The organism is Pseudomonas sp. GD04058, assembly GCF_029836855.1.
Lineage (GTDB): Bacteria > Pseudomonadota > Gammaproteobacteria > Pseudomonadales > Pseudomonadaceae > Aquipseudomonas > Aquipseudomonas bharatica.
On record NZ_JAOECN010000023.1, the window covers coordinates 1 to 56,724 of the forward strand.

Here is a 56,724-nt window from a genome sequence, read left to right on the forward strand (position 1 = left end):
CAGCACCGCATTGCCCGGGCCCTGGGCGCTGAAGTTCAGCGAATCACCACCGCGGGCGTAGTACATGTAGATATGCCCGCCATCGAGGAACAGCGCCTTGCGTTTCTCGGTGTAGCCCAAGGACGCGTGGCTGCCTTTCTCGTCGAGATAATAGGCCTCGGTCTCGATGATTCGCGCCGACAGCCAGTACGGGCCCTGCCGATGGCGGATGATCTTGCCCAGCAAGGCCTTGGCCAGGACCTGGGCGTCGCGGTCGAAGAAGCTGTCGGGCAAAGGGGCGGGGTGCGGCATCGTGGCTCTGGAATGGGGAAATGAGGCCGGGATGATAGCAACTTCTTCCTTTATCCAGGCTGAACGAAGAGCACGTTATCCCAGGCTACAGAGAACCCTGTGGGAGCTGGCTTGCCAGCGATAGGGCCGGCAAGGGCAATGGTGTTGTCAGGTCTGGCCTCATCGCTGGCAAGCCAGCTCCCACGGGGGCAGTGCGGGGAAGGAAAATCTGCGGCTCGCTTCCTACCATCCGACTGTCACCGCTGGGCGTACAACCCCATGACAGTTATACTCGTCCGATTTTCCCCTTCGCCAAGACACTGAGCCCCATGACTGAGTCCGTTCTTGACTACATGACCCGCCTGGGTCGCGCCGCCCGCGAGGCGTCCCGCGTTATCGGCCGTGCCAGCACCGCGCAGAAGAACCGCGCGCTGCACGCTGCCGCCAACGCCCTGGACGCGGCTCGCGCCGAACTGTCCGCAGCCAACGAGCTGGACCTGGCCGCCGGCCGGGCCAACGGCCTTGAGCCGGCCCTGCTCGATCGCCTGGCCCTGACCCCGGCACGCATCGACGGCATGATCGTCGGTCTGCGCCAGGTCGCCGGTCTGCCGGACCCGGTGGGTGCGATCCGCGACATGAGTTACCGGCCGTCGGGTATCCAGGTCGGCAAGATGCGCGTGCCCCTGGGCGTGATCGGGATCATCTACGAGTCGCGGCCGAACGTGACCATCGATGCCGCGAGCCTGTGCCTCAAATCGGGTAACGCCACCATCCTGCGCGGCGGCTCCGAGGCCATCCATTCCAACCGTGCCATTGCCGCCTGCATCCAGCGCGGCCTGGCCGAGGCCGGCCTGCCGGCTGCGGTGGTCCAGGTGGTGGAAGTCACCGACCGCGAGGCGGTGGGCGCGCTCATCAGCATGCCGGAGTTCGTCGACGTCATCGTTCCGCGCGGCGGCAAGGGCCTGATCGAGCGCATCAGCCGCGACGCCCGCGTCCCGGTGATCAAGCACCTGGACGGCATCTGCCACGTGTATGTCGGCGAGCACGCCGAGCTGGACAAGGCCCGGCGCATCGCCTTCAACGCCAAGACATACCGCTACGGTATCTGTGGCGCGATGGAGACCCTGCTGGTGGATTCGAGCATCGCTGCCGAGTTCCTGCCGGAAATGGCCCGCCAGTTCCGTGAGAAAGGCGTCGAGCTGCGTGGTTGCGAGCGTACCCGCATGGTCATCGAAGCCGCGCCTGCGAGCGAAGAAGACTGGAGCACCGAGTACCTGGCAGCGATCCTGTCGATCCGCATCGTCGATGGCATCGACGCGGCGATCGAGCATATCAACCACTATGGTTCGCACCACACCGATGCCATTGTCACCGAGCACCAGGGCCTGGCCCGGCGCTTCGTTGCCGAGGTGGATTCGGCTTCCGTGATGATCAACACCCCGACCTGCTTCGCCGATGGGTTCGAGTATGGCCTGGGCGCGGAAATCGGCATTTCCACCGACAAGCTGCACGCCCGCGGCCCGGTCGGCCTGGAAGGCCTGACCTGCGAGAAATACGTAGTCGTCGGCGACGGCCAGTTGCGCGGCCAGGAGTCCTGACCCGTTGAGCAAGGCCCCGGCGATCCGGCGGATCGGCATCCTTGGCGGCACCTTCGATCCGGTGCACATCGGCCACCTGCGCAGCGCGCTGGAAGTGGCCGAGTTCATGGGCCTGGACGAGCTGCGCCTGTTGCCGAACGCCCGCCCGCCACACCGCGATACCCCGCAGGTAGCGGCGCAGGATCGCCTGGCCATGGTGCGTTGCGCGGTGGCCGGTGTCGAACGGCTGAGCGTGGATGACCGCGAGCTGTTGCGGGACAAACCGTCGTACAGCATCGACACCCTGGAGTCGTTGCGCGCCGAACTGGGCGCCAGCGACCAGCTTTTCCTGCTGATGGGCTGGGATGCCTTTTGCGGCCTGCCCGGCTGGCACCGCTGGGAAGAGTTGCTGAAACACTGTCACATCCTGGTCCTGCAACGTCCGGATGCCGACATAGAACCCCCAGACGAGCTGCGCAACCTGCTGGCTGCGCGCTCGGAGAGCGATCCCACCGCCATGTCCGGCCCGGCGGGGAACATTTCGTTCGTCTGGCAGACGCCGCTTTCGGTGTCCGCCACGCAGATCCGGCAGCTGCTGGCCAGCGGCAAGTCGGTGAGGTTCCTGGTGCCGGACGCAGTACTGGCCTATATCGAGACGCACGGCCTTTATCGTGCGTAGAGCGGCAGGCGCCCATGGGCGCCGCTATCAATGAGTTGAACGAGTTTTATATGACCAAGCAGAAAATCACCGGCGAAGAGCTGGTCCAACTGGCCAAGTCGGCCCTGGAAGAAGTCAAGGCACAGGACATCCAGGTGATCGACGTACGCGCCAAGCACAGCCTGACCGACTACATGATCATCGCCACCGGTACCTCCAACCGGCAGATCAACGCGATGGCCGAGAAGGTCCGCGAGATCGTCAAGCAGCAAGGCGTGATGCCCCTGGGTGAGGAAGGCAAGGGCGACAGCGACTGGGTCCTGCTCGACCTGAATGACGTCATCGTGCACATGATGACCGCCGCTGCCCGCCAGTTCTACGACCTGGAGCGCCTGTGGCTGGGGGCCGAGCAGAGCCGTGCCGCCGATGGCAAGCACCATAGCCCGGAAAACACCCATGAGCATTTCGCCAAGCTCAACAAAGACTTGGACTGAGGTAGCGCCGTGCGTCTGCGATTGATCGCGGTCGGCTCGCGCATGCCCAAGTGGGTCGAGGAAGGCTGGCATGAATATGCCAAGCGCCTGCCGTCGGAGCTGTCCCTGGAACTGGTGGAAATCCCGCTCAATACCCGGGGCAAGAACGCCGATGTCGCCCGCCTGATCCGTCAGGAGGGCGAGGCCATGCTGGCCAAGGTCCAGCCGGGGGAGCGCATCGTGACCCTGGAGGTCCATGGCAAGCCCTGGAGCACGGAGCAACTGGCGGTCGAACTGGACCGCTGGCGGCTGGACTCGCGCACCGTCAACCTCATGGTCGGCGGCCCGGAAGGGCTGGCACCGGAGGTCTGTGCGCGCAGCGAGCAGCGCTGGTCGCTGTCGCCGCTGACCCTGCCGCATCCCCTGGTACGGATACTGATCGGCGAACAGATCTATCGCGCCTGGACGGTTCTGTCCGGGCACCCTTACCACAAATAAGCCGTAAGCCTCTTCAATGTCGCAGCCGATCCGCCTCAAGGACCACGAGAAAGACGCCCGTCTGGTGCGTAGCCGCGTCGTGGTCGGCGCGGTGGCGATCCTGCTGCTGATCTGCGTACTGATCGCCCGGTTGTACTACCTGCAGGTGATCCAGTACGACTATCACTCCACGCTGTCGGAAAACAACCGGGTGCATGTGCAGCCGATTCCGCCGACCCGCGGGCTGATCTTCGACCGTAACGGCGTGATCATCGCCGACAACCGGCCCAGCTTCAGCCTGAGCATGACCCGCGAGCGTTCCGGCGACTGGCAGCAGGTACTCGATGTGATCGTCGAGGTGCTGGAACTGACTCCGGACGACCGCGCGCTGTTCGAAAAGCGCATGCGGCAGGGGCGTCGGCCGTTCGAGCCGGTGCCGATCCTGTTCGAACTGACCGAAGAACAGATCGCCCGGATCGCGGTGAACCAGTTCCGCCTGCCCGGCGTGGAAGTGGTGGCGCAACTGGTGCGGCACTATCCACAGGGTGCGCACTTCGCCCATTCGGTAGGCTATGTCGGGCGCATCAACGAAAAAGAGCTGAAGACCCTCGACCCGGTCAACTACAGCGGCACCCACCATATCGGCAAGACCGGTATCGAGCGCTTCTACGAGGATGAGCTGCACGGCCAGGTGGGCTACGAGGAAGTCGAGACCAATGCCCGTGGCCGCGTCCTGCGGGTGCTCAAGCGTACCGACCCGATTCCTGGCAAGGACATCGTCCTCAGCCTCGACATCAAGCTGCAGGAAGCCGCCGAGCAAGCCCTGGGCGGCCGCCGGGGGGCGATCGTCGCGCTCGACCCGCGCACCGGCGAGGTCCTGGCGATGGTCAGCCAGCCCAGCTTCGACCCGAATCTGTTCGTGACCGGCATCAGCTTCAAGGCCTACGCCGAGCTGCGCGATTCCATCGACCGGCCGTTGTTCAACCGCGTGCTGCGCGGCCTGTACCCGCCGGGTTCGACCATCAAGCCGGCAGTCGCCATCGCCGGTCTGGATTCCGGGGCCGTGACCCCGTCTACCCGGGTGTTCGACCCGGGCTACTACCAGTTGCCCAACTACGACCACAAGTACCGCAACTGGAACCGCACCGGCGATGGCTGGGTCGATCTCGACACGGCGATCATGCGTTCCAACGACACCTACTTCTATGACCTTGCGCACAAGATGGGCATCGACAAGCTGTCCAGCTACATGAACCGCTTCGGCATTGGGCAGAAGGTCGCCCTCGACATGTTCGAGGAGTCGCCGGGGCTGATGCCGTCGCGCGAATGGAAGCGTGCGACCCGTCGCCAGGCTTGGTTCCCCGGCGAGACCCTGATCCTCGGTATCGGCCAGGGCTACATGCAGGCCACGCCGCTGCAACTGGCCCAGGCCACCGCGCTGATCGCCAGCAAGGGCAAGTGGAACCGTCCGCACCTGGCCAAGAGCATCGAAGGCCAGCCGCCGGTGGACCCGAACCCGATGGAAGACATTGTCCTGCGCGACAAGGCCGACTGGGCCAGGGTCACCCATGGCATGGAGCAGGTGATGCAGGGCGCCCGGGGTACCGCGCGCAAGGCGGCCATCGGCGCGCAGTACCGCATTGCCGGCAAGAGCGGTACCGCCCAGGTCGTCGCCATCAAGCAGGGTGAAAAGTACGACCGCAGCAAGGTCCAGGAACGCCATCGCGACCACGCCCTGTTCGTCGGCTTCGCCCCGGCCGAGGATCCGAAGATCGTGATTTCGGTGATGGTCGAGAACGGCGAGTCCGGATCCGGCGTCGCCGCCCCGGTACTGCGCCAGGTCATGGACGCCTGGCTGCTGGATGAAAGTGGCCGCCTCAAGCCCGAATACGCCCCCAACGCCTCCGTTGCCCAGGAATCGGCCCCGTGAAGAGTAATTTCGACCGCATGCTGTCCAGCGAGGACGTGATGCGCCGCCGCGCCAGCTTCCTGCAGCGCATCCATGTCGATGGCCCGCTGCTGGTCCTGCTGCTGACCCTCGCTGCCGGCAGCCTGTTCGTCCTCTATTCGGCCAGCGGCAAGAACTGGGACCTGCTGCTCAAGCAGGCGTCATCCTTCGGTATCGGCCTGGTCTCGATGTTCGTCATCGCCCAACTGGAACCGCGCTTCATGGCACGCTGGGTGCCGCTGGCCTACGTGGTCGGGGTGACCCTGCTGGTCGTGGTGGACATCATGGGCCACAACGCCATGGGTGCGACGCGCTGGATCAATATCCCCGGGGTGATCCGCTTCCAGCCTTCGGAGTTCCTCAAGATCATCATGCCGGCGACCATCGCCTGGTACCTGTCCAAGCGCACGCTGCCGCCGCATCTGAAGCATGTGCTGATCAGCCTGATCCTCATCGGCATCCCCTTCATCCTCATCGTTCGCCAGCCGGACCTGGGTACCGCACTGCTGATCCTTGCCTCCGGGGCCTTCGTCCTGTTCATGGGCGGCCTGCGCTGGCGCTGGATCATCAGCGTGGTAGCTGCGGCAGTGCCGGTTGCCGTGGCGATGTGGTTCTTCGTCATGCACGACTACCAGAAACAGCGCGTGCTCACCTTCCTCGACCCGGAAAGCGATCCCCTGGGGACCGGTTGGAACATCATCCAGTCCAAGGCCGCGATCGGCTCCGGCGGGGTATTCGGCAAGGGCTGGCTGCTGGGTACCCAGTCGCACCTGGACTTCCTTCCGGAAAGCCATACCGACTTCATCATCGCCGTGCTCGGCGAGGAGTTCGGCCTGGTGGGCATCTGTGCGCTGCTGCTGATCTACCTGCTGTTGATCGGCCGCGGGCTGGTGATCACCGCCCAGGCCCAGACCCTGTTCGGCAAGCTGCTGGCCGGCAGCCTGACCATGACCTTCTTCGTTTATGTCTTCGTCAATATCGGCATGGTCAGCGGTTTGCTGCCCGTGGTGGGCGTACCGCTGCCCTTCATTAGCTACGGTGGAACTTCGCTGGTGACGCTGCTGTCAGCGTTTGGCGTTCTCATGTCGATCCATACCCACCGCAAATGGATCGCGCAGGTTTGATCAAGGTGAATTTCTCGATGCAAGCAGTACGGGGCTGGATGGCCCGTTATGTTCCCCTGGCGGGATTCCTTGGTCTGTTCGGCGGGGCCCAGCAGGCCAGTGCCGGTGACTACGATGGCTCGCCGCAGGTGGCCGAATTCGTCGGGGAAATGACCCGCGACTACGGCTTCGCCGGTGAACAACTGATGGGCGTGTTCCGTGACGTGCGACGCAAGCAGGCGATCCTCGACGCCATTTCGCGTCCGGCGGAACGGGTCAAGCCATGGAAGGAATATCGTCCGATGTTCCTCACCGACGCCCGCGTTGCCCGCGGCGTGGACTTCTGGCGCCAGCACGAGGCCGCCCTGGCCCGCGCCGAGCAGGAATACGGGGTGCCGGCCCAGGTGATCGTATCGATCATCGGCGTCGAGACCTTTTTTGGCCGCAATACCGGCAACTACCGGGTGATCGATGCGCTTTCCACCCTGGCCTTCGATTACCCGCCGCGGGCCCCGTTCTTCCGCAAGGAACTGCGTGAGTTCCTGTTGCTGTCCCGCGAGGAACAGGTCGATCCGTTGACCCTGAAAGGCTCCTATGCCGGCGCCATGGGCCTGCCGCAGTTCATGCCGAGCAGTTTCCGCGCCTACGCCGTGGACTTCGATGGCGACGGCCATATCAATATCTGGAACAACCCCGACGACGCCATCGGCAGCGTCGCCAGCTACTTCAAGCGCCATGGCTGGGTGGCCGGCGAACCGGTGGTGAGCCGCGCCATGGTCCGTGGCGAGCGGGTCGACGAAGGCCTGAGCCTGGGCATCGAACCGGTCAGGACGGTGGGGGAGTTGCGGGCACTGGGCTGGTCGAGTCATGATGCGCTGCGCGATGATCTGCCGGTCACCGCTTTCCGGCTCGAAGGCGACAATGGCCCCGAATACTGGCTCGGCCTGAAGAACTTCTACGCGATCACTCGCTATAACCGCAGCGTGATGTACGCCATGGCGGTACATCAACTTTCAGACCTGCTGGTTCAGGCAAGGGGCGCCCGCTGATGCGTGAACTGTTCTCCACTACTTCCCTCAAGCTGCTGGGCTGCGTCGCCATTGGCGCGCTGCTGGTCAGCTGTTCTTCAAGCCGTCCGACGCAGAGTGCCAGCAGTGGCACCGTCATCCGCTCCCAGCCGGGCCTGGACATCAACCGGGCCCACAAGGATGGCGCGCCGTGGTGGGACGTCGACGTGTCGAAGATCCCCGATGCCACCCCGACCGTGCATACCGGCAACTACAAGGCCAACCCCTACACGGTGCTGGGCAAGACCTACTACCCGATCCCCGATTCGCGCAACTACGTGGCCGAGGGCACCGCGTCCTGGTACGGCACCAAGTTCCACGGGCAGAACACTGCCAACGGAGAGGTCTACGACCTCTACGGCATGAGCGCGGCGCACAAGACCCTGCCGCTGCCGGCCTACGTCAAGGTGACCAACCTGGACAACAAGCGCAGCGTGATCCTGCGGGTCAACGATCGCGGCCCGTTCTATTCCGATCGCATCATCGACCTGTCCTACGCGGCGGCGAAGAAGCTCGGCTATGCCGAGACCGGTACCGCCCGGGTGCGCGTCGAAGGTATCGATCCGCAGCAGTGGTGGGCCCAGCGCGGGCGCCCGGCGCCGATGGTGCTGGAGCAGCCGCAGGTTGCCCAGGCCCCTTCGATCCCGGCCAGCACCGGCACTGTCGAACAATGGACGCCGCCGCCGCAGCAGCACGCCGCGGCCGTGGTGCCGGTCCAGGTGGCCAGCAACAGCCTGCCGGCCAACGGTGGCACCTACCTGCAGGTCGGTGCGTTCGCCAACCCGGATGCCGCCGAGTTGCTACGCTCCAAGCTGAGCAGCATGGTCAGCGCGCCGGTATTCATCAGTTCCATCGTGCGCAACCAGCAGACTCTGCACCGGGTGCGCCTGGGCCCGATCCGCAGCCAGGGCGAAGTCCAGCAAACCCAGGACAGCGTACGCCTGGCCAATCTGGGCCAGGCCAAGGTAGTTACGGCGGACTGACCGGGGGGACTGGTCGGTTTGTCATGTAGCGGGGGCATACAGCCATGTACAATGGCGGTTTTGCCCCGGGGCGCGACGCTTTGCCGCAGCCCGTTTTAACGTTTTGCCCCCTTGGGGCATAAGCCCATTAGCGATTTCGAGAGACGGATGAACATCACCACCTTTGCCAAACGCCTTTGCCTGCTTGTTCCGCTGCTGATCGCTCCGGCTGCGTTCGCCGCCGAGCAGATGATGCCGTCGCCGCCGCAACTGGCAGCCAAGTCCTACGTGCTCATGGAAGCCTCCAGCGGCAACATCCTGGTCGAGAACAATGGCGACCAGCGCCTGCCTCCGGCGAGCCTGACCAAGTTGATGACCGCCTACATCGCCACCCTGGAGATCCGCCGCGGCCAGATCGGCGAGAACGATCCGGTGACCGTCAGTGAAAACGCCTGGCGTACCGGCGGTTCGCGGATGTTCATCAAGGTCGGCACCCAGGTCAGCGTCAGCGACCTGTTGCACGGCATCATCATCCAGTCCGGCAACGACGCCAGCGTCGCCGTGGCCGAGCACATCGCCGGCAGCGAAGACGCCTTCGCCGACATGATGAACAAGACTGCCGCCGACCTGGGCATGACCAACAGCCACTTCATGAACCCGACCGGCCTGCCGAACCCCGAGCACTACTCCTCGGCGCACGACATGGCGCTGCTGGCCCGAGCCATCATCCATGAAGACCCGGCGCACTACGCGATCTACTCGCAGAAGGAATTCTTCTGGAACAACATCAAGCAGCCGAACCGCAACCTGCTGCTGTGGCGCGACAAGACCGTCGACGGTCTTAAAACCGGCCACACCGAGGAAGCCGGCTACTGCATGGTGTCTTCCGCCGTACGTGACGGCATGCGCCTGATCGCCGTGGTCTTCGGCACCAACAGCGAGCAGTCCCGTGCTGCGGAGACCCAGAAGCTGCTGACCTACGGCTTCCGCTTCTTCGAAACCCAGACCTTCTACCAGAAGGGTACCGAACTGGCCCAGGCGCCGGTGTGGAAAGGCACCACCAGCCAGGTCAAGGCCGGCCTGGCCGAAGACCTGACCATGACCTTGCCTAAAGGCCAATTGAAGAAACTGGCTGCCAGCATGACCATGAACCCGCAACTGATGGCGCCGATCGCCAAAGGTGACGTGATCGGTAAAGTGGAAGTCAAACTGGATGACAATGTCGTTCACAGCGCCGACCTGATCGCGCTGGACGCGGTCGAGGAAGGTGGTTTCTTCCGTCGGGTGTGGGATAGCATCCGCCTGTTCTTCTACGGGTTGTTCAACTGATATCGTGACCTGCCACGCCCCTGCCATCCCGCAGGGGCGTTGTTGCTGCCACGGCTTACGAGGCCGTTACTGCCATGACTCAAACTGATGTCAAACCGCCAAAAATCGAATTCCCCTGCCCGGATTATCCTATCAAGGTGATTGGCGATACCGTCGTCGGCTTCAAGGACACCGTCATCGAGATCCTGAGCAAATATGCCAAGGTCGACTTGAGCACGCTGGCCGAGCGCCAGAGCAAGGAAGGCAAGTACACCACCGTACAACTGCATATCATCGCCACCGGCGAAGACCAGTTGCACAATATCAACAGCGCCCTGCGCGCGACGGGTATCGTGAAATTGGTGATCTGATGTCCTCGGTTCTCGGCTTTCGCGACCTCGGGCTGTTGCCTTACGAACCGGTTCTCGAGGCCATGCGTCGCTTCACCGCCGAACGCAAGCCTGGCAGTGGTGACGAAGTCTGGCTGGTGGAGCATCCTCCTGTATTCACCCAGGGCCAGGCCGGCAAGGCCGAGCACCTGCTGGTGCCGGGAGACATACCGGTGGTGCAGACCGACCGCGGCGGCCAGGTGACCTACCACGGCCCCGGCCAGTTGGTCGCCTACCTGCTGCTGGATGTGCGCCGTCTCGGTTTCGGGGTGCGTGACCTGGTCACGCGCATGGAGCGTTGCCTGATCGAGCTGCTCGCCAGTTATGGCGTGCAGGCGGCAGCCAAGCCCGATGCGCCGGGCGTTTACGTCGATGGGGCGAAGATTGCCTCCCTCGGCCTGCGGATCCGCAACGGTTGTTCCTTTCATGGCCTGGCCCTGAACGTGGACATGGACCTTGCGCCGTTTCGCCGAATCAACCCCTGCGGGTATGCGGGGCTGGCCATGACCCAGCTGCGCGACCAGGCCGGACCAATCGAATTCTCCGAGGTAAGGGCAAGGCTGCGCGGACAGCTGGTCAAGCACCTCGATTATGCTGAGCAGACGACCCTTGCGGGCGGAATCGACTGAATATGACTATTGTGCAAGAGCCGGTGCAAAGCACCGCCACCCCGGCCCCACGGCCGAAGGTTGAAGCCGGTGTGAAACTGCGTGGTGCCGAGAAGGTCGCGCGTATTCCGGTAAAGATCATCCCGACCGAAGAACTGCCGAAGAAGCCTGACTGGATCCGCGTGCGTATCCCGGTTTCTCCGGAAGTCGACCGGATCAAGCAATTGCTGCGCAAGCACAAGCTGCACAGCGTCTGCGAAGAGGCCTCCTGCCCGAACCTGGGCGAGTGCTTCTCCGGCGGTACCGCGACCTTCATGATCATGGGCGACATCTGCACCCGTCGCTGCCCGTTCTGCGACGTCGGCCACGGCCGGCCGAAGCCGCTGGATGTGGACGAGCCGAAGAACCTGGCGATCGCCATCGCCGACCTGCGCCTGAAGTACGTGGTGATCACCTCGGTGGACCGTGACGACCTGCGCGACGGCGGTGCCCAGCACTTCGCCGACTGCATCCGGGAAATCCGTGCCTTGTCCCCGGGCGTCCAGCTGGAGACCCTGGTCCCGGACTACCGTGGCCGGATGGACGTGGCGCTGGCGATCACTGCCCAGGAGCCGCCGGATGTATTCAACCACAACCTGGAAACCGTACCGCGCCTTTACAAGGCCGCGCGTCCGGGTTCGGACTACCAGTGGTCGCTGACCCTGCTGGAGAAGTTCAAGGAACTGGTGCCGCACGTACCGACCAAGTCCGGCCTGATGCTCGGCCTGGGCGAGACCGACGAGGAAGTGATCGAAGTCATGCAGCGCATGCGCGAGCACAACATCGACATGCTCACCCTTGGCCAGTACCTGCAACCGTCGCGCAGCCACTTGCCGGTGCAGCGTTTCGTGCATCCTGACACCTTCGCCTGGTTCGCCGAGGAAGGCTACAGGATGGGCTTCAAGAACGTCGCTTCCGGGCCGCTGGTACGTTCCTCGTACCATGCCGACCAGCAGGCGCACGAGGCCAAGATCAAGCTCTGATCGCCCGGTAAATGAAAAAGCCCCTGGCCTTGTGGTCAGGGGCTTTTTCTTTGCTCTTCCGGGCCTCATCGCTGGCAAGCCAGCTCCCACAGGTTCTTGTGGGAGCTGGCTTGCCAGCGATGGGGCCCGAAAGAACTCAGCGACCCCTGAGGCTATCCAGCAGCTTGTGTGTCGCGTAGCCATCCGCCGGCCAGCCACGTTGCTGCTGGGCAGTGCGGATCGCCTTGCGGGTATTGGCGCCGATGATGCCATCGGCATTGCCGGCTTCATGTCCGTTGGCGTTGAGCAGTTCCTGCAATTCGATCCTCTCGCTGCGGCTCAGTGGCAGGTCATCCTTCGGCCAGGCGCCGCGGATAAAGCCCGAGCCCTCGAAACGTTCGCTCAGCAGGCTGACCGCCAGGGCATAGGCCGATGAGTTGTTGTACTTGAGGATGGCACGGAAGTTGTCCAGTACCAGGAACGCCGGGCCGCGATAGCCCGTGGGCAGCAGCAGCGCGGCGGAGAGCTGCTCGCTGCCGGCCGGAATGCGTGTTCCCGGTGCCAGTTGCACGCCCAGGCGCAGCCATTCGGCAACGGGCTTGCGCAGGGCCCCATCGGCAATCCAGTAGTCGAAGCCACTCGGTACCGTTACCTCGAAGCCCCAAGGCTCGCCACGTTTCCAGCCCGAGCTTTGCAAGTAGTGAGCGGTGGACGCAAGGGCGTCGGCCGAGCTGTTCCAGATATCGCGGCGACCATCACCGTCGAAGTCCACCGCATGGGTGTCATAGGTGGTGGGAATGAACTGGGTCTGGCCCATGGCTCCGGCCCAGGAGCCGCGCATGGCTTCGGGGGCGATATCACCGTTCTGCAGGATTTTCAGCGCGGCCAGCAACTGGTCCTGGGCAAAGGCCGGGCGGCGGCCTTCGTAGGCCAGGGTCGCGAGGGAACGGATCACCGATTTGTTGCCCTGGAACTGGCCGAAATTGCTTTCCATGCCCCATACCGATACCAGCACATTGCGCTCGACGCCGTAACGCTGTTCGATCCGCCCCAGCAGGTCGTTGTTCTGCAGCAGCAAGGCCTTGCCATTGCGCACGCGGACCGGCGACAGCGCGCCATCGAGGTATTCCCAGACCGGACGGCTGAACTCGGGCTGGCTGCGGTCGGCCTTGATCACATCCATGTCCGGGGTGATCCCGGCGAAGACACGGTCGAACAGGCTTGGCGAAACGCCGGCCTGCAGGGCTTGCTGACGGAAACTGGCCTGCCACTGGGCGAAGCTCTGCTGTGGCAGGATCTCGATCTCGGCGGTCGGCGTGGCCTGGGTGAGCGCTGGAGCGGGCTGTATCGGCGCGATGGGCAGGGCATCGGCGGCGGAGGGGTGTTCGGCGCAGGCAACCAGCAGGACAAGGCTGGAAGCAGCGCTCAACTGGCGGAATTGCCGACGGCGGGAAAGGCGGAAAGGCATGCACAAATCCAGGTAATACGGGTCAGGTGACGACCATATCATGCCTGTGGTTTTCCTGCTTTCATGCGGCCATAAAGGAAGAAGCCTCCCAATCTCTCGATTGGAAGGCTTCGCGGCGGTAGCTGCCCTTGCCCTTTTCCGGTCGTTCCTGGCGGCAGCGGAACAGTGGCTGGGCGACTATGGATTTGGCCTTGTTGGGTCGGGATTTTGCCGGTTTCTTGCGCATGGCGGTGATCCTGCCTGGGTGGATTCGCGCGCACTATAGGACTGCGTTGTGTCCACTGCAAGACCGCCGGTCCCTTACTCGGCAGGTAGCGCCAGGCGCTGGCCGGCCATCAGCAGCGAAAGGCGGGTCAGGCTGGTCCAGGGCGAGCCCTGGGCCTGGCCTTTGATCTGCGCATCGATACGCTGGGCGTCATACAGCAGTTGGCCCCAGCGTTGTGCCGAATGGCGCTGCAGGGCCTTGCTCATCAAGGGGCGCCGTTTGTCCCACACTGGCGGCCTGGCCTGGCTGAAGGCTTTTTCCAGCGGTACGCCCTGGCTGTACTGCTGGGCCAGGCCGACCAGCACCCGCAGCTCACGGGCCAGCGCCCAAAGAATCACCGGTGGTTCGACCCCTTCGCCGCGCAAGCCTTCGAGCATGCGCAGGGCATGGGCCGCTTCGCCGTTGAGCACTGCATCCACCAGGCCGAAGACATCGAAGCGTGCGCTGTCGGCGACTGCGCCCTGCACCGTTTCCACCGTGATGGTATTGCCGTCGGCGAGCAGCTTGAGCTTTTCGATTTCCTGGGCCGCCGCCAGCAGGTTGCCTTCGACCCGCGCAGCGATCAGCTCCACCGCATCCCGTTGTGCGGCAAGCCCGGCCTGGGCCAGGCGCTGGTTGATCCATTGCGGCAACTGCTGGGTGTCCACCGGCCAGATCTGGATGAACTGGACCTGCGCGCCCTCGACCAGGGCCTTGCCCCATTTGGTTTTCTGCGCGCTGCCGTCGAGCTTGGGCAGGCTGATCAGCAACAGGGTGTCGTCGGCGGGCCGCGAGCAATACTCGATCAACGCTGCGGCTCCCTTGTCACCCGGTTTGCCGGACGGCAGGCGCAGTTCCAGCACGCGCTTCTGGGCGAACAGCGAAAGGCTGGCGCCGGCCTGGAGCAGGGTGCCCCAGTCGAAGTTGGCATCGGCGCTGAACACCTGGCGCTCATCGAAACCTTGCTGGCGCGCGGCCAGGCGAATGGCATCGGCGGCTTCCTGGCACAGCAGCGGATCATCTCCGCTGACCACATAGACCGGGGCGAGGGCGCCTTGCAGGTGTTTGCCGAGTTGGGCGGGGGCGAGTTTCATAAAAAAGTCGGGGCGCCGAAGCGCCCCGTCCGGTCTCAGTTCGCCGGGATTTCCAGCGGCGATTGCTGGGGTTGTGCATCCTGGGCGCGTTGTGCCGCTTCCAGGGCTGCGGCTTCTGCCTTGGCACGCTCGTCGGCCTTGGCCTGTAGTTCGTCCAGTTGGGCAGGAGTCAGTTGCTGCAGGCGCAGGATCATCCGTTGTACCAGTTCGCGGCGCATTTCCTTGCGAATCTGTCCGGACTCCTGGCCGGAGCCTGTAATGTTGTTGCCGTCATACAGGTAGACCTTCTGCACTTCAAGCTTGTCGCTCAGCAGGACGGTGTTGTTGCGGCCCTGGATGTCGTAGCTCAACTGGGTTTGCAGTTCGTACTCCACCGAACGGCCGCTACCGGCATAACTGGCTGCACGCTGGGTTTCGGCCTCGTTGGTCAGAACCAGCCTGTACGGTGCGCCGCTATGGACGTTGACGCCGCTGCTCTTCAGAACGTCGCGCAGTTGGGTGACCGTCTCGCCGTAAGCGTTGCGCGCGCTGACCTCGAGCTCCTTGATCGCCAGCTCGTTGGTACCGGTGCCGCGCAGATGGAAACCGCAGGCGCTCAGCATCACGGCCAGGCCCATCACCAGCAGATTGCGTTTGATCATCTTGTTGCTCCCTGGAAACCTTGGGGACTTTTCTATGCGGGCGCCCCGCGGACGAGGCGCCCGTTCCTGTCAGTTGGCGACGATGTTGACCAGTTTGCCCGGAACCACGATGACCTTGCGGATGCTCAGGCCTTCGGTGAAGCGCAGCACGTTTTCGTTGCTGCGCGCAGCGGCCTCGACCTCTTCGCGGCTGGCACCGGCCGGCATGTCGATCTGACCACGCAGCTTGCCGTTGACCTGGATGACCAGCTGGATGCTGTCCTGGACCAGCGCGCTTTCATCCACGCTCGGCCAGCCTGCGTCGATTGCCGCGCCCTGGTGGCCCAGGCTCTGCCACAGGCCGTGACTGATGTGCGGCGTGATCGGGGCGAGGATCAGGGTGACCGCTTCCAGACCTTCCTGGATCAGGGCACGGTCAAGCTCGGTGGCTTGCGAGGCCTTTTCCAGCACGTTCATCAGGGTCATCACCTGGGCGATGGCGGTGTTGAACTTGTGATGCTGGCCGACATCGATGCTGGCCTGGCGGATCGCCGAGTGGGTGGCACGGCGCACGGCTTTCTGCGCGTCGTCCAGCGCCGAGAAGTCGGCCTTGGCCGGCAGCCCCTGGGCCACATGGGCCTGGGCCAGGCGCCAGACGCGACGCAGGAAGCGGCTTGCACCTTCGACACCGGAGTCGGACCATTCCAGGCTCATGTCCGGTGGCGAGGCGAACATCATGAACAGGCGGCAGGTGTCGGCGCCGTAGGCGTCGATCATGGCCTGCGGGTCGACGCCGTTGTTCTTCGACTTGGACATCTTCTCGGTGCCGCCGATTTCCACCGGCAGGCCGTCGGTCTTCAGGCGTGCGCCAATGATCTTGGCCTTGGCGTCGCGCTCGACCTCGACGTCGGCCGGGTTGAACCAGTCCTTGCCGCCGTTGGCTGCCACGCGGTAGTAGGTCTCGGCGACCACCATGCCCTGGGTCAGCAGGTTCTTGAACGGTTCGTTGGAGCTCACCAGGCCTTCGTCACGCATCAGCTTGTGGAAGAAGCGCGCATAGAGCAGGTGCAGGATGGCATGTTCGATACCACCGATGTACTGGTCCACCGGCAGCCAGTGGTTGGCCGCTTTCGGGTCGACCAGGCCACCTTCGTAGTTCGGCGATGCGTAGCGGGCGAAGTACCAGGAAGACTCGACGAAGGTGTCCATGGTGTCGGTTTCGCGTTTGGCCGCCGTGCCGCATTTCGGGCAGGTGCACTCGTAGAACTCGGGCATGCGCGCCAGTGGCGAACCGGCGCCGTCCGGAACCACGTTCTCCGGCAGGGTGACCGGCAACTGGTCTTCCGGTACCGGAACGTCGCCACAGGACGGGCAGTGGATGATCGGGATCGGGCAACCCCAGTAGCGCTGACGGCTGATGCCCCAATCACGCAGGCGGAACTGGGTACGCGACTTGCCCAGTTCCTTGCGGATCAGCGCGGCTTCGATGGCGTCGAAGGCGCCGGCGAAGTCCAGACCGTCGAACTCGCCGGAGTTGATCAACTGGCCATGCTCGCCGTAGGCGGCCTGCCACTCGCTGCCGACTTCATCGCCAGCGCTGGTGCGGACCACGGCTTTTATCGGCAGTTGGTACTTGCTGGCGAATTCGAAATCACGCTCGTCGTGGGCCGGAACGGCCATTACTGCGCCATCGCCGTAGTGCATCAGCACGTAGTTGGCGACCCATACCGGCAGCTTCTCGCCGGTCAACGGGTGACGGACCAGCAGGGAAGTGGCGACGCCTTTCTTCTCCTGGGTGGCGATATCGGCTTCGGCGACGCTGCCGCTCTTGCATTCGTCGATGAAGGCCTGCAGCGCCGGATTGCCTTGGGCGGCCAGGGTAGCCAGCGGGTGCTCGGCGGCAACGGCAACGTAGGTAGCGCCCATCAGGGTATCAGGACGGGTGGTGAAGACCTTCAGTGTTCCGGACTGGCCGATGCTGGCCTCGTCGTAGGGGAACTGCACTTCCATGCCGCGGGACTTGCCGATCCAGTTGCGCTGCATGGTCTTGACCTGTTCCGGCCAGCCCGGCAGCTCGTCGAGGCTTTCCAGCAGCTCGTCGGCATAGTCGGTGATCTTGAAGTAGTACATCGGGATCTCGCGCTTCTCGATCAGCGCGCCCGAACGCCAGCCACGGCCATCGATGACCTGCTCGTTGGCCAGTACGGTCTGGTCGGCCGGGTCCCAGTTGACGGTGCCGTTCTTGCGGTAGATCACGCCTTTCTCGAACAGGCGGGTGAACAGCCACTGCTCCCAGCGGTAGTAGTCCGGCTTGCAGGTGGTGACTTCGCGGGACCAGTCGATCGCCAGGCCGAGGCTTTTCAGCTGGGCCTTCATGTAGGCGATGTTTTCGTACGTCCACTTGGCCGGCGCTACGTTGTTCTTCATTGCCGCGTTTTCCGCCGGCATGCCGAAGGCGTCCCAGCCCATTGGCTGCAGGACGTTCTTGCCCTGCATGCGCTGGTAGCGGGCGATCACGTCGCCGATGGTGTAGTTGCGCACGTGGCCCATGTGTAGCTTGCCGCTCGGGTACGGGAACATCGACAGGCAGTAGTAGGTGTCCTTGCCTGGCTGTTCACTGACTTCAAAAGACTTGTGCTCGTCCCAGTAGGACTGGGCGGCGGCTTCGATTTCGCGGGGCTGATAGTGTTCGTGCATGGCTACTTTGCGCTGAGAGATGGGAGACCTTATCGAGGCTGGTCGCTGACCGTTTTCGCCCGGCGACAGGCCCTGGAGCGAACGCCGTAGCATACATGACCCCCAACGGTCGTGGGAAACCCTGATTGCATCGGAAGAGGGCGCAAAGGGCCGTTGGTCGCGGCGTCCGGCCCGTTTCGCGGGTGGCGCTAAGCTCATTCGTGGGGGAGATGAATTTTATCTTCAATGAGGTGAACGGATGGGAGAGTCGCAGCAACATGCACCGAAACCGGAAGTCTATGAACGCCTGATCGACCGCTTGGGGCTGGCCCTGGACGTGGCCCGCACCTCGCTGCGATTGCGCGATGAGATGCCCGCCGAACTGGAGTTGCGCGGCCTTAGCCGGGCCGAGTTCGACGTCATCAAGGCCTGGCTGGAAGCCGCTCCGGCACGGGGCCAGAAGATTTCCGTGGCATTACCCCCGGTAGAAACGCCCACCCCGGGCCGGGTCATCTGGCTCAAGGACCGGAAACGTTCCGCCACAGCGCTCAAATCCAGAACGCTGCACTGCAAATAACCGTTCAGGATATCAACGGCGCAGGACGGAGTGCGCCACGCGAAATTCTTTGCTCTGACCGGCGCCTGCTTCAAGCAGGCGCCGTTTTTCTTTAGGCTTGCGGCATTTCCCTGAAGATGCCCGATGCCGTTGCGCTTTTTCATCAAACAATGGTTGATGCCGCCTGGTGTGCTGCTGCTTTTGCTGCTGGCCGCGTGGTGGCTGCGCAAGTCCTGGCCGCGCACGGCGCGCCTGTTCTTTATCGGCGGGCTGGGCGGGTTATGGCTGATGAGCCTGCCGGTGGCAATGCAGCATCTGGCCGGGCGAATCGAGACCGTTCCGCCGCTGGCGATGAACGAGTGGGCAGGGTTGGCTGGCCGGGCGGATGCCATCGTGGTCCTGGGCTCCGGGCGTGAACGCGGTGATCCGGCCTGGGGCGGACAGGACCAGCCGACCGGTGTAGCCATCGAACGCATGCGCTACGCGGCGCAGCTGGCGAAGGCGTCGGGGCTGCCGCTACTGACGACCGGTGGCCTGCATTACGGCGCGCCGCCGAGCGAGGCGCGGCTGATGGCGGACTCGCTGCAACGGGATTTTGGTGTGCCTGTGCGCTGGCTGGAAGAAGAAAGCCGCACCACCTGGGAGAATGCCGAGCTGAGCGCGGCGATCCTCTTGCCGCAGGGCATCAAGCGTGTGGTGGTGGTAACCCAGGCCTGGCATATGCAGCGTTCGGTGCGGAGTTTCCAGCGTGCCGGCTTCGAGGTGGTGGGGGCCCCGGTGGGTTTCATGGGTATCGACAGTGGGCGGCCGTTCGGGGGTTGGGTGCCGGACAGCAAGGCGGTATGGCAGAACGGGCAACTGTTCAATGAGGTGGTCGGGTTGATCGGTTATCGGCTTTTCTATTGAGTTGTCCTTGATGGCCTCATCGCTGGCAAGTCGGGGCCATCAGAAACAGCACAGATCAGACGGTCCTGGCGATCCGGCTGGTAACCAGCGCCCAGCCCAGCAGCAAGGTGCAGAGAATGACCAGCGGCCACGAGCGCCATTGCAGATACGGCGTCAGTTGCCGCATCGGCACCACCTCCCCGTAGAGAATCCCGCGCTCGAACTGCGGAATCTGCGCGGTCACGCGTCCGAACGGGTCGATCAGCCCGGTCACCCCGTTGTTGGTGGCCCGAATCATCCAGCGCCCGGCTTCCAGTGCGCGCATCTGCGCCATCTGCAAGTGTTGCAGCGGTCCGATGGACTTGCCGAACCAGGTGTCGTTGCTGATGGTCAGGAGCATGTCACTGCGCGCCGCAAGGCTGGCGGCCAGCTCCGGGTAGACCACTTCATAGCAGATGAACGGCGCCAACTGGTAGCCCTTGGCCTGGAGCAATGCCTGGTCAGCCGGGCCGCGGGCGAAGTCGGACATCGGCAGGTCAAAGAATTCGATCAGGCCGCGCAGCAGGTCCTGCAGCGGTACATATTCGCCGAAGGGCACCAGCTTCTGCTTCAGGTAGGTTCCGTCGCCTTCGCCGATGGCGGTGATGCCGTTGAAGTAGCGACGCTGCCCATGTTCTAACAAGCGTACCGGAACCCCGGTGATCAGCGCCGAATGGCGGTCGCCGGCGAAGCCGCTCATCATGTCCAGGTATCCCTGGACGCTGTCCTTGAACACCGGCACTGCGGTTTCCGGCCAGACGATCAGATCCACCGGCTTGCTGGTGAAACTCATGTCGCGGTACAGCTCAAGCTGACGGCGCAGCTCGCTGGGTTCCCACTTGAGGCTTTGCTCGATATTGCCCTGGATCGCCGCTACCTGCAGGGGCTCACCGGAGGGTACGGTCCAGGCATGGCCCTTGAGGGCCATGCCGACTGCCCAGGGGCCGATCAGCAAGGCGATGCCCGCCGCCAGGAACGCCTTGCGCTGGCGCAGGCGGTGCAGGTTGCACAGCAGCGCGGCGGTCAGGGCCAGGGTGAACGAGATCAGCCACATGCCGCCCAGCGGCGCGAGGCCGGCCAGCGGTCCGTCGAGCTGGCTGTAGCCGGCATAGAGCCATGGGAAACCGGTGAGGAACCAGCCGCGGAACGCTTCCTGGGCCAGCCACAGCGCCGCGAAGCCAAGGGCATCGGCCAGCGGCGCCTCGTTGCGGCGCAACCAGCGTGCCCAGACCCACGCGGGCAGGGCGAAGAACCAGGCGATGGCGGCGAAGAAGGCGAGCATCAGCCCGCCGGCCAGCAGCGCCGAGGCGCCGCCGTAGTCATGGATGCTGACGTAGATCCACCAGGTGCCGGCGGCGAACAGGCCGAAGCCGTAGTGCCAGCCGCGCCATAGCGCCTGGCGCGGGCTCAGCTCGCGCAGGCCGAGGTAGAACAGGCCCAGGGCGACCAGGGCCAGGGGCCAGATATCAAAGGGGGCCAGCGACGGGGTGGTCAGGGCGCCGGCCACCATGGCCAGCAGGTTACCGGGCCAGCCGGGGCGGGTGATCCAGCGCATGGTTGTCCTTAACGGGTTACAGGTGTCAGGCGCAGCAAATGTATCCGGCGGCTGTCGGCGTTGAGGATACGGAAGCGGTAAGGCCCGATTTCAGTGGTTTCGTTGCGCTTGGGCAGGTGTCCGAAGGCGCTCATGACCAGGCCGCCAACGGTGTCGAACTCATCGTCGGAGAACTCGCTGTCGAAGAACTCGTTGAAGTTCTCGATTGGCGTCAGCGCCTTGATCAGGAAGTCGCCGCTGGGCAGGGGCTTGATGTAGCTGTCTTCCTCGACATCGTGCTCGTCCTCGATATCGCCGACGATCTGCTCCAGCACGTCCTCGATGGTCACCAGGCCAGCCACGCCGCCGTATTCGTCGATGACGATGGCCATGTGGTTGTGGTTGGCGCGGAACTCGCGCAGCAGCACGTTGAGGCGCTTGGACTCCGGCACGAAGGTGGCCGGGCGCAGCAGGTCCTTGATGTTGAAGCTGTCGCCATTCTCCTTGAGGATCAGCGGCAGCAGGTCCTTGGCCAGCAGTACGCCGAGGACATCGTCATGGCTTTCGCCGACCACCGGATAGCGCGAGTGCGCGGCGTCGATGATCGCCGGGAGGAACTCCCGCGGCGATTGCGAGGCCTTGATGCTGATCATCTGCGAGCGCGGCACCATGATGTCGCGGACCTGCAGGTCGGCGACCTGGATGGCGCCTTCGACGATGGTCAGGGCCTCGCTGTCGAGCAGCTTGTTCTGGTGGGCTTCGCGCAGCAGCTCAAGGAGCTCCTGGCGGTTTTTCGGCTCATGGGCAAAAGCCTGGGTCAGCTTGCCAAGCCATGACTTTTGCCCGTTGCTCGATCGATCTTCGCTCATGGCGGTTACTCGTGATCCTTGCTGTTTTCAGTGTGTGGGGTGTCGTCTTCGTCGTCGGCGTACGGGTCCGGATGACCCAGTTCGGCAAGCAACGTTCGTTCCAGTGCTTCCATTTCCTCGGCCTCATCGTCCTCGATGTGGTCGTAGCCCAGCAGGTGCAGGCAGCCATGGATCACCAGGTGCGCCCAGTGGGCCTCGAGGGCCTTGCCTTGCTCGGCGGCCTCGCGCTCGACCACCTCGACGCAGATCACCAGATCGCCCAGCAGCGGGATATCGAGCATGTCGTCGGGGACATCGGCCGGGAAGGACAGGACGTTGGTGGCGTAGTCCTTGTGCCGGTAGGTGTGATTCAGCTCGCGGCCCTCGGCTTCATCCACCAGACGGATGGTCATTTCCGAGTCCGCCGTGCGCTGGCGCAGGGCCAGCTCGCACCAACGGCGGAACAGGGCTTCGGCGGGCGCGGCTTTTTCAGTCGCGATCTGCAGGTCAAGTTCAAGCATTGCGCGGGGTGCCTTCGGCCTTGGCCTGCTGGTCGTCGAAACGCTCGTAGGCTTCGACGATGCGCTGTACCAATGGATGACGCACCACGTCCTTGGGCTGGAAGTGGGTGAAGCTGATACCCGGCACATCCTTGAGCACCTGGATGACATGGCCCAGGCCGGATTTGGTGCCGCGTGGCAGGTCTACCTGGGTGATGTCGCCGGTGATCACGGCGGTGGAGCCGAAACCGATCCGGGTGAGGAACATCTTCATCTGCTCGACCGTGGTGTTCTGGCTTTCGTCGAGGATGATGAAGCTGTTGTTCAGGGTACGGCCGCGCATGTAGGCCAGCGGAGCGATCTCGATCACCTGGCGCTCGATCAGCTTGGCCACGTGTTCGAAGCCGAGCATTTCATAGAGGGCGTCGTACAGCGGGCGCAGGTAAGGGTCGATCTTCTGCGCCAGGTCGCCGGGCAGGAAGCCGAGCTTCTCGCCCGCCTCGACTGCCGGGCGCACCAGCAGGATGCGCCGCACCTGCTCGCGTTCCAGCGCATCCACCGCGCAGGCCACGGCCAGGTAGGTCTTGCCGGTACCGGCGGGGCCGATGCCGAAGTTGATGTCGTTGCCGAGGATTTCCTTGACGTAGCGCTGCTGGTTGAGGCCGCGCGGGCGAATGGCGCCCTTGCGCGTGCGCAGCGACACGCTGACTTCGTTGACCGCTTGGTTTTCCAGCGCTTCGACGGAAGATTCCTGAAGGAACAGGTGGACCATTTCCGGCGACAGCTCGGTGGCCTTCGTCTCGCGATAGAGGCGCCGCAGCAGTTGCTCGGCGGTGGAGGTGACCCGGGGGTCGCCGATCAGTTCGAACTGGTTGCCGCGGTTGCGGATCTCGATGGCCAGGCGCTGTTCGATCAGGCGCAGGTGCTCGTCGAACTGGCCGCACAGGTTGGCGAAACGGTGAGCTTCGAAGGGCTCGAGAATGAAACGATGGGGTTCGATGGGTGCGTTCAAGGTTGTTTTAAGCCGCCCTTGGGCAAGAAATATGATTTCAAGAATAACCTCGACTGCCTGGCGGCGAAAGCGCTGAAACGATCAATGGGGGCGTGGCCGTCCGGGCTGTCGATCGGCTTGGACATTGTCGCAGCGGAAGTTGACGATTCGGTTATGCCGGTCGGCGCGGTTCATGCGGGAGCAGGCAAGCCAGCTCCTACCTGCCGGGCAAGGCCCCTGTGCTATTATTCGCCACCTTTTTTACAGCCATTTTTCCCCTGCCGAACATGACCAAGCGCGAAGCCCCCATCTACAAAGTGATCTTCCTCAACCAGGGCCAGGTGTTCGAGATGTATGCCAAGCAGATCTACCAGAGCGACCTGTGGGGTTTCCTGGAGATCGAGGAATTCGTCTTCGGCGAGCGTACCCAGGTAGTGGTCGATCCGAGCGAAGAGAAGCTCAAGGCGCAGTTCGAAGGCGTGACCCGCAGCTTCGTGCCGATGCATTCGATCGTGCGTATCGATGAAGTGGAGCGCCTGGGTACGCCGAAGATCAGCGAGGCCAAGGGCGGCGGCAATGTCATGCCGTTCCCGATGCCGATGCCGGAAAGATAGGACGCGTCAGGGAAGCGGCGAGAAGGGCGTGCGGCCGTCGGCGGACTGAAGTTCCAGCAGGTATTTGCGGAAGATCTGGCCCAGCACCTGGGTGGCGTTTTCCAGTTCGTCGCGCGGCATCCGCGCCGAGACTTCGTCGGCCTCGTCCAGCGCATCCTCGGCACCGTTGACCGCGGCCATCTTCAGCAGGATGTAGGCCTGCACGTTGTTGGCCGAAACGCCTTCGCCGCGGGCGAACATCATTCCCAGCTTGTATTGCGCATCGGCGTGCCCCTGTAGCGAGGCCTGCTCGAAGTAGCTCAGCGCCTGGTTCAGGTCGCGGGTGGTGTTCTTGCCGTCGAAATAGAATTCGCCCAGCTCGTATTGGGCCTGGGCGTCACCGGACTGGGCGACCTGCTTGCAGCGGGTCACGGCGTCGGCGAGTTCTTCGGGGGACGTATTCAGGGTGCAGCGGCCCGTGGTGGGGATCAGCAACGAGTTACCGCCTGCCGCGATGGCCAGCAGGGGCTGAAGTAGCAACAGGCAGCCCAGGGCAAGGGCGCGGCCGGCGCGGTTCATGGTGATCGACTTACCTCTGCAAAGCTGCGGCCAAAGTGTGTCTGGTGGCACATTATGGGTTAAGCAGCGCCCACCTTACAAAGTCTTTACCAGATTTTCTGCCATCAAGGCGCAATTCGGTCATAAGGCTGCGGGGCTTTCTTACAAGACAGGGGCGAAAGGCTTACAAGCCTGCGCCCCTGTCTTTCACCGCAGATGCCTTATTTCAGGACGGCAAACGCCCGCTCGGCGGCATCCAGGGTGATCTTCAGCTCGGTCTCGCCGTGGGCGATCGAGGTGAAGCCGGCTTCGAAGGCACTTGGCGCCAGGTACACGCCGCCTTCCAGCATCAGGTGGAAGAAGCGCTTGAAGCGGTCGACATCGCTGCCCATCACGTCGTCGAAGGTGACGATATCGTCGGCGCCGGTGAAGTACAGGCCGAACATGCCACCGGCCTGGGTGGTGACGAACGGCACGCCCGCCGCATCGGCGCGCTGTTGCAGGCCGTCGAGCAGGCTGCTGGTGAATGCGCTCAGCTCGTCATGGAAGCCCGGACGGCTGATCAGCTTCAGGGTAGTCAGGCCGGCGGCCATGGCCAGCGGGTTGCCGGACAGGGTGCCAGCCTGGTAGACCGGACCCAACGGGGCGATCTGTTCCATGATATGGCGCTTGCCGCCGAAGCAGCCCACCGGCATGCCACCGCCGACGATCTTGCCGAAGGTCGACAGGTCGGGGGTGACGCCGTAATGCGCCTGGGCGCCGCCCAGTGCAACGCGGAAACCGGTCATCACTTCGTCGAAGATCAGCACCACGCCGTGCTGGTCGCACAGGCTGCGCAGCCCTTCGAGGAAGCCGGGCGCCGGCGGTACGCAGTTCATGTTGCCCGCCACCGGTTCGACGATGATGCACGCCACGTCCTGGCCGACCTTGCCGAGCATCTCGGCGACCGCGTCGATATCGTTGAACGGCAGGGTCAGGGTGTGCTTGGCAAAGGCCGCCGGCACGCCGGCCGAGCTGGGCACGCCCTGGGTCAGCAGGCCGGAGCCGGCTTTCACCAGCAGGCTGTCGGAGTGGCCGTGGTAGCAGCCTTCGAACTTGATGATGCTGTCGCGGCCAGTGAAGCCGCGCGCCAGGCGGATGGCGCTCATGGTGGCCTCGGTGCCGGAGCTGACCATGCGCACCATTTCCATCGAGGGCACCAGCGAGCAGACCAGGTCGGCCATCTCGGTTTCCATGGCGGTCGGAGCGCCATAGGACAGGCCGTGGGCCAGTTGCCTGCGCACCGATTCCAGCACGTCCGGATGGCTGTGGCCGAGGATCATCGGGCCCCAGGAGCCGACATAGTCGACATAGCGCTTGTCGTCTTCGTCGGTGACGTAGGCACCCTCGGCATGCTTGAAGAACAGCGGGGTGCCGCCGACGCTGCGGAAGGCGCGCACGGGCGAGTTGACGCCGCCAGGGATGTGTTTCTGGGCGCTGGCGAACAGGCTTTCGGAACGGGACATGGAGGTTCCTCGCAAATCAGATACTGGAAAAAAGGGCGTTGAAGGCACGGGCGCGGCGGGTCACTTCCTGCGTGCTGTCGGCACCGAACAGGCCATGGATCACCGCCAGCAGGTCGGCACCGTGCTCGACCAGTGGCGCGGCGTTGTCCAGGGTGATGCCGCCGATCACCGCCACCGGCAGCTTGACCCGCGCCTTGGCCTGGCCGATCAGGGCGAGGTCGGCGGCGGGGGCGCCGGGTTTGGTCAGCGAATTGAAGAAGCGTCCGAAGGCGACATAGCTGGCGCCTTCCCGGCTGGCCTGTTCGGCCAGCTCTAGTTGTGCGTGGCAGGTGGAGCCGATGATCGCATCTTTGCCGAGCAGGGTACGCGCCGGCGTCAGCGGACCGTCGGTCTGCCCCAGGTGTACGCCGACGCCCAGGCGCGCGGCCAGTTCGGCGTCGTCGTTGATGATCAGGCGCGTCCCGTAGCGTGCGCACAGGTCGCGCAGGGTCTCGGCCTCGCGCAGGCGGCGGGCCTGGTCGTTGCTCTTGTCGCGGTATTGCAGCAGGGTCACCCCGCCTTCCAGCGCGGCTTCGACATAGGGAAGAAAGCGTCCCGCCAGCAGTTGGCTGTCGGTGATGGCATACAAACCGCGGAGCTTCATTACAGGTGCCTCACAGCGAGTCTTGCTTCAGGAGCAGAAATCCAGGGGCAGGCGACGGGGCACGTATTGGCCCTTGCCCAGTTGTTCGGCGTCGCGCAGGGTCCGCCAGGTGTAGTCCAGCGCGGTGCGCACCGCGCTGTGCAGTTGCTCGCCAAGCGCCAGGCGACCGGCCAGGGCGCTGGCCAGGGTGCAGCCCGAGCCATGGTAGCTGCCCGGCAGGCGCTGGCAGGTCCAGGTGTGGCGCTGGCCATCGCGGCTGTACAGGCGGTTGTGGATCTCGGTCTCGTCGCCGTGACCGCCGGTGATCAACAGGTGCTCGACATACGGCAGCAGCTTTTCCGCGCACTCGTCGGCCGTGCCCTCCGGCAGTTCGGCGAGAATGCGCGCTTCCGGCAGGTTGGGCGTGGCGATGGTGGCCAGCGGCAGGAGCCGCTCGCGCATGGCGTAGCCGACTTCGTCCTTGCCCAGCCGCCCGCCGCCGCCGGCGCGCAGCACCGGGTCGCAGACCATCGGCAGGTGCGGGTGGGCACCGAGCAGTTCGACCACGGTATCGACCATTTCCAGCGAGCCGAGCATGCCCAGCTTCACCGCGGCGACCTGCGAGTCGGCCAGGACGATGTTGGCCTGGGCCAGTACCCATTCGCGGTCGAGCACGCGGAAGTCCTGGACGTTGACGGTATCCTGCACGGTCAGGGCGGTCACGGCGGGAGCGGCGTGACAGCCCTGGGCGATCAGGGCTTCGATATCTGCCTGCAGGCCGGCGCCGCCACTGGGGTCGTGGCCGGAGAGACAGAGGACAACGGGGCGGGAGCTGTAGGTATTCATAGGTGCGCGAGCTTACCACCAAACGCTTTTGCCGGGATGTCCGTCATACGGGGCTTTTCTGATCGATTGGACAGGAATTTCCCTGCGCATGGCCGTAAGTACCGAGCCAGAGCCCCCGGGGACGACCTTGTCCCGCCTGCTGGCGATTCAATACCGCTGTGCTAGAGTGCTTCGAAAATGACATCAGGCTCTGCCGGATCTCGTCGTCTCACAAGGACTGGGGCTTACGACGCGACCGTACAGGCCACGCTGGGGCTGTATGCGCTATCTGCTGATCGTTGTACTGGGCTGGCTGCCTTTGCTGGCCGGAGCCGTCGACTTCGACGACTCGACCCGAACCCTGCCCCTGGGCCGCGTCATGCAGGTGTTCGAGGACGCTGACGGTAGCGCCTCCATCGAACAGGTCAGTTCGCCTTCCTTCGCCGCCTCCTTCAAACCGCACCAGGCCGACGTGCTCAACGCCGGGTACTCGACTTCGGCATTCTGGCTCAAGGTCGATCTGCACTATCTCGCCATGCCCCAGGCCGCGCCGCGCACCTGGCTGCTGGAGCTGGCCTATCCGCCGCTCGATCACCTGGAACTCTATCTGCCGGACGCCAACGGCCGCTACCGCCTGGTCCAGCGCACGGGGGATGCCTTGCCCTACGCCAGCCGGCAGATCGAGCAGGCCAACTACGTTTTCGAATTGCCGATGCAGCCGGACCAGCAACTGACCGCCTACCTGCGCCTGCAGAGCGAAGGCTCGGTGCAGGCACCGCTGAGCCTGTGGGCGCCCCGCGCCTACCTGGAGGCGCTGCCGGGCAAGATCTACGTGCTCGGGCTGATCTATGGCGTGCTGCTGGGCATGCTGGTCTACAACCTGTTCATCTACATCAGCGTCCGCGACGTCAGTTACCTGTGGTACATCCTCTACATTGCCTCCTTCGGCCTGTACCAGCTCTCGGTCAATGGCGCCGCCGTCGCCTATTTCTGGCCGGACAGCCCCTGGTGGGCGAACGCGTCCACGCCGCTGTTCATCGGTGCGTCGGGGTTGTTCGGGTGCCTGTTCGCCCGCAGTTTCCTGCGCATGGCCAGTATTGGCCCGGCATTCGATGTTCTTTTGCAGGGGCTGGCGGCCTGTTCGGCACTGGTCATGGTGATCTCGCTGGCTTGCGGCTATGGCCTGGCCCTGCGCCTCGCTACGCTGCTGGCTCTGGCCTTCACCCTGAGCATCTTCGCCGCCGGATGGTTCGCCTGGTGGCGTGGCTTGCGGGTGGCGCGCTATTTCATCGTCGCCTGGTCGGCCTTCCTGGTCGGCGGGATGGTCAACACGCTGATGGTGCTTGGTCATTTGCCCAATATGTTCCTGACTATGTACGCCAGCCAGATCGGCGCCGCGCTGGAGGTCGGCCTGCTCTCGCTGGCGCTGGCCGACCGGATCAACGCCATGCGCGAGGAAAGGGCCGCGGTCCTGCGCGAGGCCGGGCAGAAACTGGAACTGCTCAATCGGCAACTGGCCCACAGCAACGAACTCAAGGACCAGTTCCTCGCCACCGTTACCCATGAGCTGCGCACCCCGATGAATGGCGTGATCGGCTCGCTGGAACTGATGCAGACCCAGCCGATGGGCGCGGAACTGGGGCAGTACCAGCACACCGCCAGTATCGCGGCGCATGACATGCTGCGCATGATCGACGACATTCTCATCCTCAGCGAACTCCAGGCCGGGCGCCTGGTGGCCAGGGCCGAGCCCTTCAGCTTGCGCGGGCTGGTCCAGGAACTGCGCACACGCTTTATCTCACCGGCCATGGACAAGGACCTGTTGCTGCACCTGGACGTGGCCGACAACCTTGCCGACCGCCTGCTGGGCGACCGTCACAAGCTGGCCCTGTGCCTGGGTTACTTGCTCGACAACGCGATCAAGTTCACCCATCGCGGAGGGGTGAGCCTGCACGTGCGCGGCCAGGCCAGCCAGCATCTGCTGGCCTTGACCTTCAGCGTGCGCGACAGTGGCATCGGCTTCGTCACCCTCGACGACTCGCTGCTGTACCAGCGCTTCTTCCAGGTCGATGGCTCCATGAGCCGGGAATACGGCGGCCTCGGTATCGGCCTGGCGATCTGTCGCCAGCTTGCCGAGCTGATGGGCGCGCGCCTGGGCCACAACTCGGTGCCGGGGCAGGGCAGCAACTTCGAACTGAGCATCGTGCTGGCGTTGGCAAATGCCGCTGGATAGGGGATATATCGCACCGCGTTAGGCGTTTTTGTCACTTTGTGCCGGGGGCAGGGCGTGATTCACTGGTTTTTCGGACACGTCCTATCAGGAGCCCCCGATGAACCTGCATCAGTACGCTGAAACCCACGAAGTCACCAACCAGCCGCCATCCCTCGATGGCGCCAATCTTTACCGCCTGGACCTGCCGTTGCAGGAGTGGGGGCGCAGGTACGGAGCCGGTTGGGCCGAGTCGCGGATCGATGCCTACGGGGCGTTGGCCGGTGGGCCGCTGATGGAGGCCGGCTTTCTTGCCAACCAGAACAAGCCGCAGTTCGCCAGCCACGACCGTTTCGGCCATCGCATCGACCTGGTGGAATTCCATCCCGCCTATCACCAACTGATGCGCACGGCCATCGAGCATGGGCTGCCGTCGCTGCCCTGGGCCGAGCCTCGGGACGGTGCCCATGTCGCGCGGGCCTGCATGACCTACCTGCACAGCCAAGCCGAAGCCGGTAGCGGCTGCCCGCTGACCATGACCTTCGCCGCCGTGCCCGCCTTGAAGCTGCAGCCGGAACTGGCCGAATACTGGCTGCCCAAGGTCCTCTCCCGCGAATACGACCCGCGCAATGTCGGCGACCGGCACAAGGCCGGGGTGACCATCGGCATGGCCATGACCGAGAAGCAGGGCGGCACGGATGTGCGCGCCAACACCACCAGGGCGTATGCGGTGGGTGCTCCCGGTCCGGGCCAGGCCTATGAACTGGTCGGCCACAAATGGTTCTGTTCGGCGCCGATGTGCGATGCCTTCCTCACCCTGGCCCAGACCGACAAGGGCCTGAGCTGCTTCCTCCTGCCGCGCCATCGCCCGGACGACGAGCGCAACCAGTTCTATATCCAGCGCCTGAAGAACAAGCTCGGCAACTGGTCCAATGCCTCCAGCGAAGTGGAATTCCGCGGTGCCCTGGCCTGGATGATCGGCGAAGAAGGACGCGGCGTGCCGACCATCATCGAGATGGTCGCCATGACCCGCTTCGACTGCATGGTCGGCTCCAGTGCGTTGATGCGCCAGGCCCTGACCCAGGCGGCGCACCACTGTGCCCATCGCCAGGTTGGTGGCCGGCTGCTGGCGGACCAGCCGCTGATGCAGAACGTCATCGCCGACCTGGCCCTGGAAAGCGAGGCCGCGCTGGCCCTGAGCCTGCGCATGGGCCAAGCGCTGGATCATCTCGACGACCCGCAGCAGGCGCATTTCTCGCGCCTGGTGACGGCGGTGGGCAAATACTGGATCTGCAAGCGCGCCCCGGCGATGATCAACGAAGCCGCCGAATGCATGGGCGGCGCGGGTTATGTCGAAGACAGCATCCTGCCGCGGCTCTACCGCGAAGCGCCGGTCAACTCCACCTGGGAGGGCTCCGGCAACGTTCAATGCCTCGATGTGCTGCGTGCCCTGTCCAAGGAGCCGGGCGTGCTCGACAGCCTGTTCATCGAGCTGGGCGACGGCCACGGTGACCGCCGCCTGGCCACGCATATCGCCAACCTCAAGGCCGCTTTCAGCGACACCAGCGATATCCAGTACCGCGCCCGCCAACTGACCGAGGACATCGCCGTCGGCCTGCAGGCGAAGTTGTTGCTGGAAGCCGGCAACGCCACGGTCAGCGACGCCTTTATCGCCAGCCGCCTGGGCGAGGGCGGGCGGGTCTACGGCACCTTGCCACGGGGGATCGACGTTGCTGCGCTGGTGCAGCGCTCGACGCCGAACTGGCCGCTGTGAACGTGCGTGCCTTTGCAACAGGATGTAGGCAAGATGGAAGCCTGCATGTCAGACAGGAAGTAACCCGTGAGCCGTTTTGATGAAGCCTTCGTTGTCGTAGAAACCGCCGAGCAAGCCGTCGATCGTCTGGCGACCCTGCACCAGACCGCCACCGACGCCTTGAGCCAGGCGCTCAAGCGCTACCTGAAGGACCGCACCGAGCCGAACGCCGAGGAGCGTTCGCTGTTTCGCTATCCCGAACTGCGCCTGACCTATCACTACCATGGCGAGGTACCCGCGACCACGCGGGCCTACGCCAAGGTCCAGCTGCCGGGCACCTACAGCGTCACCGTGACCCACCCGGCGGCTTTCCGCAGTTATCTGCTGGAGCAGTTGCGCCCGTTGATGAAGGACTTCACCGTCAAGGTCGAAGTGGGCGTCAGCGAGCAGAGCATTCCTTATCCGTATGTGGTCGAGCAGGGCGACGAACTGGCCGGCTCCGGTATCACCGCAGCCGCGCTGGCGCGGGTTTTCCCGAGCACCGACCTGTCCGCTGCCACCGACGGTATCGCCGATGGTCTGTACGACTGGGGCAGCGCCGAAACCCTGCCGCTGGCGCTGTTCGACGCCGCGCGGGTGGACTTCTCCCTGCGCCGCATCGTGCATTACACCGGCAGCGACTGGCGCCATGTGCAGCCGTGGATCCTGCTGACCAACTATCACCGCTATGTCGACCAGTTCATCAGCCATGGCCTCGAGCAACTGCGTGATGATCCGCGCTTCGTGCGCATGGTCCTGCCGGGCAACGTGATCATCGAAAAGTCCATGGACAACGGCGAGGCCCAGGCGCTGGTGGCCGGGGTGGTCTGGCACCGCTACCAGATGCCGGCCTATCACCTGATCGCTGCCGACGGCGACGGCATCACCCTGGTCAATATCGGTGTCGGCCCGTCCAACGCCAAGAACATCACCGATCACCTGGCGGTACTGCGTCCGCATTGCTGGCTGATGATCGGCCACTGCGGCGGCCTGCGTCAGTCGCAGACCATCGGTGACTACGTGCTGGCCCACGCCTACATGCGCCGCGATGGCATCCTCGACCGCGTGGTACCGCCGAACATCCCGATCCCGGCCCTGGCCGAAGTGCAACTGGCGTTGCAGGAAGCGGCGGCACAGGTCACCGGCGAGCGTGGCGACGAATTGAAGAAGCGCCTGCGTACCGGCACCGTGCTTACCTACGACGACCGCAACTGGGAACTGCGCTGGGCCGAGGAGCGACCGCTGATCAACCTGTCCCGCGCCGTGGCGGTGGACATGGAAAGCGGCACCATCGCCGCCCAGGGCTATCGCTTGCGGGTACCGTACGGCACGCTGCTATGCGTTTCGGACAAGCCGCTGCACAGCGAGATCAAGTTGCCGGGGGCGGCCAACGCTTTCTACAACCGTGCGGTCAGCCAGCACCTAAAGATCGGCATTGCCGCCCTCGACCTGCTGCGCACCGAACTCAACTCGTTGCACTCGCGTAAACTGCGCAGTTTCGACGAGCCGCCGTTCCGCTGAGGTTTCATGCCGCTACCCCCACGCAACACGCCGCGCCGCCCTGCGGCCAAGCCCGCCGGTCCGCGACGCCCGCCCAAGGCGCCGCCGGCCGAGCCGCGGTTGATCCTGTTCAACAAGCCCTTCGACGTGCTGACCCAGTTCAGCGACGGCGAGGGGCGGGCGACCCTCAAGGATTTCATCGCGGTGCCCGGCGTCTATCCCGCCGGACGCCTTGATCGTGACAGCGAAGGCCTGTTGCTGCTGACCAACGACGGCCAGTTGCAGGCGCGTATCGCCGATCCGAAGCACAAGCTGCCCAAGACCTATTGGGTACAGGTGGAAGGCGAGCCGAGCGAAGAGCAGATCCAGCGCCTGCGCGACGGCGTCGAGCTGAATGATGGCCCGACCCTCCCGGCCCAGGCCCGCCCACTGGACGAGCCGCAGTTGTGGCCGCGCAATCCGCCGGTGCGTTTTCGCAAGAGCGTGCCGACCAGCTGGCTGGAACTGGTCATCAAGGAAGGCCGCAACCGTCAGGTGCGGCGCATGACCGCGGCGGTTGGCTTGCCGACCCTGCGCCTGGTGCGGGTGAGGATCGGCGACTGGACACTGGATGGCCTGGAGCCGGGCCAGTGGAAGGACATGCCGGTTACTGGTGCAACTCGATCCAGGTGATCACCACGCTTTTGATGATGAAGGCGAGGATGCCCAGGCCCAGCACGAAAAACAGGATGAAGGTGCCGAACTTGCCGGCCTTGGACTTCTTCGCCAGGTCATAGACGATGAAGCCCATGAAACCAATCAGGACGGTGACGAGGATGGTCATCATCCACTCTTCGAACAACACAGGATCCATCGATTCTCTCCGGCAGCGTGAGGCGCCGGATTATACGCCTATCGCAGGTGGGTCAGTGGTAGCTCGGTACTGGCCAGAACCTGATTCAGGACAAAACTCGAGCGCACGCTTGTGACACCCTCGATCCGGGTCAGGTGGCCGAGCAGCAGTTTCTGGTAATGATCCATGTCCGGCACCACCACCTTGAGCTGGTAGTCGGCGTCCATTCCGGTGACCAGGCTGCACTCCAGCACCTGCGGCAGGTTGCGGATCGCCGCCTCGAAGGTTTCGAAGCGCTCGGGCGTGTGCCGGTCCATGCCGATCAGCACGTAGGCGGTCAGGCTCAGGCCGAGTTTCTTGCGGTCGAGCAGGGCGACCTGGCGGGAAATGAAGCCGTCGTCCTCCAGCTGCTTGACCCGCCGCGAGCAAGGCGACGGCGATAGCCCGATGCGCTCGGCGAGTTCCTGGTTGGAGATGCGCGCATCACGCTGCAATTCGGCAAGGATGCTCAGGTCGTAGCGGTCCAGCTTGCTCATGGGAAGGGCCTTTTCTGTACGGATTGCTGGCAATTATTAATATTTGGCAAAAAATTGCGCAAGTGGTGTTTATATCCGCAATCTTCGCAATCCTCTGCCGGCCCGGTTTTCCTAATATTGTTTCCAGAATCACTGCCCGGACACACGTCCACGGCGACCTCCCCAATCAGGAGGGTCGCGGCCAGCAATCCCACAGGGTTGTGCTTGGCCCCCGGGCTGCACACGGTCCACAAGACAGGTGTGAGGTGAGCCGGCGTCACGAGCGTCGAGCCAGGACAAGTTTCTCGAAGGGCGACCCATGGGTCGCCCTTTTTTATGGGCAAGATTTCACCTGCCGAGCCGGAGCGCCCCTGCTAGAGTGGCCGAACGATCATTACCACCGGTAGAGAACAAAGCATGACATCGCGTATCTGGCCGCTGGCTGCTGTCGGCCTGCTGTGCCTGAGCCTGAACGTAATGGCCGAGGGCGAGCATGACCGGCGTGGCGAGTCGCCCTTGCAATCCAAGCCGGGCGAGGCCTGGCAGACCCAGCCACCGCGCCAGGGCTACTACCAGGACATTCCCCGCCGCAACGACGGCAACCCGCACTGGCAAAACGGCCCGCGTGGCGAACAGCCGAACTGGGCCGGGCGTCCAAGCGGGCATGGCAACGGCTGGGGGCCGGGGCCGCAGTATCGGCCTGGGCACAGCATCGACCGTTTTCCGGACCGCTACTGGAAAGTGCCTTATCGCGGGCAGGATTATTTCTACTCGGGTGGTTATTGGTACCGGCCGCATGGCGCGGGTTATGTGGTGGTGACGCCGCCTTATGGCGTGCGGGTGACCTACCTGCCGGACTATGCGCGGGAGATGTGGATTGGCGGGGCGCTGTTCTTCCTGGTGGCGGATACCTATTACCAGTACCAGCAGGCCAGCCAGGAGTATGTGGTGGTGAACCCGCCGCAGGTGCAGCAGCCGGTGCCGGTGCAACAGGGGAGCGGGTATGACGTGATCGCCTACCCGATGCAGGGGCAGTCGCCACAGCAGCAGGAGCAGGATCGCTACCAGTGCCATCGCTGGGCAGTGGACCAGAGTGGATTCGATCCGTCCTATGCCAACCAGGCGCCGCCGGCGCAGGTGGCGGATACCTATCGCCGGGCGATGGGCGCTTGCCTGGCTGGGCGCGGGTATAGCGTCAACTGAAGACTTGCTGTGTGTTCGAGGGCCCTATCGCTGGCAAGCCAGCTCCCACAGGTTTCGCGGCGCACGCTGTACCCTGTGGGAGCTGGCTTGCCAGCGATGAGGCCCTAAAGAACACCCACTAAACCGGATCTGCATGCACCAGCACTTCAGCCCGCGGATACTCCCGGCTGATCGCCGCCGAAGCCTCTTCGCACAACGCATGCGCGCGTGTCAGCGGCAGTTCCCCCGGCAACTCCAGATGGACCTGCACGAACCAGCGATTCCCCGATACCCGCGTACGCAGGTCATGCGCCCCGACCACCCCGGGCACCGCGCAGACCAGCGCCAGCATCCGTTCGCTGACCTGCGCCGGCAGCTCTTCGTCCATCAAGGTGGCAAAGCTCTCCCGGGCGATAGTCAGGGCGCTCCAGAGGATGTAGACCGCAATCCCCAGCCCGAAGAACGCATCCAGTTGCGGCCAGCCATACGCAGCCAGTACCAGCGCCACAAGGATGCTGCCATTGAGTAGCAGGTCCGAGCGGTAATGCAGGGAGTCGGCGCGTACTGCCGTTGACCCGGTTGCCCGTATCACCCGCCCTTGCACTGCCAGCAGTGCCACTGTCAGTACCAGCGAAAGCAGCATCACCACCACGCCGAGCCCGGTGTTGCCCAGCGGCTGCGGGTCCTGCAAGCGCTCGAAGGCCTGGAACGCGATCAATACCGCACTGACACCGATGAACAGCGCCTGCGCCATGCCCGCCAGCGACTCGGCCTTGCCATGCCCATAGCGATGATCCTCATCCGCCGGGCGCAGGGCATAGCGTACCGCCAGCAGATTGAGCAATGACGCCGCGCCATCGAGCAGCGAGTCGGTCAACCCCGCCAGCAGGCTGACCGAACCGCTCAACCACCAGGCGACGGCCTTGCTGACGATCAGGATGCACGCCACCGCCAGCGAGGCGCGGGTGGCGAGGCGCAGCAGGCGTGCGTGTTCGCTGGAGTGGTCGGTCATGTCAGGCGGCGGGGACCAGGCCGTACATGGCCAGTTGTTCCAGGCTGCCCTTGTGCTGGATCAGGCGCGGGTCGTTCAGCGGCAGGCGCTGGCCCAGTTCGCTTTCGAGGATGACCTGCAGGCGGGCGTTGTCCACCTTGCCGTCGGCGCCGATGGCTTCGTCGAGTTTTTCCGGCGACACCTGCGCGGTGCTGCCGCCAGGCAGGTAGATGGCGCCGGTGGCGAAGTCGACGCCGAAGGCGATCAGGCCGGGAATGACGTAGAACAGGATGCCGACGGCATCGAGGGCGACGATCACCGGATCGACCTTGCCTTCGATCTGGCCGCGGCGATCAGGGTAGAACAGGGTGCCGCAAGCCGTGAGCTGGGTCAGCAGGGTCGCGACCAGGATGCCACCAGTGACACGGGAAGGAATACGCATTGAAAGTCTCCGCAAGGATAGCCGCAACGATACCGGCAAAAGGCCGGTGCCAGTGGATAAGACCATGATAGGGCAGGCCGGGTTCGCCGTTATACTCGCCCCTCTGTTTGAGGGCTACCATGATTTCCTTACCGATTGATGCCGTACTGCCATCGTTGCGCGAAGCCCTGGCCGAACGTCACGAAGCCGTGCTCGAAGCGCCGCCCGGCGCCGGCAAGACCACCCGCGTGCCGCTGGCGCTGCTGAACGAGCCGTGGCTGGCCGGGCAGACCATCCTCATGCTCGAACCCCGCCGCCTTGCCGCCCGGGCCGCCGCCGAGCGCCTGGCCAGCGAGCTGGGGGAAAAGGTTGGGGAAACCGTGGGCTACCGCATCCGCCTGGACAGCAAGGTCGGCCCGCGCACCCGCATCGAAGTGGTCACCGAAGGTATCCTCACCCGTCGCCTGCAGGATGATCCGGCGCTGGAAGGCGTTGGCCTGCTGATCTTCGATGAATTCCATGAGCGCAGCCTGGACGCCGACCTGGCCCTGGCCCTGAGCCTGAACGGCCGCGAATTGCTGCGAGACGAGCCGCCGCTGAAGATCCTGTTGATGTCCGCCACGCTCGAAGGCGAGCGCCTGTCCGCGCTGCTCGACGATGCCCCGGTGATCAGCAGCGAGGGCCGCATGTTCCCGGTGCAGATGCACTGGGGCCGGCCGTTCCAGCCAGGCGAACGTATCGAGCCGCGGGTCACCGACACGGTGTTGCAGGCACTGGACGAACAGAGCGGCAGCCTGCTGGTGTTCCTGCCCGGGCAAGCGGAGATTCGCCGGGTCCATCAATCGTTGCAGGAGGCCTTGGACGAGCGTACGGATATCCTTCTTTGCCCGTTGCATGGCGAGCTGGAACTGTCCGCCCAGCGCGCCGCCATCGAACCGGCGCCGGCGGGCAAGCGCAAGGTGGTGCTGGCGACCAATATCGCCGAGACCAGCCTGACCATCGACGGCGTGCGCGTGGTGATCGACGCCGGGTTGGCGCGGGTGCCGCGTTTCGACCCGGGCAGTGGCATGACCCGTCTCGACACCCAGCGCATTTCCCGCGCCAGTGCCACCCAGCGCGCAGGACGGGCGGGGCGCCTGGAGCCGGGCGTGTGCTACCGGCTGTGGTCCGAGACCCAGCATGAACAGCTCGCCGCCTATGGCAGCGCCGAGATCATCCAGGCCGATCTGTCCGGGTTGGCCCTGCAACTGAATCGCTGGGGTGTGACGCCCGAGCAGTTGAGCTGGCTGGACACGCCGCCGGCTGCGGCCTACAGCCAGGCCCAGGATCTGCTGCGTCGACTGGGCGCGCTGAGCGAAGGGCGTCTGACCGCCCACGGCCAGGCCATGGCCGAACTGCCGGCTCATCCCCGTATTGCCCACCTGTTGCTGCGTGCCCAGGACCTTGGCCTGACCGCCATGGCCTGCGATGTCGCCGCCTTGCTCGGCGAGCGCGACATCCTGCGCGGCGTCGGTGCTGATCTGCACAGCCGCCTGAGCCTGCTCAGTGGCGAGACCCGGGCCGATCGCGGCAGCCAGGGCGGGGTGCAGCGGGCCCGGCAACTGGCGCGGCAATATCGTGGTTTCCTGCGCGACAAGCCCGGCGCAGCGGTGGCCGACCCGGAGCATCCGCGCTGGCTCGGCGCCTTGCTGGCGCTGGCCTATCCCGACCGAGTCGCCCAGCAGCGGCGCGCCGGCGGGGCCGAGTACCGCCTGGCCAACGGGCGCGCCGCGCAATTCGGCGAGGTCGATGCGCTGATGAAGGAACCATGGCTGGTGGTCGCCGACCTGGGCAGTCGCCAGGGGCAACGGGAGGAGCGGATCTACCTCGCCGCTGAACTTGATCCCGGCCTGTTCGAAAACGTGCTGGCCGAGCAGGTCAGCGTGGTGGAGCAACTGGAGTGGGATGAAAAGGAAAACGTCCTGCGGGCCGAGCGCCAGCGCAAGGTCGGCGAGCTGGTTCTCGGTCGTGAACCGCTGACCGGGCTGGATGACGATGCACGTGCCCGCGCCTTGCTCGATCTGGTCCGGCGCAAAGGCCTGGCGCTGTTGCCGTGGACGCCGGAACTGCGCCAGTGGCAGGCGCGGGTCGCCTTGTTGCGACAGCTCGATCTCGCCAACGGCGGCGACAGCGAATGGCCCGACCTGAGCGACGACGCGCTGCTGGCGACCCTGCCGGACTGGCTGCAGCCCTACCTGGGCAAGGTCACCCGCCTCAGCCACTTCGCCAACCTCGACCTTTCCTCCATCCTACGCAACCAACTGCCCTGGCCGCTGCCGCAGCGCCTGGACGAATGGGCGCCGGTGCATATCGGCGTGCCGTCGGGTTCGAATATCCGCGTCGATTACAGCGAGCACCCGCCGGTGCTGGCGGTGCGCATGCAGGAACTGTTCGGGCTGGCGGACACCCCGCGCATCGCCCAGGGCCGGCAGAAAGTCCTGCTGCACCTGCTGTCCCCGGCACGGCGGCCGGTGCAGGTGACCCAGGACCTGGCGAACTTCTGGCGCAGTACCTACGCCGAGGTAAAGAAGGACCTCAAGGGACGCTATCCGAAGCATTACTGGCCGGATGATCCACTGGTGGCCGAGGCCACCGCGCGGGCCAAGCCGCGCGGGACCTGAGGGTCAGCCAGCTTCTGAAAAATCGGCAACCTTCACCGTGCGGCGCAAGCCACCGGTCAGGACCAGCAGGTAGGCGATGCCAAGGCCGAACCAGGCCAGGCCGATGGTCAGGGTCAGGCTCGACAGGCTGGTCCACAGCCACAGCGTCAGGGCCAGGCCGATCAGCGGTACCAGGCCATGGAGCAGCAGGTTCTTCGCTTGCCCCTTGGCCAGCAGATGGGTGCGCAGCACCGCCATGTTCACGGCCGAGAACGCCACCAGGGCGCCGAAGCTGATCAGCGAGGCCAGGGTTTCGAGGCTGATTACCAGCGCTACCAGCGAGACCACCGACACCAGCAGCGTGGCGTTGACCGGGGTACCGAAGCGCGGCGACAGGGTGCCGAACAGGCGTTCGGGCAGCAGCCGGTCGCGGCCCATGCTGTAGATGATCCGCGATACCGCTGCCTGCGAGGCCAGCGCCGAGCCGAGGCTGCCGGCGACGAAGGCGGCGGTGAAGAAGTTGGCGAGGAACTGGCCGCCGATCTGCAGCATTACCTCGCTGGCCGCAGTGTCGGTATTGGTGAAGTGGCTACCGGGGATCGCCAGTTGGCTGAGGTAGGCGAGCAGGGTGAACAGGGCGCCGGCGACCAGGGTGGTCAGCATGATCGCCCGTGGCACATCACGGCGAGCGTCGCGGGTTTCCTCGGCCAGGGTGGACACCGCGTCGAACCCGAGGAACGACAGGCACAGGACTGCAGCGCCGGCCATCAACGGATCGAAGCCCGGCTGGCTGCCATCGCCGGCGAGCGGCGCCAGCCAGTCCACCGCAGCACCGCCCAGCGACTTGCACGACAGCGTGATGAACACCGCGATGAAGATCACCTGGGCCCCGACGATCAGGTTGCTGGCCTTGGCGACCGAGCGGATGCCGATCACGTTGAGCACCGTCACCAGGCCGATCGAAACCAGCACGAACACCCAGGCCGGCACGGCGGGGAAGGCGATGTTCAGGAACAGCCCGATCAACAGGTAATTGATCATCGGGATGAACAGGTAGTCCAGCAGCAGCGACCAGCCGGCGAGGAAGCCGACATTCGCGCCGAAGGCGATGTTGGTATAGGAATAGGCCGAGCCGGCCACCGGGTAGCGCTTGACCATGATCCCGTAGGACGCCGCGGTGAACAGCATCGCCGCGAGTGTCACCAGGTAGGCTGCGGCGGTGCGGCCGCCGGTGGTCTCGGTAACGATGCCGTAGGTGGTGAAGATGGTCAGCGGGACCATGTAGACGAGCCCGAAGAAAACCAGCGCCGGAAGGCCGAGCACGCGGCGAAGTTGATCGTCGCCACCGGCCGTGGAGGTGTGATGCTGCTTGGTCATGAGTGTCCCTTGTATTTTTTATAGGGCTGCACGCGCGAATCGCGAATGGGTGAGGTGGCGATACCTGCCGGTGGGTCCGTGTTTGCGGCCTAGGCTAGCGGGGTGAGGGGGGAAAGAACATTGCAGTGGCGCAAAGAGTGGTTGCTGGTATGCCAATAGGAGTGACGGTGCTCTTTCGGGTCTCATCGCTGGCAAGCTAGCTCCCACAGTGTTTTGCGGCGGATATCGGACCCCCTCCTCAGTCCCGATAACCCAAGGCCGCCGAAATCTCCCGGCTCGCCGCCAGCAGCGCCTGCAGAAAAGCCTCCTGCGCCACCACCGTGTCCATCACTGCATCCGGCCCCGACAGGTTGATCGCTGCGGTGATCGCGCCGCTATGATCGCGAACCCCGGCAGCGATGGCCGTCGAGTAATCCGACCGATGCAGCACCCATCCCCGGGCCCGGTCCTCGGCAATCAGTTGCTGCAACTCCGGCAGTGTGCGTGGTGCCGGGGGCGGGTAATCATCCAGTCGCACATGCTGGTACAGCTGGCTCAGCGCGCCCTCGGTCAGCCCGGTCAGCAATACCCGGCCCAAGGCTGTGCCGTGACAGGGCAGGCGCGTGCCGATGGGGATGTTGACGGTCAGCCGCTGCGGCGCAAAGGAGCGATAAACGTAGAGGCTGTCGGTCTGCTCGCGAATGCTCAGGTGACACGACAGCGAGGTGCGGTCGCGCAGGTCATTGAGCCAGGGCATCGCCACTTCGACGATGTCGCGGCTGGCGAGGTAGGCGAAGCCGTCGGAGATGACCCGGCTGCCCAGCTCGAAATCGCTGCGCCCGGCCTTGCGCAGGTAGCCCATGTCCACCAGCGTCTGCACGATGCGATACACGGCGGAAGGGCTGATTGCAAGGCGTTCGGCCATGTCCTGCATGCTCAGGCTGCGCTGGCGGGCGTTGAACATGCCGAGGATGGTAAGGCCGCGCTGCAGGGCGGGGACTCGGTAGTCCAGGGGTTCGATGGCGGTCATGGATTCGGGTCCTTTGGCGACTGGGCGGGCTTCATCGCTGGCAAGCCCCCACCCTGTGGGAGCTGGCTTGCCAGCGATGAGGCCATCAGCAACAACAAATCAGTTGAGCAAGTTCTCCAGAGCCACCGGCACCCCACCAAACTCCCCCATGGCATCCAGCACCGCACCCTGGAAATACTCCAGCGAAGCCCGGTCACAGAGCAGATGGAACTTCGCCAATTCCGCGCTCCCGGCGTTGATCACGATGACATTCAAGCGCGCCACCGAGGTCTGCGCCACGCTCCCCACCGGGAACGCCTCGGCACGCAGGTCCACGCCGCAGATCTTCGCCATCACCTCGGCCACATGCTTTCCGGACAACTGCAACCAGGCATGGCTGTCCTGCCGTGGCAGCAGGTAGTTGCGTTCCTCGCCCAGCACCCAGCCCGCTTCTTCCGAGGCAAGCCGTTGCCCTCGGTCCGCCAGGCTGCCCAGCAGGAAATATTCGGTATGCGACAGCCGCGCCACCAGGGTTCCATCGCCGCACAGCACCGCCCGGTTGGGCGCCTCCGGCAAGGAATAGCCGCGTGCCGTCAGCCATTGCGCGGCATCCAGGCCACGGAAACCCACCCGTGGCAGATCGGTCAGGTCGATGAGCGCACAGCGCTCGATAGGATTGAGACTGGTCATGGCTCAGAGCTCCTGGCGCTGGTTGTCGGGATCGAAGAACGGCAGTTTCACCACGGTGGCCTGGACGATTTCGCCACCTTCCACACGGATCGGAATGCGCATCCCCGGCTCGGCCTGGTCGGCCCCGGCGTAGGCTAGCCCGATGATCTGCCCGAGTGTGGTGGAGTACTCGCAGGAGGTGACGTTGCCGCTGATATCCGCGCCCTTGAGTACCAGGTGCCCCTCGAGCGGTTGCGAGCTGCCCTTGGGCAAGGTGAAGCCCACCAGCTTGCGCTTGAGCGGCTGGCGCTCGAGGATCTCGATGGAGCGCTTGCCGACGAAGAACGGCTTCTTGCGCCCGATCGCCCACTGCATGTCGATTTCGCCGGGATGGGTCATGCCGTCGGTGTCCTGGCTGATGATCACGTGTCCCTTCTCCAGGCGCAGCAAGCGCTGGCTTTCCACGCCGAACGGACGGATCCCGAACTCGGCGCCGGCCTCCATCAGCACATCCCAGAGCTTGCCGCCATGTCGGGCCGGCACGTGGATTTCGTAGCCCAGTTCACCGACGAAGCCGACCCGCATCAAGCGTGCCGGAATTCCCGAAACGCTGCCGGTACGCACGCCGAGGTAAGGGAAGCCTTCGGCCGAGAGGTCCACATCGCTGCAGATCTTTTCCATCACCTTGCGCGACAAAGGCCCGGCCACGTTCACCGCTGCCAGCGCCGCGGTGACGTTGGCGATATCCACGTCCAGGCGCCATTGCGCATTCCACTTGAGCATCTGCTGGTAGATGCGGTCGACGCCGCTGGTGGTGGCGGTCACGTAGAAATGCCGCTCGGACAGGCGTGCAACCACACCATCGTCGATCACCACGCCATGCTCGTTGGTCATCAGCCCGTAGCGGGTCCGGCCGACCGGTTGCTTGTTGAACGGCATGGTGTACATGCGCTCCAGCAGTTCGGCGGCATCCGGGCCGCGCACGTCCAGGCCGCCCAGGGTCGAGACGTCGATCAGACCGACCTTCTCCCGTACATGCCGGACTTCTTCCTGCATGCAGCGCTCGCGCTCATCCGCCTTGCCGTAGTAGGCGGGACGCTGCCAGATACCGGCAGGCATCAGCTTGGCACCTGCGGCCACATGGCGGCTGTGCATGGCCGTATGGCGATACGGGTCGAAGGCGCGACCGGCCACATGGGCCAGCTTCTCCGCTTCGAACGGCGGACGCGCCGTGGTCACGCCGGTCTCGCTGATGCTGCGCTGGGTCGCCTGGGCCACCAGGCGTGCCGTTGGCAGCGCCGAGTGACGGCCTTGCGAGGGGCCCATTCCCACCGTGGAGAAGCGCTTGACCAACTGCACGTCGCGATAGCCATGGCGCGTGGCGTTGACGATATCGCGCACTTGCAGGTCCTCGTCGAAGTCGACGAAGTCCTTGCCTTTGGGGTGAGCGAAGATCGGCCATTCGAAGTTGACCCGCGCCTCGCCGGTGAACTCGGCGCTGCCCACGCCCGGTTCCAGCCCCAGTGCCTGCACGGCGGCAGCCGCGACCCGGCTGCCATCGAGCAGCACGTTGTCCAGTTGGTGCCGGCCGTTCACCGAGCCGGCGACGCTGAGGCCATCCGGCAGGCCGGTGATGGCGAATTCGGCGCGATGCTCGTCGTACGCCAGCTTGCCGCCGGCCTGGCACAACAACTGGTACACCGGCATGTAGCCTGCCGACATGCACAGCAGGTCGCAGGCGAGCGTCAGGCCCTGCCCGGCCACCTGGCCTTGGGCCGTGATGCGGCGAATCTCCACGCCACTGACGTGGCGCATGCCTTTCTCGTGCAGCGCCTCGTACACCGTGCTGCCCAGGTGCAGCGCAATCCCGCGTTTCTCCAGTGCCACTTTCAATGCCGCATCGGCTGGCTGCACCCGCATGTCCACCAGCGCTGCCACCTGCACACCCTGGTCGGCCAGATCGAGCGCGGCGAGGTAACCGTCATCGTTGCCGGTCAGCACCACGGCGCATTTGCCCGGCTTGACCGCATACAGCTTCATCAGGCGCTGCGCCGCACTGGCGAGCATCACACCCGGCAGGTCGTTGTTGCGGAACACCACCGGCTGGTCGAAGGAGCCTGCGGCGACGATGCATTGCTTCGCCCGTACCTTGTACATGCGCTTGCCCTGGATCACCGGCAGGTAGTTGTCGGTGAACCAGGCATTGCAGGTGGCCTGGGTCAGTACCTGGATATTGGCGTGGCCTTGCACGGCGGCGAGCAGTTCGTGGCGCAGGGCGTCGGCGCGCCGGCCTTCGGCGTCGAAGCGGGCGTAGGTCAGCGAGCCGCCGAGCACCGGCTGCTGTTCGATCAGCAGCACCCGGGCGCCGGCGTTGGCCGCGGTGAGTGAAGCGCTGAGGCCCGCCGGGCCCGCGCCGACCACGGCCACGTCAACGAAGAGATAAGCCTTGTCGTAGTACTGCGGCTTGAAGTTCAAGTCCAGCACGCCGAGCCCCGCCTTCTTGCGAATCAGCGGTTCCCAGATCTTCCACATGCCCTTGGGCTTGAAGAACGAACGGTAGTAGAAGCCCACCGGCATGAAGCGCGAGAACTTGCCGAGGTACGCGTCGCGGTCGCTGTCCAGCGAGCCGTTGAAGTTCTGTCCGGTGACGGTCATCCCGGCCGCCAGGCCTTGGGCATCGGCCAGCACGTTGGGTTCGTCCGGCAGTTGCACCAGGGTGTTGGCATCCTGCCCGGCCATGGTCAGCGGGCCGCGCGGGCGGTGGTACTTGAACGAACGCGACAGCAACCAGCGGCCATTGGCAAGCAGGGCACTGGCGATGCTGTCGCCGGCGAAACCCTGGTAGTCGGTGCCATCGAAACTGAAACGCAGGGGCTGATCGCGGTCGATCAGCAGGCCCATCGGGGCGGCCAGGCGGCTCATGCGACGCCCTCCTCATGGGCCTTGAACTCGACCCGCTGGTTGAACACTTCCTTCGCGTCGAAGGTGCGTATGATCTGGTCCGTGACCGTGTGGCGCTCGGCGAGGAACCAGTAGCTGGAGGCGTTGTGCATCCACCACTCGCGCACCACCCCGGCCTCGTTGTCGCTGTTGAACACGTAGTCGGCCCACTCGGCGTCGCTGCACGTGGCCGGGTCGGGCATCACCTTGAATTCGCCGCCGTAGGTGAACTCGCTGATGTTTCTTGGCCCGTTGAGCGGGCAATTCATGATCTTCATGGGATTCCCCTTAGTGGCTGGCCGCGGTGGCGCCCATTTCGTTGACTTGCTGGAAGGTGCTGAAGCGCTCCAGGGCGAACGGCTTGATCAGCTCCGGCACGCGGCCGCCGCTGGCCACCAGTTCGGCCATGGTCTTGCCGCAGATCGGCGTGGACTTGAAGCCCCAGGTGCCCCAGCCGGCGTCGAGGTAGTAGTTCTTCACTGGCGACAGGCCCATGATCGGGCTGTAGTCCGGGGTCATGTCGGTGATCCCGGCCCACTGGCGCATCAGCCTGGCGTTGGCCATGAACGGGAACATCTCGATGGCGTGGGCCAGCAGGCTTTCCTTGAGGTCCAGGGTCGAGCGGGTGTTGTACAGCGGGTATGGGTCGGAGCCACCGCCGAAGACGATCTCGCCACGGCTGGTCTGCTGCACGTAGCAGTGCAGGGCGGAGGAACTCACCAGCGGATCGAGGAACGGCTTGAACGGCTGGGTGACCATGGCCTGCAACGGGTAGGTGTGGATCGGCGCGCGGATCCCGGCTTTCTTCAGCATCAGCGAGCTGGCGCCGGCAATGGCCTGCACCGCGCAGCCGCATTTCACCGTGCCGCGGTTGGTCTTCACGGCGGTGATGCGACCGTTCTCGATGACCAGGTCCTGGACTTCGGTGAGCTGGTGGATTTCCACGCCGCGCTTGGCGGCCTGCTTGGCGTAGCCCCAGGCCACGGCGTCGTGGCGGGCGGTGGCGCCGTCGATATGCCAGAGGCCGGCGAGCACCGGGATATGGCCCGGGTCGAGGTTCAGGGTGGGAACCAGTTCGCGGATCTGCTGGCGGTCGATCATCTCGGTACGCCCGCCGAAGTGCTTGTTCACTTCCGCACGCTGGCGGAAGGCGCGCACCGTGGCGTCGGTGTGGGCGAGAGTCAGTTGGCCGCGCTCGGAATACATGATGTTGAAGTCGAACTCGTTGGACAGCTCCTGGAACAGCCGCACCGACTCGATATAGAAGCGCACGCCTTCGCTGGTCAGGTAGTTGGAGCGGATCACCGCCGTGTTGCGCGCTGTGTTGCCGCCACCCAGGTAGGACTTCTCCAGCACCGCGACATTGGTGATGCCGTGGTACTTCGCCAGGTAATAGGCGATGGCCAGGCCATGGCCGCCGCCGCCGATGATCACCACGTCGTAGGAAGACTTCAGCTCGGTTGGCGGCGGCAGGTCGACCTCCGCCGGGTACTCGGAGCTCAGGCCGTATTTCAGGAGATTGAAGGGCATGGTGCCTCCTGCTGCAGGCGCGCGGCGGTCAGGGTGTTTTTCATCAGGAAGGCAATGGTCATCGGGCCTACGCCGCCGGGTACCGGGGTGATGGCCGCGACCTTGGGCAGGGCGCTGTCGAAGTCCACGTCGCCGACCAAGCGCGAGCGCTCGCCCTCGGTGATGCGGTTGATGCCGACATCGATCACCACCGCGCCGGGCTTGAGCCAGTCGGCATCGACCAGGCGCGGGCGGCCGACGGCGGCGACGACGATATCCGCCTGGCGGCACAGCTCCTTCAGATTGGCGCTGCGCGAATGCACCACGGTCACCGTGCAATGGGCCTTGAGCAGCAGGGCGGCCATGGGCTTGCCGACGATGTTGGAGCGGCCGATGACCACGGCGTGCTTGCCGCTGAGGTCGCCCATGCTGTCCTCCAGCAGGCGCATGCAGCCGGCGGGCGTGCAGGGGGTGAGTACGTCGCGGCCCTGGCTGAGGCCACCGACGTTCTCGGCGTGGAAGCCATCGACGTCCTTGAGCGGGTCGATGGCCTGGAGCACCCGGGTTTCATCGATATGGGCCGGCAGCGGCAGTTGCACAAGGATGCCATGGACGCTGGCGTCGGCATTCAGCTCGCCGATCAGGGCGAGCAGGGTGGCCTCGCTGGTGTCGGCCGGCAGCCGGTGCTCCTCGGAGCGAATGCCGCATTCCTCGGCGCGCAGCACCTTGTTGCGCACGTAGACCTGGCTGGCCGGGTCCTGGCCGACGAGGATCACCGTCAGTGCGGGGGCGATGCCCTGGTTCTTCATGGCCGCGACCTGCGTCTTCACTTCCGCGATCACGCGGGCAGCGGCGGCCTTGCCGTCGATCAGCTTGATGGGGGCTGGAGTATTCACCGGAAGATCACCGTACGGTCGCCATTGAGGAAGACCCGGTGCTCGAGGTGGTATTTCACCGCCTTGGACAGGGCCACTGTTTCTGTATCGCGGCCGACACTCACCAGGTCGTCGGCGAGGTAGGCGTGGTCCACGCGTTGCACTTCCTGCTCGATGATCGGCCCTTCGTCGAGATCGGAGGTGACGTAGTGGGCGGTGGCGCCGATCAGCTTGACCCCGCGGGCATAGGCCTGGTGGTACGGCTTGGCGCCCTTGAAGCCGGGCAGGAACGAGTGGTGGATGTTGATGGCGCGGCCGGCAAGCTGTTTGCAGAGGTCGTCGGAGAGGATCTGCATGTAGCGGGCCAGTACCACCAGCTCGGTCCCGGTTTCCTCGATGATCTGCAGCAGGGCCGATTCCTGGCGGGACTTGGTGTCCTTGGTCACCGGGAGGTAGATGAAGCGGATGCCCTCGCGCTCGGCCATGGGGCGCAGGTCGAGATGGTTGGAGACGATGGCGGTGATCTGCATGTCCATCTCGCCCTTGTGGTGGCGGTAGAGCAGGTCGGCCAGGCAATGATCGTATTTGCTCACCATCAGCAGCACGCGCATCGGCTGGTTGCTGCCGTGCAGGCTCCACTCCATGTCCAGGCGCCTGGCCACGGCATCGAAGCCTTGCTCGACCTCGTCGATGTCGCCTTCGTAGTTGTCGTTGAAACGGAACACCGCGCGCATGAAAAAGCGCCCGCTGGTGTCGTCGTCGAACTGCGACATCTCGCTGATGTAGCAGCCTTTTTCCGCCAGGTAGGTGGTGACCGCCGCGACGATGCCGGAGGTGGCCGGACAGCTGATCTTGAGGATGTAGTGGCTGGTGGCGTGATGCATTTCGGGTCCTCGGATGAAGTGGCGGCAGCGGTCGCAAGGCGGAAATTTCAGCGGTGAAGCGGTATTTGATCGGTGAAAATTATTTATTCGTGGGAATAAAATATTCCTTTTGCGCTTTTATAGGCGAAAGGAAGGTGCAGGTCTAGCCTGTGGGGAAAATTTTTATCTTGGCAGGAAACTGAAGGGCAGGGGATGTTTGTGGTGGGGCTCAGGGCCCTATCGCTGGCAAGCCAGCTCCCACAGGGATCCGAGCAGCCTGTGGGAGCTGGGTTGCCAGCGATGAGGCCCTGAAGAGCACTAGAGAACTTCAGTCATTCCCATAGTTCATGATCGACAACAACCTGATCGGCACCTGCACCAGTTTCTCCGGCCCATGGGGCACATCGCCGTCGAAGGTCAGGCTGTCGCCGGCCTGCATGGGGTACAGCTGGTTGCCATGCCGGTACACCAGTTCGCCCTCCAGCAGATGCAGGAACTCGGTGCCCGGGTGGGCGAAGGTGGGGAACTCCTCACTCGCATCGTCCATGGTCACCATGTACGCCTCGAAGTTCTTTTTCGGCCCGCGGGTGTGGTTGAGCAGGTGATAGGTATGGCCTTTCTCGGTCCCGCGCCTTACCACTTCCAGGCCCTCGCCGCTCTTGACCAGGATTGCGCTGCCATCGGGCTGGTCGTACTGGCTGAACAGCTTGGACATGGGCATGCCCAGCACGTCGCACAGGCGGCTGAGGATATCCAGGCTGGTGGACACCTGGGCGTTCTCGATCTTGCTCAGCATGCCCTGGCTGATTCCGGCGATGCGCGCGACATCCGCCAGCTTCAGTTCCTGCGCCTGGCGCTCGCGACGTATCTGCATGCCCAGGTACTGCTCCAGGCGAAGGCGGGGTGGGTTCTCGGTGGTCACGGTCGGTCGATCCTGCTTGTTTTCGGTTCAGGAAAATTAATTTCGCACTGAGAAAGTGCAAAAAATCCCGACCTGGCGTGAGTCAGGGTCGGGACTTTCCTTGGATGAAAGAGAGTTTCCCATATAAACAGCAGGCCGGTGCAACGCCGGGGCCATTTCTTCCTGTGTCTTGAAAACTGGCAAGCGCCTTGCATTCCTGTGGGGAAACTAAATTTCCTTTCTGGAATCAGCCTCACCCGAACCTTGTTCTCCTGCCTTATTCGACCGCCTTGCCCTTTTCAGGAGTGAAGACCCATGTTGCCAGTTGAAACGCAGCGCATCATCGAACAGCACGGCATCAAGTACGTGCTGGCCCAGTTCGTCGATATCCATGGCGCCGCGAAGACCAAGTCCGTCCCGGTCACCGGCCTCAAGGCGGTCGCCGAGGATGGCGCCGGCTTTGCCGGTTTCGCCATCTGCGGCATGGGCATGGAACCCCACGGCCCGGACTTCATGGCCCGTGGCGATCTCTCCACCCTGATTCCGGTGCCCTGGCAGCCAGGCTACGGGCGCATCGTCTGCATCGGCCATGTCAACGGCGAGCCCTGGCCGTATGACACCCGCTATGTCCTGCAACAGCAGGTCGAGCGCCTGAAAGCCAAGGGCTGGACCCTGAACACCGGCCTGGAACCCGAATTCAGCCTGTTCCGCCGCGATGCCGGCGGCAAGCTGCAACTGGTGGACGCCTCCGATAACCTCGACAAGCCCTGCTACGACTACAAAGGGCTGTCCCGTTCCCGCGAATTCCTCGAACGCCTGACCGAAGCCCTGCAACCGGTGGGCTTCGACATCTACCAGATCGACCACGAGGACGCCAACGGCCAGTTCGAGATCAACTACACCTACAGCGACGCCATGGAATCGGCTGACCGCTTCACCTTCTTCCGCATGGCCGCCGGCGAGATCGCCAATGACATGGGCATGATCTGCTCGTTCATGCCCAAGCCCGACCCCAAGCGCGCCGGCAACGGCATGCACTTCCACCTGTCGATCGCCAGCGCCAGCAACAAGAACCTGTTCCATGACGCCAGCGACCCGAGCGGCATGGGCCTGTCTAAGCTGGCCTACCACTTCGCCGCTGGCCTGCTGGCCCACGGCCCGGCCCTGTGTGCCTTCGCTGCGCCGACCGTGAACTCCTACAAGCGCCTGGTCGTCGGCCGCTCGCTGTCCGGCTCGACCTGGGCCCCGGCCTTCGTCGCCTTCGGCGCCAACAACCGCTCGGCCATGGTCCGCGTGCCTTATGGCCGCCTCGAGTTCCGCCTGCCGGATGCCGGCTGCAACCCGTACCTGGTGACCGCCGCGATCATCGCCGCCGGCCTCGATGGCATCGAGCGCCAGCTTGAGCCGGACTTCGTCTGCAACGAGAACCTCTACTCCCTCAGCCTCGAGGAAATCGCTGCCCGCGGCATCAAGACCCTGCCGCAATCGCTCAAGGAAGCCACCGACGCCCTGGCCGCCAACCCGCTGTTCCGCGAGGTGCTGGGCGCCGAGATCGTCGACGAGTTCATCCGCCAGAAGCGCATGGAATGGGTGGAGTACAGCCGGCATGTCTCCGATTGGGAGATCCAGCGCTACACCGAATTTTTCTGATCACCGAATTCCCGATTCATCTGCCCCAAGGAGACAACGCCATGTGCGGAATCGTAGGTCTGTACCTGAAGAAGCCCGAGCTCGAAGGCCAGCTCGGCAAACTGTTCGAACCGATGCTCGAAGCCATGACCGATCGCGGTCCGGACAGCGCCGGCTTCGCCATCTATGGCGATGAAGTGGCCGATGGCTGGGTCAAGCTGACCCTGCAGGCCGCTGATACCAGCTTCGACTGGAAGGCCCTGATGGGCGAACTGGAAGGCCGTCTCGGCTGCTCGCTGGACTGGTTCCAGAATGCCAGTGCCGCCGTGCTCAAGGTCCACAGCGCCGAGGAGCCGGTACGCGCCGCACTCGCCGAACTGGCCCCCGACGTACGCATCATGAGCGCCGGCCAGAGCATCGAGATCCTCAAGGGCATGGGCCTGCCGCGGGAAATCTCCGAGCGCTTCGGCCTGGCGGGCATGAAGGGCAGCCACATTATCGGTCACACCCGCATGGCCACCGAAAGCGCGGTGACCATGGAAGGCAGCCATCCGTTCTCCACCGGCGCCGACCTGTGCCTGGTGCACAACGGCTCGCTCTCCAACCACTTCCGCCTGCGCCAGGAGCTCAAGCGTGAAGGCATCACCTTCGAAACCGACAACGATACCGAGGTCGCCGCCGGCTACCTGACCTGGCGCCTGCGCCAGGGCGACAGCCTCAAGGAAGCCCTGGACAAGTCCCTCGAAGACCTCGACGGCTTTTTCACCTTCGCCATCGGCACCCGCAACGGCTTTGCCGTGATCCGCGACCCGATCGCCTGCAAGCCGGCGATCCTCGCCGAAACCGACGACTACGTCGCCATGGCCTCCGAGTACCAGGCCCTGGCCAGCCTGCCGGGCATCGACAAAGCCAAAGTGTGGGAACCCGAACCCGCCACCATGTACATCTGGGAACGTGCCTGAGGAGCATCCATATGAAAACCATCGACCTGTCCAGCGCCTCGGTGCGTGAACTGAACCAGACCTTGCACGGCGAGGTGCAGGACCGCGAGTGGGTTGTGACCCACCCGGACGGCAAGCACAACCTGGCGGTCGGCCTGAACCAGGCCGTCAGCATCGATATCCAGGGGCATGCCGGTTACTACTGCGCCGGGATGAACCAGAAGGCCAGTATCACCGTGCACGGCAACGTTGGCGTGGGCGTCGCGGAAAACATGATGTCCGGCTCGGTGCGGGTCAAGGGCAGCGCGTCCCAGGCTGCCGGCGCCACCGCCCATGGCGGGCTGCTGGTGATCGAAGGCGATGCCGGCGCCCGCTGCGGGATTTCCATGAAAGGCGTGGACATCGTGGTCGGTGGCAGCATCGGCCATATGAGCTGCTTCATGGCCCAGGCCGGGCGCCTTGTGGTGTGCGGCGATGCCGGCGACGCCCTGGGCGACTCGCTGTACGAGACCCGCATCTACGTCAAGGGCGAGGTCAAGTCGCTGGGCTCGGACTGCATCGAGAAGGAAATGCGCGCCGAGCACCTGGCCGAACTGGCCGAACTGCTCAACCGCGCCGGCTTCCCCGAAGACCCGGCCAGCTTCAAGCGCTACGGCTCGGCCCGCCAGCTGTACAACTTCAAAGTCGATAACGCATCCGCGTACTGATCCGCGGCGAGGACATTCACATGAGCGAAAAGAACACTCCCGTGCTGCGCGAATCGGCCACCTTCGATCGCCTGACCATCCAGGAAATCCAGCGCGCCGCCGAAACCGGCATCTATGACATCCGCGGTGGCGGCACCAAGCGCAAGCTGCCGCACTTCGACGACCTGCTGCTGCTCGGCGCCTCGGTGTCCCGTTACCCGCTGGAAGGCTATCGCGAGAAATGCGGTACCGACGTAGTGCTCGGCACCCGCTTCGCGAAGAAGCCGATCCACCTGAAGATTCCGGTGACCATCGCCGGCATGAGCTTCGGCGCGCTGTCGGCCAACGCCAAGGAAGCCCTGGGTCGTGGCGCCAGCATCGCCGGTACCAGCACCACCACCGGCGACGGCGGCATGACCCCGGAGGAGCGTGGCCAGTCGCAGCATCTGGTGTACCAGTACCTGCCGTCGCGCTACGGCATGAATCCGGATGACCTGCGCAAGGCCGATGCCATCGAGATCGTACTCGGCCAGGGCGCCAAGCCGGGCGGCGGCGGCATGCTGCTGGGCATGAAGGTCACCGAGCGCGTGGCCGGCATGCGCACCCTGCCGATCGGCGTGGACCAGCGCAGCGCCTGCCGTCACCCGGACTGGACCGGCCCGGACGACCTGGCGATCAAGATCGCCGAACTGCGCGAAATCACCGATTGGGAAAAGCCGATCTACGTCAAGATCGGCGCCAGCCGCCCGTACTACGACGTCAAGCTGGCGGTGAAGGCCGGGGCCGATGTGATCGTGCTCGATGGCATGCAAGGTGGTACCGCGGCGACCCAGGAAGTGTTCATCGAGCATGTCGGCATTCCGATCCTGCCGGCCATTCCGCAAGCGGTGCAGGCGCTGCAGGAAATGGGCATGCACCGTAAGGTCCAGCTGATCGTTTCCGGCGGTATCCGCAATGGTGCGGACGTGGCCAAGGCCATGGCCCTTGGCGCCGATGCGGTGGCCATCGGTACCGCGGCACTGGTGGCGCTGGGCGATAACCATCCGCGCCTGGACGAGGAATTGAAAAAGATCGGTTCGGCGGCGGGTTACTACGACGACTGGCAGAACGGACGTGACCCGGCGGGCATCACCACCCAGGATCCGGAGCTGTCCAAGCGTCTCGATCCGGTGGAGGCGGGACGGCGCCTGGCCAACTACCTGCGGGTGCTGGTGCTGGAAGCGCAGACCATGGCCCGGGCCTGTGGCAAGTCGCACCTGCACAACCTCGATCCTGAAGACCTGGTGGCGCTGACCGTGGAAGCGGCGGCGATGGCCCGGGTACCGCTGGCCGGAACCAGTTGGGTGCCGGGGCAGCAGTACTGATCTGAAATCGAGGTTGTTCTTTCGGGCCTCATCGCTGGCAAGCCAGCTCCCACAGAACCTGTGGGAGCTGGCTTGCCAGCGATAGGGCTCGAAAATCAGGATTGAGGAGGAATAGGCAATAAAAGCCGGGCACTCACCGGCAGATGATCAGAGATCTCCAGGGTATCCTGCTGCAACACCCCAGCCTCCAACCGCCGCAGTTTCGGACTATGGAACAGGTAATCCAGCGTCCGGTCCGGCCCTTCCAGCCGCGGGTCATTGGGGAAATGCGTCAGCCACTTCTCCCGATCCGCCCCCGTCGCTTCGGCATTCGCCGGAATCATCGGGTACTTGTCCCACAACAGGTGCAGTTCGCTATCAGCGGAATACAGCGGCTGTTGCTCGGGCTTGAGCCGGCGATGCTGCCCCAGTGGCAGCAGGTTGAAATCCCCGCCCAACAGCCACGGCGTGCCCTGGCGTTCGAACTGATCGACCAGCTTCTCCAGCGTCTGAACCTGGCGCAGTTGTACATCGCTGCCGGCTTCGTGCTTCGACAGCCGGGTGTTGAGCACCGCCAGTTGCCCGTCGCCCATCGGCAGGTAACTTACCAGCACCGCCGGTTGCGGCTTGAGCAGGCGGCTAAGGACATTGTCCTGGGCCATCGGCAATTGCACCCGCTGCGCACGCTGTATCGGATAACGGCTCAAGGTCGCCAAGGTTCGCCCGACACTTCCGGCGATGTGCACCTCCGGCGCGAATTCGGCCTTCCAGTCGTAGGCCTGCACGGCACAGGGATACAGATCGGCGAGGCGTTCGCGCAGGAGGGCAAGCTGGTCCTGGTAGTCGCTGGCCTTGGCGCCCTTGTCCAGCTCCTGGAGCAGGACGATATCCGGCTGTTCGGCACGGATGACCCGGGCGACTTCATCGAGGCTGAAGGCGAGGTCTTCCCCGGTGGGGCGGGTATCGTCGCCGCGGGCTTCGTCGTACCAGAACACGTAGCGCTTGCCCGCCAGGTACTGCACGTTCCAGGTCATCACCTTCAACGGTTGCCCCGCCAGCAGCGCCTGGCCGGGGGCGGTGCAGGCGACCGGCAGATCTTCCAGTGGCTCCGCCCGCCAGCTTGCCTGGAAGGCCAGCAGCCAGAGCAGGACGGTGATCGACAGCAAGGACAGCAGGACGTTGCGCAGTAGTCGGGTCATCGGGCTCGCACGGGTCAGGGTAGACGGTTGAGCATAGTCGCCGGGTTCAGGAACGTGCCGCTGGTGCCTCGCTGATCAGCATGTACAGGCGGAACAGGACCACGGTGCTGAACAGTTGCAGGAAGCTGTTGATCACACTGACCAGCAGTTCCAGGAGCGGGTTCACTTCCTCGGGCAGCAGCCCCAGGGTGATGCCGTTGAACAGGTACAGCGGCGCCATCACGCCGAGCATGCACATCAGGATGCGCCAGAAGTTGCCACGGACCATCTGGAAGCTCTCGCGCATGGCCGCGACCGGGGCCATGCCGCGCAGCACCAGCAGGTATTCGGCGAACACCAGGTTGGTCATCACCCAGATGCCCGGGAGGATGAACAGCGAGATGCCGAACATGATCAGCAGCGAGCTGAGCGCCACCAGCAGGGCGAACGACGGCCACAATTGCAGGGCGCGGGCCAGCAGGTTGCGCTTGAGCGGCTCGTGGCCGTCGCTGCGGGCATCGAGGTAGAGGATCAGCGCAGCGCTGTACAACGGGTAGAACAGCAGCCCGACCAGCAGGCCGTAGGTCATCGACGCATCCTTGCCCAGTTGGCCGTAGAGCAACTGGACGCACAGCGCCTCGAGGATCACCAGCGGCAGGCACAGCGCAGCGATGCTGACCAGGTGGCGGCGGAAGAAGTACAGGGAGTCGCGCAGAACAGTGAGCGGATTCATGGGTCGATTTCGAAGTCCAAAGCAGGCGTCACTTTAGCTCAGGGGCCGAACCTGAACAAAGTTTCATGGGCGGCTGCGGTTGAAAGCGCCATGCTTGTCCCAATCTTCACTGCAACCCGTATTACAGAGAGGTCGCCACATGAACCACGAAGAGCAAACCCTGATCGAAGGCCTGTTCGCCAGGCTGCGTCAGGCCGAGGCCGAAGGCGCTCCGCGCGATGCCCAGGCCCAGGCGCATATCGCCAGTCTGGTTCAGCAGCATGCGGCGGCGCCTTACTACATGGCCCAGGCGATCCTGGTCCAGGAAGCGGCGCTCAAGCGCATGGACGAGCAGAATCGCCAGCTCCAGGCCGAGCTGGCGCAGGCCAAGGCAGCCGCTAGCGCACCAGCCCCGCAGCAACAGGGCGGCGGCGGGTTCCTGTCGAGCCTGTTCGGGTCGTCCAGCCCGCGCCCGGCGGCTGCGCCGGCTCCTGCGCCTGCACCGCCAAGTAGTGGTGGCTGGCGCGATGGCCCGGGTGTGGCGCCGCAATCCAACTGGGGCGCACCGCCTGCGCCCCAAGCCGCACCCCCGCGCAGTGGCGCCAGCAGTTTCCTTGGCGGCGCCTTGCAGAC

General features: G+C 64.5%; 55 protein-coding genes (1 of these 55 only partly in view). 26 read left to right on the plus strand and 29 right to left on the minus strand.

The genetic code is table 11. From position 1 onward, the window contains the following. Window positions 1-291 (minus strand): DNA-3-methyladenine glycosylase (locus N7650_RS18330; protein WP_279899437.1); only part of this gene is annotated, 291 nt, incomplete at its 3' end. Between the two features lie 308 nt (window positions 292-599). Here N7650_RS18330 and N7650_RS18335 point away from each other — a divergent pair. From N7650_RS18335 to lipA, 12 genes are all read left to right on the plus strand, one after another. Continuing rightward, on the plus strand, window positions 600-1,868 hold the full coding sequence (locus N7650_RS18335; protein ID WP_279899440.1) for a glutamate-5-semialdehyde dehydrogenase: 1,269 nt from the start codon (window positions 600-602) through the stop codon (window positions 1,866-1,868). Between the two features lie 4 nt (window positions 1,869-1,872). After that, entirely contained in the window at window positions 1,873-2,526 is a 654-nt protein-coding gene (nadD, locus tag N7650_RS18340; protein WP_279899441.1) for a nicotinate-nucleotide adenylyltransferase, read from the plus strand. Window positions 2,527-2,576: 50 nt separating this feature from the next. Continuing rightward, on the plus strand, window positions 2,577-2,999 hold the full coding sequence (gene rsfS, locus N7650_RS18345; protein WP_037059871.1) for a ribosome silencing factor: 423 nt from the start codon (window positions 2,577-2,579) through the stop codon (window positions 2,997-2,999). Window positions 3,000-3,008: 9 nt separating this feature from the next. After that, window positions 3,009-3,476, plus strand: coding sequence for a 23S rRNA (pseudouridine(1915)-N(3))-methyltransferase RlmH (gene rlmH, locus N7650_RS18350; protein WP_009397919.1), 468 nt, complete (start codon window positions 3,009-3,011; stop codon window positions 3,474-3,476). A 16-nt stretch (window positions 3,477-3,492) separates the two neighbouring features. Further along, on the plus strand, window positions 3,493-5,385 hold the full coding sequence (mrdA, locus tag N7650_RS18355; RefSeq protein ID WP_064302054.1) for a penicillin-binding protein 2: 1,893 nt from the start codon (window positions 3,493-3,495) through the stop codon (window positions 5,383-5,385). A 38-nt stretch (window positions 5,386-5,423) separates the two neighbouring features. Then, a complete protein-coding gene (rodA, locus tag N7650_RS18360; RefSeq protein WP_009397922.1) occupies window positions 5,424-6,527 on the plus strand; it encodes a rod shape-determining protein RodA in 1,104 nt (367 codons plus the stop codon). 17 nt (window positions 6,528-6,544) lie between these two features. Beyond that, on the plus strand, window positions 6,545-7,555 hold the full coding sequence (mltB, locus tag N7650_RS18365; RefSeq protein ID WP_279899443.1) for a lytic murein transglycosylase B: 1,011 nt from the start codon (window positions 6,545-6,547) through the stop codon (window positions 7,553-7,555). Further along, window positions 7,555-8,556, plus strand: a complete 1,002-nt coding sequence (locus tag N7650_RS18370) for a septal ring lytic transglycosylase RlpA family protein (RefSeq protein ID WP_279899446.1) — start codon at window positions 7,555-7,557, stop codon at window positions 8,554-8,556. Before mltB ends, N7650_RS18370 begins: the two co-directional genes overlap by 1 nt. A gap of 147 nt (window positions 8,557-8,703) precedes the next feature. Next, window positions 8,704-9,864 carry a D-alanyl-D-alanine carboxypeptidase family protein gene (locus N7650_RS18375; protein ID WP_009397938.1) on the plus strand — a complete coding sequence of 387 codons (1,161 nt, stop codon included), beginning with the start codon at window positions 8,704-8,706 and terminating at the stop codon, window positions 9,862-9,864. Between the two features lie 74 nt (window positions 9,865-9,938). After that, entirely contained in the window at window positions 9,939-10,214 is a 276-nt protein-coding gene (locus tag N7650_RS18380) for a DUF493 domain-containing protein (protein WP_009397939.1), read from the plus strand. After that, a complete protein-coding gene (lipB, locus tag N7650_RS18385) occupies window positions 10,214-10,861 on the plus strand; it encodes a lipoyl(octanoyl) transferase LipB (protein ID WP_009397941.1) in 648 nt (215 codons plus the stop codon). The genes N7650_RS18380 and lipB overlap by 1 nt, the downstream gene beginning before the upstream one ends. A 2-nt stretch (window positions 10,862-10,863) precedes the next feature. Continuing rightward, complete coding sequence (gene lipA, locus N7650_RS18390) at window positions 10,864-11,862, plus strand: lipoyl synthase (protein WP_009397945.1); 999 nt, start codon at window positions 10,864-10,866, stop codon at window positions 11,860-11,862. A 136-nt stretch (window positions 11,863-11,998) separates the two neighbouring features. Here the strand turns inward: lipA and N7650_RS18395 are convergent, their stop codons facing one another. The 5 genes from N7650_RS18395 to leuS form a co-directional block, all read right to left on the minus strand. Beyond that, complete coding sequence (locus N7650_RS18395; protein ID WP_009397947.1) at window positions 11,999-13,309, minus strand: lytic murein transglycosylase; 1,311 nt, start codon at window positions 13,307-13,309, stop codon at window positions 11,999-12,001. 61 nt (window positions 13,310-13,370) lie between these two features. Then, a complete protein-coding gene (gene arfA, locus N7650_RS18400) occupies window positions 13,371-13,535 on the minus strand; it encodes an alternative ribosome rescue factor ArfA (RefSeq protein WP_009397948.1) in 165 nt (54 codons plus the stop codon). A gap of 74 nt (window positions 13,536-13,609) precedes the next feature. Further along, window positions 13,610-14,647 carry a DNA polymerase III subunit delta gene (gene holA / locus N7650_RS18405; RefSeq protein WP_009397949.1) on the minus strand — a complete coding sequence of 346 codons (1,038 nt, stop codon included), beginning with the start codon at window positions 14,645-14,647 and terminating at the stop codon, window positions 13,610-13,612. 35 nt (window positions 14,648-14,682) lie between these two features. Next, entirely contained in the window at window positions 14,683-15,288 is a 606-nt protein-coding gene (gene lptE / locus N7650_RS18410; protein WP_009397950.1) for an LPS assembly lipoprotein LptE, read from the minus strand. 69 nt (window positions 15,289-15,357) lie between these two features. Continuing rightward, a complete protein-coding gene (leuS, locus tag N7650_RS18415) occupies window positions 15,358-17,964 on the minus strand; it encodes a leucine--tRNA ligase (RefSeq protein ID WP_279899449.1) in 2,607 nt (868 codons plus the stop codon). A 238-nt stretch (window positions 17,965-18,202) separates the two neighbouring features. Between leuS and N7650_RS18420 the strand changes: the two genes are divergently transcribed. Together N7650_RS18420 and N7650_RS18425 are read left to right on the plus strand one after the other, a co-directional pair. After that, window positions 18,203-18,520 carry a hypothetical protein gene (locus N7650_RS18420; RefSeq protein ID WP_009397953.1) on the plus strand — a complete coding sequence of 106 codons (318 nt, stop codon included), beginning with the start codon at window positions 18,203-18,205 and terminating at the stop codon, window positions 18,518-18,520. 123 nt (window positions 18,521-18,643) lie between these two features. Continuing rightward, window positions 18,644-19,405 (plus strand): YdcF family protein, encoded by a 762-nt coding sequence (locus N7650_RS18425; protein ID WP_279899450.1) that lies wholly within the window; start codon window positions 18,644-18,646, stop codon window positions 19,403-19,405. A gap of 55 nt (window positions 19,406-19,460) precedes the next feature. On the opposite strand, the gene lnt is transcribed toward N7650_RS18425, so the two are convergent. Genes lnt through N7650_RS18445 form a run of 4 tightly spaced genes read right to left on the minus strand, consistent with a single transcriptional unit; the run spans window position 19,461 to window position 23,317 of the window. Further along, window positions 19,461-20,978: an apolipoprotein N-acyltransferase gene (gene lnt / locus N7650_RS18430; protein ID WP_279899451.1), complete on the minus strand. Its 1,518-nt coding sequence runs from the start codon at window positions 20,976-20,978 to the stop codon at window positions 19,461-19,463. Between the two features lie 8 nt (window positions 20,979-20,986). Continuing rightward, window positions 20,987-21,826, minus strand: a complete 840-nt coding sequence (locus tag N7650_RS18435) for an HlyC/CorC family transporter (protein ID WP_009394945.1) — start codon at window positions 21,824-21,826, stop codon at window positions 20,987-20,989. A 5-nt stretch (window positions 21,827-21,831) separates the two neighbouring features. Then, a complete protein-coding gene (gene ybeY, locus N7650_RS18440; RefSeq protein WP_009394942.1) occupies window positions 21,832-22,326 on the minus strand; it encodes an rRNA maturation RNase YbeY in 495 nt (164 codons plus the stop codon). Then, window positions 22,319-23,317 carry a PhoH family protein gene (locus N7650_RS18445; protein ID WP_009394941.1) on the minus strand — a complete coding sequence of 333 codons (999 nt, stop codon included), beginning with the start codon at window positions 23,315-23,317 and terminating at the stop codon, window positions 22,319-22,321. The genes ybeY and N7650_RS18445 overlap by 8 nt, the downstream gene beginning before the upstream one ends. A gap of 266 nt (window positions 23,318-23,583) precedes the next feature. Here N7650_RS18445 and N7650_RS18450 point away from each other — a divergent pair, with 266 nt between their 5' ends. Then, on the plus strand, window positions 23,584-23,910 hold the full coding sequence (locus N7650_RS18450) for a DUF1820 family protein (RefSeq protein ID WP_009394940.1): 327 nt from the start codon (window positions 23,584-23,586) through the stop codon (window positions 23,908-23,910). A gap of 6 nt (window positions 23,911-23,916) precedes the next feature. Here the strand turns inward: N7650_RS18450 and N7650_RS18455 are convergent, their stop codons facing one another. The 4 genes from N7650_RS18455 to N7650_RS18470 form a co-directional block, all read right to left on the minus strand. Beyond that, window positions 23,917-24,468, minus strand: a complete 552-nt coding sequence (locus N7650_RS18455) for a tetratricopeptide repeat protein (protein ID WP_009394939.1) — start codon at window positions 24,466-24,468, stop codon at window positions 23,917-23,919. 200 nt (window positions 24,469-24,668) lie between these two features. Further along, window positions 24,669-25,952 carry a glutamate-1-semialdehyde 2,1-aminomutase gene (gene hemL / locus N7650_RS18460; RefSeq protein ID WP_279899455.1) on the minus strand — a complete coding sequence of 428 codons (1,284 nt, stop codon included), beginning with the start codon at window positions 25,950-25,952 and terminating at the stop codon, window positions 24,669-24,671. A 16-nt stretch (window positions 25,953-25,968) separates the two neighbouring features. Continuing rightward, window positions 25,969-26,595, minus strand: coding sequence for a thiamine phosphate synthase (thiE, locus tag N7650_RS18465; protein WP_279899457.1), 627 nt, complete (start codon window positions 26,593-26,595; stop codon window positions 25,969-25,971). Window positions 26,596-26,622: 27 nt separating this feature from the next. Next, window positions 26,623-27,420, minus strand: a complete 798-nt coding sequence (locus N7650_RS18470) for a hydroxymethylpyrimidine/phosphomethylpyrimidine kinase (protein ID WP_064302040.1) — start codon at window positions 27,418-27,420, stop codon at window positions 26,623-26,625. Window positions 27,421-27,679: 259 nt separating this feature from the next. Between N7650_RS18470 and N7650_RS18475 the strand changes: the two genes are divergently transcribed. The 4 genes from N7650_RS18475 (at window position 27,680) to N7650_RS18490 (ending at window position 33,572) form a co-directional block, all read left to right on the plus strand. Next, complete coding sequence (locus tag N7650_RS18475) at window positions 27,680-29,632, plus strand: sensor histidine kinase (protein WP_279899459.1); 1,953 nt, start codon at window positions 27,680-27,682, stop codon at window positions 29,630-29,632. Window positions 29,633-29,729: 97 nt separating this feature from the next. Further along, entirely contained in the window at window positions 29,730-31,382 is a 1,653-nt protein-coding gene (locus N7650_RS18480) for an acyl-CoA dehydrogenase family protein (RefSeq protein ID WP_279899460.1), read from the plus strand. Between the two features lie 66 nt (window positions 31,383-31,448). After that, on the plus strand, window positions 31,449-32,921 hold the full coding sequence (gene amn / locus N7650_RS18485; protein ID WP_279899462.1) for an AMP nucleosidase: 1,473 nt from the start codon (window positions 31,449-31,451) through the stop codon (window positions 32,919-32,921). Between the two features lie 6 nt (window positions 32,922-32,927). Then, entirely contained in the window at window positions 32,928-33,572 is a 645-nt protein-coding gene (locus N7650_RS18490) for an rRNA large subunit pseudouridine synthase E (protein ID WP_279899463.1), read from the plus strand. On the opposite strand, the gene N7650_RS18495 is transcribed toward N7650_RS18490, so the two are convergent. Both N7650_RS18495 and N7650_RS18500 read right to left on the minus strand, forming a co-directional pair. After that, window positions 33,547-33,753 (minus strand): DUF2788 domain-containing protein, encoded by a 207-nt coding sequence (locus tag N7650_RS18495; protein ID WP_009394931.1) that lies wholly within the window; start codon window positions 33,751-33,753, stop codon window positions 33,547-33,549. The two genes, N7650_RS18490 and N7650_RS18495, sit on opposite strands and share 26 nt — an antisense overlap. A 38-nt stretch (window positions 33,754-33,791) precedes the next feature. After that, on the minus strand, window positions 33,792-34,268 hold the full coding sequence (locus N7650_RS18500) for an Lrp/AsnC family transcriptional regulator (RefSeq protein WP_009394930.1): 477 nt from the start codon (window positions 34,266-34,268) through the stop codon (window positions 33,792-33,794). Between the two features lie 396 nt (window positions 34,269-34,664). Here N7650_RS18500 and N7650_RS18505 point away from each other — a divergent pair, with 396 nt between their 5' ends. After that, entirely contained in the window at window positions 34,665-35,450 is a 786-nt protein-coding gene (locus tag N7650_RS18505; protein ID WP_279899464.1) for a DUF6515 family protein, read from the plus strand. Window positions 35,451-35,568: 118 nt separating this feature from the next. Here N7650_RS18505 and N7650_RS18510 read toward each other — a convergent pair whose 3' ends face one another. Further along, entirely contained in the window at window positions 35,569-36,441 is an 873-nt protein-coding gene (locus tag N7650_RS18510; RefSeq protein WP_279899465.1) for a cation diffusion facilitator family transporter, read from the minus strand. 1 nt (window position 36,442) lies between these two features. Beyond that, entirely contained in the window at window positions 36,443-36,862 is a 420-nt protein-coding gene (locus N7650_RS18515) for a hypothetical protein (protein WP_009394927.1), read from the minus strand. A 119-nt stretch (window positions 36,863-36,981) separates the two neighbouring features. Here N7650_RS18515 and hrpB point away from each other — a divergent pair, with 119 nt between their 5' ends. After that, window positions 36,982-39,501, plus strand: a complete 2,520-nt coding sequence (gene hrpB, locus N7650_RS18520) for an ATP-dependent helicase HrpB (RefSeq protein ID WP_279899466.1) — start codon at window positions 36,982-36,984, stop codon at window positions 39,499-39,501. 3 nt (window positions 39,502-39,504) lie between these two features. Here the strand turns inward: hrpB and N7650_RS18525 are convergent, their stop codons facing one another. The 9 genes from N7650_RS18525 to N7650_RS18565 all read right to left on the minus strand — a co-directional run bounded on the left by N7650_RS18525 (window position 39,505) and on the right by N7650_RS18565 (window position 49,623). Continuing rightward, entirely contained in the window at window positions 39,505-40,857 is a 1,353-nt protein-coding gene (locus N7650_RS18525; RefSeq protein WP_279899468.1) for an APC family permease, read from the minus strand. Between the two features lie 238 nt (window positions 40,858-41,095). Continuing rightward, window positions 41,096-41,866 carry an IclR family transcriptional regulator gene (locus N7650_RS18530; RefSeq protein ID WP_279899470.1) on the minus strand — a complete coding sequence of 257 codons (771 nt, stop codon included), beginning with the start codon at window positions 41,864-41,866 and terminating at the stop codon, window positions 41,096-41,098. A gap of 99 nt (window positions 41,867-41,965) precedes the next feature. Then, a complete protein-coding gene (locus tag N7650_RS18535) occupies window positions 41,966-42,535 on the minus strand; it encodes a sarcosine oxidase subunit gamma family protein (RefSeq protein WP_279899471.1) in 570 nt (189 codons plus the stop codon). Window positions 42,536-42,538: 3 nt separating this feature from the next. Then, the gene (locus N7650_RS18540; RefSeq protein ID WP_279899473.1) at window positions 42,539-45,436 is read right to left on the minus strand and encodes a 2Fe-2S iron-sulfur cluster-binding protein; all 2,898 of its coding nucleotides are present in this window, start codon (window positions 45,434-45,436) and stop codon (window positions 42,539-42,541) included. Next, entirely contained in the window at window positions 45,433-45,732 is a 300-nt protein-coding gene (locus N7650_RS18545; RefSeq protein ID WP_009394921.1) for a sarcosine oxidase subunit delta, read from the minus strand. Before N7650_RS18545 ends, N7650_RS18540 begins: the two co-directional genes overlap by 4 nt. A gap of 10 nt (window positions 45,733-45,742) precedes the next feature. Further along, a complete protein-coding gene (locus tag N7650_RS18550; protein WP_009394920.1) occupies window positions 45,743-46,984 on the minus strand; it encodes an FAD-dependent oxidoreductase in 1,242 nt (413 codons plus the stop codon). After that, a complete protein-coding gene (gene folD / locus N7650_RS18555) occupies window positions 46,966-47,859 on the minus strand; it encodes a bifunctional methylenetetrahydrofolate dehydrogenase/methenyltetrahydrofolate cyclohydrolase FolD (RefSeq protein WP_009394919.1) in 894 nt (297 codons plus the stop codon). Before folD ends, N7650_RS18550 begins: the two co-directional genes overlap by 19 nt. Continuing rightward, window positions 47,856-48,722, minus strand: a complete 867-nt coding sequence (gene purU / locus N7650_RS18560; protein ID WP_009394918.1) for a formyltetrahydrofolate deformylase — start codon at window positions 48,720-48,722, stop codon at window positions 47,856-47,858. The genes folD and purU overlap by 4 nt, the downstream gene beginning before the upstream one ends. Window positions 48,723-49,029: 307 nt before the next feature. Continuing rightward, window positions 49,030-49,623 (minus strand): cupin domain-containing protein, encoded by a 594-nt coding sequence (locus N7650_RS18565; protein WP_009394917.1) that lies wholly within the window; start codon window positions 49,621-49,623, stop codon window positions 49,030-49,032. Window positions 49,624-49,917: 294 nt separating this feature from the next. Here N7650_RS18565 and glnT point away from each other — a divergent pair, with 294 nt between their 5' ends. From glnT to N7650_RS18585, 4 genes are read left to right on the plus strand one after another with little or no spacing between them, the layout of a single operon-like run. Beyond that, window positions 49,918-51,252, plus strand: a complete 1,335-nt coding sequence (glnT, locus tag N7650_RS18570) for a type III glutamate--ammonia ligase (RefSeq protein ID WP_009394916.1) — start codon at window positions 49,918-49,920, stop codon at window positions 51,250-51,252. Window positions 51,253-51,293: 41 nt separating this feature from the next. Then, the gene (locus N7650_RS18575; protein WP_064302025.1) at window positions 51,294-52,193 is read left to right on the plus strand and encodes a glutamine amidotransferase family protein; all 900 of its coding nucleotides are present in this window, start codon (window positions 51,294-51,296) and stop codon (window positions 52,191-52,193) included. Between the two features lie 11 nt (window positions 52,194-52,204). Further along, complete coding sequence (locus tag N7650_RS18580; RefSeq protein WP_009394912.1) at window positions 52,205-52,879, plus strand: glutamate synthase; 675 nt, start codon at window positions 52,205-52,207, stop codon at window positions 52,877-52,879. 20 nt (window positions 52,880-52,899) lie between these two features. Next, the gene (locus N7650_RS18585) at window positions 52,900-54,222 is read left to right on the plus strand and encodes an FMN-binding glutamate synthase family protein (protein WP_009394911.1); all 1,323 of its coding nucleotides are present in this window, start codon (window positions 52,900-52,902) and stop codon (window positions 54,220-54,222) included. Window positions 54,223-54,317: 95 nt separating this feature from the next. Here N7650_RS18585 and N7650_RS18590 read toward each other — a convergent pair whose 3' ends face one another. After that, window positions 54,318-55,400: an endonuclease/exonuclease/phosphatase family protein gene (locus N7650_RS18590; RefSeq protein WP_279899480.1), complete on the minus strand. Its 1,083-nt coding sequence runs from the start codon at window positions 55,398-55,400 to the stop codon at window positions 54,318-54,320. A 46-nt stretch (window positions 55,401-55,446) separates the two neighbouring features. Next, a complete protein-coding gene (locus tag N7650_RS18595) occupies window positions 55,447-56,112 on the minus strand; it encodes a hypothetical protein (protein ID WP_279899482.1) in 666 nt (221 codons plus the stop codon). A 139-nt stretch (window positions 56,113-56,251) separates the two neighbouring features. Here N7650_RS18595 and N7650_RS18600 point away from each other — a divergent pair, with 139 nt between their 5' ends. Continuing rightward, window positions 56,252-56,724 carry the 5' portion of a DUF2076 domain-containing protein gene (locus N7650_RS18600; RefSeq protein ID WP_279899484.1) on the plus strand. The gene runs 226 nt beyond the window's last position, so 473 of the gene's 699 nt are visible here — the first part of the coding sequence; its start codon is at window positions 56,252-56,254; its stop codon lies beyond the right edge, outside the window.

Coding starts and splice junctions, on each gene's coding strand:
- lptE (WP_009397950.1), bottom strand. CDS start 15,288: ATGATCAAACGCAATCTGCTGGTGATGGGCCTGGCCGTGATGCTGAGC.
- N7650_RS18455 (WP_009394939.1), bottom strand. CDS start 24,468: ATGAACCGCGCCGGCCGCGCCCTTGCCCTGGGCTGCCTGTTGCTACTT.
- N7650_RS18435 (WP_009394945.1), bottom strand. CDS start 21,826: ATGAGCGAAGATCGATCGAGCAACGGGCAAAAGTCATGGCTTGGCAAG.
- N7650_RS18535 (WP_279899471.1), bottom strand. CDS start 42,535: ATGACCAGTCTCAATCCTATCGAGCGCTGTGCGCTCATCGACCTGACC.
- N7650_RS18395 (WP_009397947.1), bottom strand. CDS start 13,309: ATGCCTTTCCGCCTTTCCCGCCGTCGGCAATTCCGCCAGTTGAGCGCT.
- N7650_RS18590 (WP_279899480.1), bottom strand. CDS start 55,400: ATGACCCGACTACTGCGCAACGTCCTGCTGTCCTTGCTGTCGATCACC.
- N7650_RS18495 (WP_009394931.1), bottom strand. CDS start 33,753: ATGGATCCTGTGTTGTTCGAAGAGTGGATGATGACCATCCTCGTCACC.
- N7650_RS18510 (WP_279899465.1), bottom strand. CDS start 36,441: ATGACCGACCACTCCAGCGAACACGCACGCCTGCTGCGCCTCGCCACC.
- N7650_RS18470 (WP_064302040.1), bottom strand. CDS start 27,420: ATGAATACCTACAGCTCCCGCCCCGTTGTCCTCTGTCTCTCCGGCCAC.
- N7650_RS18370 (WP_279899446.1), top strand. CDS start 7,555: ATGCGTGAACTGTTCTCCACTACTTCCCTCAAGCTGCTGGGCTGCGTC.
- N7650_RS18380 (WP_009397939.1), top strand. CDS start 9,939: ATGACTCAAACTGATGTCAAACCGCCAAAAATCGAATTCCCCTGCCCG.
- N7650_RS18545 (WP_009394921.1), bottom strand. CDS start 45,732: ATGAAGATCATGAATTGCCCGCTCAACGGGCCAAGAAACATCAGCGAG.
- N7650_RS18475 (WP_279899459.1), top strand. CDS start 27,680: ATGCGCTATCTGCTGATCGTTGTACTGGGCTGGCTGCCTTTGCTGGCC.
- holA (WP_009397949.1), bottom strand. CDS start 14,647: ATGAAACTCGCCCCCGCCCAACTCGGCAAACACCTGCAAGGCGCCCTC.
- N7650_RS18505 (WP_279899464.1), top strand. CDS start 34,665: ATGACATCGCGTATCTGGCCGCTGGCTGCTGTCGGCCTGCTGTGCCTG.
- lipB (WP_009397941.1), top strand. CDS start 10,214: ATGTCCTCGGTTCTCGGCTTTCGCGACCTCGGGCTGTTGCCTTACGAA.
- ybeY (WP_009394942.1), bottom strand. CDS start 22,326: ATGCTTGAACTTGACCTGCAGATCGCGACTGAAAAAGCCGCGCCCGCC.
- N7650_RS18480 (WP_279899460.1), top strand. CDS start 29,730: ATGAACCTGCATCAGTACGCTGAAACCCACGAAGTCACCAACCAGCCG.
- N7650_RS18540 (WP_279899473.1), bottom strand. CDS start 45,436: ATGAGCCGCCTGGCCGCCCCGATGGGCCTGCTGATCGACCGCGATCAG.
- N7650_RS18575 (WP_064302025.1), top strand. CDS start 51,294: ATGTGCGGAATCGTAGGTCTGTACCTGAAGAAGCCCGAGCTCGAAGGC.
- mltB (WP_279899443.1), top strand. CDS start 6,545: ATGCAAGCAGTACGGGGCTGGATGGCCCGTTATGTTCCCCTGGCGGGA.
- N7650_RS18580 (WP_009394912.1), top strand. CDS start 52,205: ATGAAAACCATCGACCTGTCCAGCGCCTCGGTGCGTGAACTGAACCAG.
- hemL (WP_279899455.1), bottom strand. CDS start 25,952: ATGTCCCGTTCCGAAAGCCTGTTCGCCAGCGCCCAGAAACACATCCCT.
- N7650_RS18595 (WP_279899482.1), bottom strand. CDS start 56,112: ATGAATCCGCTCACTGTTCTGCGCGACTCCCTGTACTTCTTCCGCCGC.
- hrpB (WP_279899466.1), top strand. CDS start 36,982: ATGATTTCCTTACCGATTGATGCCGTACTGCCATCGTTGCGCGAAGCC.
- purU (WP_009394918.1), bottom strand. CDS start 48,722: ATGCATCACGCCACCAGCCACTACATCCTCAAGATCAGCTGTCCGGCC.
- N7650_RS18490 (WP_279899463.1), top strand. CDS start 32,928: ATGCCGCTACCCCCACGCAACACGCCGCGCCGCCCTGCGGCCAAGCCC.
- N7650_RS18515 (WP_009394927.1), bottom strand. CDS start 36,862: ATGCGTATTCCTTCCCGTGTCACTGGTGGCATCCTGGTCGCGACCCTG.
- leuS (WP_279899449.1), bottom strand. CDS start 17,964: ATGCACGAACACTATCAGCCCCGCGAAATCGAAGCCGCCGCCCAGTCC.
- mrdA (WP_064302054.1), top strand. CDS start 3,493: ATGTCGCAGCCGATCCGCCTCAAGGACCACGAGAAAGACGCCCGTCTG.
- N7650_RS18585 (WP_009394911.1), top strand. CDS start 52,900: ATGAGCGAAAAGAACACTCCCGTGCTGCGCGAATCGGCCACCTTCGAT.
- N7650_RS18500 (WP_009394930.1), bottom strand. CDS start 34,268: ATGAGCAAGCTGGACCGCTACGACCTGAGCATCCTTGCCGAATTGCAG.
- thiE (WP_279899457.1), bottom strand. CDS start 26,595: ATGAAGCTCCGCGGTTTGTATGCCATCACCGACAGCCAACTGCTGGCG.
- N7650_RS18450 (WP_009394940.1), top strand. CDS start 23,584: ATGACCAAGCGCGAAGCCCCCATCTACAAAGTGATCTTCCTCAACCAG.
- rsfS (WP_037059871.1), top strand. CDS start 2,577: ATGACCAAGCAGAAAATCACCGGCGAAGAGCTGGTCCAACTGGCCAAG.
- N7650_RS18525 (WP_279899468.1), bottom strand. CDS start 40,857: ATGACCAAGCAGCATCACACCTCCACGGCCGGTGGCGACGATCAACTT.
- arfA (WP_009397948.1), bottom strand. CDS start 13,535: ATGCGCAAGAAACCGGCAAAATCCCGACCCAACAAGGCCAAATCCATA.
- N7650_RS18420 (WP_009397953.1), top strand. CDS start 18,203: ATGGGAGAGTCGCAGCAACATGCACCGAAACCGGAAGTCTATGAACGC.
- N7650_RS18530 (WP_279899470.1), bottom strand. CDS start 41,866: ATGACCGCCATCGAACCCCTGGACTACCGAGTCCCCGCCCTGCAGCGC.
- N7650_RS18375 (WP_009397938.1), top strand. CDS start 8,704: ATGAACATCACCACCTTTGCCAAACGCCTTTGCCTGCTTGTTCCGCTG.
- lipA (WP_009397945.1), top strand. CDS start 10,864: ATGACTATTGTGCAAGAGCCGGTGCAAAGCACCGCCACCCCGGCCCCA.
- N7650_RS18550 (WP_009394920.1), bottom strand. CDS start 46,984: ATGCCCTTCAATCTCCTGAAATACGGCCTGAGCTCCGAGTACCCGGCG.
- lnt (WP_279899451.1), bottom strand. CDS start 20,978: ATGCGCTGGATCACCCGCCCCGGCTGGCCCGGTAACCTGCTGGCCATG.
- rodA (WP_009397922.1), top strand. CDS start 5,424: ATGCGCCGCCGCGCCAGCTTCCTGCAGCGCATCCATGTCGATGGCCCG.
- N7650_RS18335 (WP_279899440.1), top strand. CDS start 600: ATGACTGAGTCCGTTCTTGACTACATGACCCGCCTGGGTCGCGCCGCC.
- N7650_RS18425 (WP_279899450.1), top strand. CDS start 18,644: ATGCCGTTGCGCTTTTTCATCAAACAATGGTTGATGCCGCCTGGTGTG.
- glnT (WP_009394916.1), top strand. CDS start 49,918: ATGTTGCCAGTTGAAACGCAGCGCATCATCGAACAGCACGGCATCAAG.